Origin of the sequence: Bifidobacterium saimiriisciurei (assembly GCF_010667655.1) — a bacterium.
Classification (GTDB): domain Bacteria; phylum Actinomycetota; class Actinomycetes; order Actinomycetales; family Bifidobacteriaceae; genus Galliscardovia; species Galliscardovia saimiriisciurei.
In genome coordinates this window covers 115,343-163,601 of record NZ_WHZU01000006.1, presented here as the reverse complement: position 1 = coordinate 163,601, position 48,259 = coordinate 115,343, and the positions used below count along the sequence as shown (strand labels likewise).

The window sequence follows — 48,259 nt, the reverse complement described above, 5'->3', positions numbered from 1 at the left end:
CCGTATCGTCCATCATCAGCACCGTAATATTCATGGACTACGGCGCAAAAATACGATTTTGCAGAGCAGTCCATCGCATTATGCATCCATGCAATTGAGAAACGTTGAAATTCCAAGGCTGCTGTTTTCGTCATCGAAGATTCGCGATGGACTGCGACGTATATACGCGATTTTGCAACGCAATCCATCGTCATTGGACGAATATTGATGGATTGCGACGTATTTTTGGGATTTTACATCGTAATCCATATTGGATGGCCGGGCACCGGATGGAAAGTACCGGATGGTGACAGAAAAGGGAGCCGGCCGCCTTGCGGTGGCCGGCTCCCCTCAATCATGCTGCCTCATGATGGCTCCCCTCAATCATGCTGCCTCATGATGGCTCCCCTCAATCATGCTGCCTCATGATGGCTCCCCTCAATCACGAGGGGAGTCATATTCCGCAGCAGTGCTTCATCGAGCGCCGTCGCGAAACGGCGGCTCTGATTCCAGAGGAATCAGAACTCGCGATGACGAACAGTCCAGTGGACTGTTCGTAGCAGCAAATCCGCCAAGGATTTGCGTCGCGGAATGCTGCGTTCTGATTTTTCTTACGAAAAATCAGAACTCCCTATGCTCACGGTAGAACTTGATGAGGCTCTGCGTGGAGGCGTCCTGGGCGGCGAGCGCGTCGTCGTCCTTGGAGATGGCGGGGGTGATCTGCTTGGCAAGCTGCTTGCCGAGCTCGACGCCCCACTGGTCGTAGGAGTCCACGCCCCACACGGTGCCCTCGACGAGGGTGATGTGCTCGTACAGGGCGATGAGCTCGCCGAGCGAGAACGGGGTCAGGGCCACGCCGAGGATGGACGTGGTCGGGCGGTTGCCCTTGAACACGCGGGCGGGGACGATCTCCTCCGGGGTGCCTTCGGCGCGGACCTCGTCGGCGGTCTTGCCGAACGCGAGCGCCTTGGTCTGGGCGAGGTAGTTGCCGAGGAACAGCTCGTGCACGTCCTGGTCGCCGTCCTTCACCGGGTTCGGGGTGTTGGCGAAGGCGATGAAGTCGGCCGGGATGAGCTGGGTGCCCTGGTGGATGAGCTGGTAGAAGGCATGCTGACCGTTGGTGCCGGGCTCGCCCCAGAAGATCTCGCCGGTCTCGGTGGTCACCGGGGTGCCGTCCCAGCGCACGGACTTGCCGTTGGATTCCATGGTGAGCTGCTGCAGGTAGGCCGGGAAGCGGTGCAGGTACTGGTCGTACGGCAGCACGGCGTGCGAGGCGGCCTTGAAGAAGTTGCGGTACCACACGTTGACGAGGCCCATGAGCGCCACGACGTTCTTCTCGAACGGGGTGTTGGCGAAGTATTCGTCGATCTCGTGGAAGCCGTGCAGGAACTCCTCGAACTGCGCCGGTCCGTAGACCACGGCGAGGGAGGTGCCGACCGCGGAGTCGACGGAGTAGCGGCCGCCGACCCAGTTCCAGAAGCCGAAGGCGTTCTCCGGGTCGATGCCGAACTCCTCGACCTTCTCCAGGTTGGTGGAGACGGCCACGAAGTGCTTCTTGATGGCTTCGGCCTTCTGGGCCTCGTCGCCGTCGGAGATGGCGCCGGAGGCGGTGAGCTCCTCGAGCAGCCAGGTGCGGGCCTCGCGGGCGTTGGTGAGGGTCTCGAGCGTGGTGAAGGTCTTGGAGACGATGATGAACAGCGTGGTCTCCGGGTCGAGGCCCTTGGTCTTCTCGGCCAGGTCGTTGGGGTCGATGTTGGAGATGTAGCGGGCGGAGATGCCGGCGTCGGCGTAGGGCTTGAGGGCCTCGTACGCCATGACGGGACCGAGGTCGGAGCCGCCGATGCCGATGTTCACCACGGTGTCGATCTTGCGGCCGGTGATGCCGGTCCACTTGCCGGAGCGCACGTCCTCGGCGAAGGCGTAGATCTTCTTGAGGGTGTCGCGCACGTCCTTGACGACGTCCTGGCCGTCGACGATGTACTTGTCCTCGTCCTCGACCGGGCGGCGCAGCGCGGTGTGCAGCACGGCGCGGTCCTCGGTGTTGTTGATGTGCACGCCGGTGTACTGCTGCTTGATGCGCTCGTCGAGCTTGACTTCCTTGGCGAGGTTGACCAGCAGGCGCAGCGTCTCGTCGGTGATGAGGTTCTTGGAAAGGTCGAAGTGCAGGTCGCCGGCCTCGAAGCTCAGCTTCTTGACGCGCTCGGGATCGTCGGCGAACCACTTCTTGAGGTCGATGCCCTCGGCCTGAAGTTCATCGTAGTGCTTCTGCAGCGCGGCCCATGCGGGAGTCGAGGTCGCGTCGATGGGAGGATTAATGGCCATGTGAGGTCCTTTCATCACTGTGGAATGATTCATGAAAACCATCCTGTTCCTGTTCCAACATACTGTGATTGACGGACAGATAAAAACGCACACAAATGTTGTTATTTGTGCGTTAGAACGTGCAATAAATACGATTTATCGACGCCACGGTTACGCAACACGCCGTTCATGTTCTGTTTTCCGAAAATCGGACGAGGAGACGGACGATCACAGGATGGCGTCGAGCCCCTGGTCGGCGAGCGCGGCGGCCATGCGCTTGACCTCCTGGCTGCGCGCCCTCGGCGCGACGAGCAGCGCGTCCGGTGTGTCGACCACGACCAGGTCGTCGGCGCCGAGCAGCGCGATCGTCCGCCCCTCGCCGCCGGCCGGCGCGACCACGTTGCCGGCGGAGTCGAGACACACCACGCGCCCGCGGTCGCCGATGATCTTGTTGTTGCGGGCGTCCGCGCTGGGAATCAGCGCGGCCACGGAGTTGAAGTCGCCGATATCATCCCACCCGAAGCCGCCGGGGACCATCGCCACGCCGCCCTCGGCGGCCAGCGGCTCGGCCACGGCGTAGTCGAAGGCAATCTTCTCGACCGCCGGCCACAGCCGCTCCATCATTTCGGCGCGGCGGTCGCCGTCGTCGTCCCATACGTCGGCGAGCGCCGTCACCGTCTCATAAATCCGCGGCTTGAGTCTCGCCAGGGTGTCGAGCAGCACGCCGGCGCGCATGACGAACATGCCGGCGTTCCACCGGTATTCGCCGGTCATCAGGTAGCCCTGCGCGGTTTCGGCGTCCGGCTTCTCCACGAACGCGCGTACCGTGCGGGCGTCGGGCGCGGCCGGCGCCCTGTCGGCGAGCGGCGCGCCCTGACGGATGTATCCGAAGGCGGTGGACGGACGCGTGGCCGCGATGCCGATGGTGGTCACGTATCCGGCGCGCGCCGCCGCGACCGCCTGCGCCACGCATTCGCGGAACGCGTCGTCGTCGCGAATCACATGGTCGGCGGCGAACGACCCGACCACCACGTCGCGGCCGTGCCGTTTCGCCAGTATCGCGGTGGCCAACGCGATGGCGGCCGTGGAGTCGCGACCGACGGGTTCGGCGAACAGGTTGCGTTCGTCCAGTTCGGGCAGTTGCGCGCGGACCGCGGCCGCATGCGCCACGCCGGTCATCACCGTCACGTGGTCGTCGCCGGCGACGGCGGCGAGACGGTCGAACGTGGCCTGGATCATCGTGCGGCCCGAACCGAGGAAGTCGTAGAGGAACTTCGGCCGTGCGCTGCGGCTCAGCGGCCATAGCCGCGAGCCGACGCCTCCGGCCGGAATCAGTGCGTACAAGTCCGAGAATCGCCCGTCAGTCTGTTGCATGTTCTTATTGTCACACGTATTGCCATACGTCGGCCGTTGATTTCACCGCGACGCCGCGCGCTGCGCTTCGCATTACGCCACGAACCGCGCCACGCCATGAATACCTCGGGATTTGCATAATCGAAAAACATGCAGTATGCTAATCTACTTGTGTGCGCATTGCTGTTGCGATGCTTCACGAATTGCCACTTTAGCTCAGTCGGTAGAGCGGCTCACTCGTAATGAGCAGGTCGACAGTTCGATTCTGTCAAGTGGCTCCAACGAAGACCCTAGGTTCATCGCCTAGGGTTTTTGCTTCCCCGAGAGCATTCGCAAGAATGTCGGGGACCGCGCGAGTGGCGGAATTGGTAGACGCGCAGGATTTAGGTTCCTGTGTCTTCGACGTGTGGGTTCAAGTCCCATCTCGCGCACGCTTTCCGATTAATCCTCTTGAATCATTGCGGCTTCGATGAATTCAAGGGGATTTTTTCATATCCGACCCCGCGCCGGAGGCAAGAGAGAAGAAGAGCCAAGGATTCACCATGGATTCGCGAGAATCCAGGAGAGGGACGACATGTCGGGACTGATTCATCCGATCACCCTGCTCGCAATCGTTTTCGTCGGTTACGGGTTCAAGCGTGCACGCATCTTCGGCGAGAAGGACTATCGCATCCTGCAGCGCATCGTGTTCAACCTCACGCTGCCCGCCGCGATCATCGTGTCGTTCCTGACGAACCCCCATGACCCCAAGCTGCTGTGGATCTCGCTGTTCGGTCTGGCATGCGGCCTCTTCCCCACCCCGATCCTGTATTTCATCAGCCGCCACAAGCCGGTGAACGAGCGCGCGTTCCTCATGCTCAACGGCGCGGGATTCAACATCGGCAACTTCTGCTTCCCCGTCATGCAGTCGATGCTCGGTTCGGCGTCGCTGGTCACGGGAGCCATGTTCGACATGGGCAACTGCGTGGTGGTGGCCGCCGGCAACAACCTGCTCACTCAGCGTCTGCTGCACATCAACCCCGACAAGCCGCTGAGCGAGCAGAACCACGGCGATATGACCGTCACGCGTCTGCCGCGCATCAAGCCGAAGGACAAGGACGCGCGCCGTCTCGCCCGCCGTGCCACGATGCGCGGCATCGCCAAGAGCTTCCTCACCTCGGTGCCGTTCGACACCTATCTGCTCATGATCGTGCTGATGTTCACCGGTGTGAAGCTGCCCAGCGTCGTGGTGGACATCCTCAGCCCGGTGGGCGATGCGAACGGCTTCTGCTCGATGCTCATGGTCGGCATGCTCATGGACTTCCCGAACAACCGCAAGGAGATCTCACAGGCCTTGCGCGTGGTGGCCTGGCGCATTCCGTTCGCCGCGCTGTTCTGCCTGGTCACCTGGTTCCTGCTGCCGTATGACGCGGCCACGCGCAAGGCCATCGTGATGCTGTGCATGGCGCCGACCGCCGTGTTCGCCACGCTGTTCTCCGACCGCGTGCTCGGCAACGCGAAGATGGCCGGCTTCTGCCTGTCGGTGACCGCGGTGATGGGCATGGTCGCCATGACCGCCGCGAACTACCTGATTCCGGCCTGATCTCTTTTTTCGACCTTCCGCCTTATGGCGAGCGGGCTGACGGGTGCGATACCCGTCAGCCCGCTTTTCGTATCGTTTCCGGCTATACAGCCGTATCGACGGCCATGCCGGTCACGACGTCAGTCGATAAGAGCGCGCTTGATGCTGCGCGTCAGTGCCTGAATGGCCTTGGAACGGTGCGAGATGGCGTTCTTCTCCTCCGGCGTCATCTCGGCGCTGGTGAGTTCCTCGCCGGATTCCTTCGCGCGCTGGGGCTGGTCGTTCGGCACGAAGATGGGATCGTAGCCGAAGCCGTGCTCGCCGCGCGGTTCGCGGATGATTCGCCCGCACATGTCGCCGAGCTCCACGTTCTCGTTGTGGATGCCGTACGGCGCCTCGCCCTGGCCGTCCTCGGGCGTGACGAACGCCGCGGCGCAGCGGAACCGTGCCGTTCGGTTGCGGTCCGGGATGTCGGCTAGCTGCGCGAGCAGCAGCTCGTAGTTGGCCACGTCGTCGCCGTGGCGGCCGCACCAGCGTGCGGAAAGGATGCCGGGGGCCGCGCCCAGCACGTCGACGATCAGTCCGGAGTCGTCGGCGATGGCAGGCAGACCCGTGCGGCGCACGACGTCGCGCGCCTTGAGCAGTGCGTTCTGTTCGAAGCTCGCGCCGTCCTCGACGGGATCGGGCAGGTTCAGTTCGCCTGCGGTCAGCAGTTCGATACGGTCGGCGTCCTCGCCGAGGTCCTCGGTGAGAATGCGACGAATCTCCGCCAGCTTGCCCGCATTATGGGTGGCGACCACCAATTTGACCGTGTTGCTCATGGCATCTACCTCTCTGAACTATGCGCGGCACGTTGCCTCCATGCTGCTGCGCCCTCCCAACAATATGGGAGGCCCCGTACGTTTGGAACGCACGGGGCCTCGAAATCACTGCGAAAGACCGGCGGAAGCCGTCGCCGCCCTGCCAATCCCTGCCGGTTCCCGGCCATCGGAGCCTTGTCTCGGCTGCTGTCAGTAGCTAGCGGCCGCCATCACAGTTCAGTCCTCGTCGAGCGCCTTGCGCTGCAGGGCCTGCAGCTCGCGGTTGCCCTTCTCGGCCAGGTCGAGCAGTTCGCCGAGCTCGGCACGCGTGAACGGACGGTGCTCCGCCGTGCCCTGGATCTCGATGAACGCGCCGGCGCCCGTCATGGCCACGTTCATGTCGGTCATGGCCTGGCTGTCCTCCACGTAGGGCAGGTCGAGCATCGGCTTGCCGTCGATCACGCCGACGGAGACGGCCGACACCTGATCCTTGAGCACCTGTCGGTTGGCTCGCAGCACCTTGTGCTCCTTGGCCCACGCCACGGCGTCGGCGAGCGCCACGTAGGCGCCGGTGATCGACGCGGTCCTGGTGCCGCCGTCGGCCTGCAGCACGTCGCAGTCGAGCTGGATCTGGTTTTCACCGAGCGCCTTCATGTCGACGACGCCGCGCAGGCAGCGGCCGATCAGTCGGCTGATCTCGTGGGTGCGGCCTCCGATCTTGCCGCGCACGGATTCGCGGTCGGTGCGTTCGGATGTGGCGCGCGGCAGCATCGCGTATTCGGCGGTCACCCAGCCGAGTCCGGAGTCCTTGCGCCAACGCGGCACGCCCTGCGTGAACGTGGCTGTGCACATCACGCGCGTGTTGCCGCATTCGATGAGCACCGAGCCTTCGGGGGCGTCGGTCCAATGACGGGTGATCTTCACCGGACGCAGTTCGTCGACGGCGCGGCCGTCGGGGCGAATCGTCTGATTGACGTCGAGCATGTCTTTGATCTGAACCATGGTTAACCTCGGAATATCTACGGAAGCACTGTCCCCGACCGTATCCGGCTTAGCCGACAAAACCATGGTCAGAAACGGTTCGCGTCCATGGTTCGGACCGTCGAACGATTGCCGGACGGCAACGTTCGACGCGGCCAATAGAATGACTGTCATGAGATTCTTGGCCGCGATATTCCGATTCGCCACGTCGGCCTGTTGTTTCGCCGGCACATACGAGATCTGGCATCTGCACGAGTTCGCCTCCCTGACGTATTTCACCTTCCAGACGGCGTTGCTGCTGGGTGTCGTGATGCTGTGGGCGGGGGCGGCCACGCTGCTCAAGGGCATCGAGCCGCCGGTGTGGCTCAAGGGATGCCTGACGCTGTATATCGCGGTGGCCGGTCTGGTGGCGGCGTTCCTGCTGCCGGCGGCCGATCCGGCGACGCCACGCGTGTTCGGCCTGATGACGGTCACGTACGCGCACATCATCGTGCCGATCGCCGCGGTCATCGATTTTCTCGTCTTCGACGAGCATAGGAAATTCCAATGGTCGTACTGTCTCACGTGGCTCATCTATATTCCGGTCTATGTGATGGGCGTGCTGATTCGCGCGGCCATATGGCCGCATTCGGGACCGTTGAAGGACGGCACGCCGTACCCGTACGACTTCCTGAACCTGCCGAAGATCGGATGGGCGCAGCTGGGCATCAACGTGGGCGAGGGATTGGCCGCGTTCCTCGTGCTCGGCCTGGTGCTCGTCGCCCTCGACCGCGTCCTGCCGGCGAAACTCATAAAGTGACCGCGTTTGGGCGTGAACGGCCTACAATCGCATACAACAGAATTCATATTGACATCCCGCGACCCGAAGAAGGACGATATGGCTAACACCGACTACTCATCGGCCATGATGACCGACATGTACGAATACACCATGCTGGACGCCGCCATGCAGGACGGCACCGCAGATCGCCAGTGCGTGTTCGAGGTGTTCACCCGTCATCTGCCCACCGGCCGCCGCTATGGCATCGTGGCCGGACTGGGCCGCATCGTGGAGATGCTCAAGGACTTCCGCCCGACCGAATCCGATCTGAAGTTCCTGCGCGACCGTCATGTGGTGAGCGAGAAGACCGCCAAGTGGCTGGAGAACTTCTCGTTCTCCGGCACCATCCGCGCCTACCGCGAGGGCGAGGCGTTCTTCGCGAACTCCCCGATCCTCGAGGTCGAAGGCACGTTCGCGGAATGCACGCTGCTGGAGACGCTCGTGCTTTCCGTGCTGAACTACGATTCGGCCATCGCGTCGGCGGCCTCCCGCATGACGTCGGCCGCCGGCGACCGTCCGTGCATGGACATGGGCGGCCGCCGCGCGAACGAAAGCGCCGCCGTGGCCGCAGCCCGCGCCTCGATCGTCGGCGGCTTCGCCGGCACCGCGAACCTCGCCGCCGCGAAGAAGTACGACCTGCTGTGCATCGGCACCGCCGCGCACGCGTTCACACTGCTGCACGACGACGAGCGCGACGCCTTCGTCTCGCAGGTCAACGCCCTGGGCCCCGGCACCACGCTGCTCACCGACACCTACAACATCGAGAAGGCCATCACCACGGCCGTGGAGGTGGCCGGCCCCCAGCTCGGCGGCATCCGCATCGACTCCGGCGATCTGGCGTCGCTGGCGCAGAAGGCCCGCAAGCAGCTTGATTCGCTGGGCGCCACGAACACGAAGATCACCGTGACCAACGACCTCGACGAATACGCGCTGGCCGCATTGCAGACCGCGCCCGTGGACTCCTACGGCGTGGGCACCATGCTGGTGACCGGCTCCGGCCACCCCACCTGCGCGATGGTGTACAAGCTGGTCGAGCGCGAGGGCTCCGACGGAGCGATGCATCCGGTGGCCAAGAAGTCGTTCGGCAAGAGCACCGACGGCTGGCGCAAGCGCGCGCTGCGCTGCTACCAGTACGGCCTGGCGCAGGGCGAGCTCGTGCTGTGCGGCCCGGCCGACAAACTCGCCGCATGGGAGGCGCCGGAAGAATACGGCGACACGAAGGACCTGATGATCACCGCCGTCGACCACGGCGACATCGACGAGTCGCTGGCAAGCAAGGAGGCGCTGCTCGCGGCCCGCGACCATCACAAGGAGGCGCTCGACGAGCTGCCGGTGACCGCGCTTTCGCTGAGCAACGGCGAGCAGGCCATCCCCACCGAGGTCCTCACCCTCGAGTGATCGCGCGCTCAAGCCATCAAATAGCCATCAAATAGGGAATCGGCCTTCGAATGAAGGCCGATTCCGTTTTCCATATCGCTAACGTCAGCGCATCTCGTCGTAGATGCGCTTGCAGTCCGGGCACACCGGGTAATCGGACGGATTGTGCTTCGGCACCCACACCTTGCCGCACAGCGCCACGACCGGCCGGCCGGTCAGGCGGGATTCGGCCATGCGCTCCTTGGAGACGTAGTGGGCGAAGCGGTCGGCGTCGCCGTCGTCGGTCTTCTGCCCCTCGGTCCTGGTCTCGGGGCGTTCGAGCACCGCGGTGCCGCTGCCGGAATCCGGCGTGGAAAGCGGGGAGACCGCGTCGTCATCGAAAACGTCATCGAATACATTCCTCATAATCATGCCTCATTCCTCGCTCGCAAAACGATGCTGGACCATATCGATTCAATAATAGAGGCTTATATTCCACGGCTATGTGACGAATCACACAGCGCGACCGAGGCCGCATCGCAAAGCGGCGGCCTCGGTCTCCAAAGGACGCGGTAATCTGGAATCCATGACTATAGCTGTATGCCCCGGTTCATTCGATCCGGTAACCTCCGGGCACATCGATGTGATCGAACGATGTGCGCACCTGTTCGAACAAGTCCACGTAGTGGTGGCGGTCAACGCGGCGAAGCGGCCGATGTTCACCGAAACGCAGCGCGTGGAGATGATCCGCGAGGTGCTGGCCGAGGACGGGTTCCCCGATATCGTCGTCACCAGCACCGAAGGACTGATCACCGACTACTGCGCCAAGGTCGGCGCGCAGGTGATAGTCAAGGGACTCCGCCAGAATGGCGATTACGAGGCGGAGCTGGGCATGGCGCTGGTGAACAAGCAGATCGGCGACGTCGAGACCATGTTCCTGCCGGCGAACCCGCTGAAGGAGCACATCTCCAGTTCCATCGTCAAGGATGTTGCACGTCATGGCGGCGACGTGACCGGCCTGGTGCCGGGCTACGTGGCGCCGCTGCTTATCGAAGCATTGAGGAGTGAAAAGAGATAATCATGGACGACGTCAGGGATGGCTATGTGACCCCGGACAACGACGACACCGGCGAGTCCGAAGTCGCCAACCGCATGGGCATCCACGGGAATCCCGCGAACACGGACCCGTCGGCGCAGGCCCCGGCCGGCGCGGCGACGAACGACGCCGACGCGGCCCCGAGCCCCGTGACCTCCTACGAGGAGTATTCCGAACCGTATTCCTCCGTCGCGATCCCCGCGCCGACCGAACCGGCGGCCGCGCCATACCGACGGCCCTCGTTCTCCATTCCCACCGTGACCAACGGACGGGTCGATCTGGACGACTCCACGAACATCGACCGTCCGAAATCGGCGATCAGGCCCAACGCCCAGACCTTCCAGCGCATGCTCATGGAGGACGATGACGACGAGGATCTGACGACCAAGAACCAGTTCACCACCGTCTACGACCTGCTCGACCAGCTCGAGGAGCTCGTCGACGCGTCGAAGGCGTCGTTCTTCTCGGGCACCCAGGTGCGCGTGGACCGTGAGGAGATCACCACGCTCATCACCGAGCTCAAGGGCAAGCTGCCCGTGCAGCTCGAACGTGCCTCGGCCCTGATGCGCGAATCCGAACGCCGTCTCGAAAACGCGCAGTCGCAGGCCAACGCCATCATCGCCTCGGCGCAGAGCCGTTCGGCCACGATCATCCGAGAGGCCAACGAGCAGGCGCAGTTCCTCGCCGGCCAGGAGAACGTGGTGGCGCTCGCCACGGAACGCGCGCACACCATCCTCGACCAGGCGCAGGCCAAGGCCGACAAGCTCACCCGCGGCGCCGACAACTATTCGACGGCCGTGCTCACCGAGCTGAGCGAGCAGCTGGCCAAGGCGTCGCACGGCGTGCAGAACGGCCTCGCCGTGCTTGCCGAACGTCAGCGCCAGGCCGCGCAGGACATGCCGCATCTGTCGTCGGACGACTATCCGAACTCCTAGACCCGACCGGTGCCGGGGTGCATCCGGGCACGCCAGCCCGCACCTCGGCATCCGCATAATCCCACCTAATCCTCCATCTGCAAAGGACGTATGATGAACGCCAATCATCCCGAATCCTCACCGTGGGCGGTGTCGATCGCCCAGGTCGCCAGCCGTCCCGGCCAGAGCAAGTCGGTCGACGCCGACTTCCCCGCCCCCAGCGGCATCGGCGACGAGGTCATCAGCATCAGGGAAGGCGCGCCGGTGCACGTCTCCGGCTCCTTCGACTCCATCGTCGACGGACTCGTGCTCACCGCAAGCGTGACCGCGCCCGTCACCGCCGAATGCTCCCGCTGCCTCAAGCCGCTGAACGCGAACCATACGATCACGGTCACCGCGTTCTTCCCCTACGCCCCGGACGTCCATGGCCAGCGTCGCAAGGGCGGCCGCGACGAGGAGGAGGTCGACATCATCGCCGGCGAGGAGGAAGGCGACGACACGTACCCGCTGGCCGGCAACAACACCTTCGCCGACATCGAGGCGCTGCTGCGCGACAACCTGGTCGAGTCGCTGCCGCTCAAGCCGCTGTGCCGACCGGACTGCCAGGGCCTGTGCCCGCAGTGCGGCGAGGACCTCAACGAGCATCCGGACCATCATCACGAGGTCTCCGACATCCGCTGGTCGGCGTTGGAATCGCTCAAGGCGCAGCTGGAGGCCGAGGCCGGCGACGGCAAGTGAGCCGACGCCGATTCCGGGGCCGGTCCCGCCGTTGATTCCGTCGAAAACCGACCTCAAACCGACTTCAAGATGACAAACCTTCGAATTTGCGCTAAAATACCGAAGGCTTAAGCTCAATAAGAAATTCGATCGAAATAGAGGGTCCGAAATGGCACTGCCCAAGTACAAGACGTCGCGTGCGAATACCCATTCGCGTCGCGCCAACTGGAAGACTTCCGCCGCCGCTACGGTGGCCTGCCCGAACTGCGGCGAGCGCACGCTCCCGCACATGGCTTGCCCGAACTGCGGCCAGTTCCGCGGTCGCGTCTACCGCTCCGCGGTGAAGTCCACGTTCTCCAAGTGATTGCGTGAACCACTGACATCAAGAACCTCGCCATCGACGGGTGGCGGGGTTCTTTTGTATTCGACCGCATTTATGCATTTAACCGTATTCTGTGGTATTCGACCGCTTTCGGCGGGCCGTTCCGTTCGTCGCGGCCTCGGGCAGAGCGAGAACTAGACTGGGACGCATTATGACGAAGAAGAACAAGAACCGCGCCGCCGACGCCAATACCGCCGACGCCCGCCGCAACGCACCGGCCACCGACGCCGCCTCCGACGCCTCATCACTGACCGACACCGTGGCCCACGACAAGACCAGCGACTACCGCCCCGGCGACGCCACCGCCCGCCTGCTGAACGCCCTCGGCGCCACGATCAGCCCCGACCTGCTCATCCGCGCGCTCACCCACCGCTCGTACTCGCACGAGCATGAGGGCATGCCGCACTACGAGCGCCTTGAATTCCTCGGCGACGCCGTGCTCGAACTGGTCACCACGGAGACGCTGTTCTTCAACCACCCCGACTTCTCCGAAGGCCAGATGGCCAAGATCCGCGCCAAGACCGTCTCCGAGGAGTCGCTCTCCGAAATCGCGCGCACGAAGCTGCATCTCGGCCCGTACATCCTCCTCGGCCACGGCGAGGCCGACGACAACGGCGCCGACAAGGATTCGATTCTGTGCGACATCGTGGAATCGCTGATCGGCGCGGTGTACGTCGAGCACGGCATCGACGTGGCCCGCAACGTGGTGCACGGCCTCATCGACGGCGAGCTGGCGAAGTACACGCAGGCCGGCCCGGCGCTCGACTGGAAGACGTCGCTCACGGTGAAGGCCCACAAGATGGGACTGCCCGAGCCCGTGTACCGCATGGAGGTCGGCGGACCGGAATACCGGCTGGAGTTCACCGCGCACGTGCTGCTCGGCGACGGCGGCAGGGAGCTCGCCTCCGCCACCGGCTCCTCCAAGCGCAAGGCCCAGCTCGCCGCGGCCGAACGCGCCTGGCATGCGCTCGACGAGCAGTAGAAGCGGCGGAAAGCGGCAGGCGCCGGAGACGGCCCGGCCGCGGATAACCGCGCACGACCGCGAAAACCGCGCGATTCGGCTTTTCGCGCTGACGACACCAGCGCATAGACTGTAGCGCATAACGTCATCGCCGCCGACGCCACAAGCGTCCAGCGGCCGGCATCCCCGCCGCGTCCGCACTTCGGAGCACACCGCCATGCGGCACGGTCGACGAGATATCCTGTTTCCGTTTACGTAGTTATGGCACGTCCCGCAATATGCGGCTGCCAAAGGATGAGAGGAAGACATGGCATTGCCCACACCTCTGCAGGCATTCAGTGCAGTACCCAAAGGCCCCGTCGAGAAGCTGACGGCAGACAAGCGCATCGTCAACGGGGAGAAGATGACCGGCGCACAGGCCGTGGTCCGTACGCTGGAGGACCTGGGGGTCGAGGACGTCTTCGGCCTGCCCGGCGGCGCGATCCTTCCCGTGTACGACGCCATCAACGACGACACGAAGTTCCGCTTCGTGCTGGTCCGCCATGAGCAGGCGGCGGGCCACGCGGCCGAAGGCTACGCCGTGGCCACCGGCAAGGTCGGCGTGTGCATCGTCACCTCCGGCCCCGGCGCGACCAACGTGGTCACCGCCATCGCCGACGCGAACATGGACTCCATCCCCATGGTGGTCATCACCGGCCAGGTGGGCGTGAACGCCATCGGCACCGACGCCTTCCAGGAGGCCGATATCGTCGGCATCACCTACCCGGTCGTCAAGCACTCGTACCTCGTCACCAGCGCGCAGGACATCCCACGCGTGCTCTCCGAGGCGTACCACATCGCCCGCACCGGCCGTCCCGGCCCGGTCGTCGTCGACCTGACCAAGACCGCCCAGACCGAGGAACTCTACTACTCGTGGCCGCAGCGCATGATCCTGCCCGGCTACAACCCCACCACGAAGGCCCATGGCCGCGTGCTCTCCAACGCCGCCAAGCTGTTCGGCCAGTCATACCGCCCGGTGCTGTACGTGGGCGGCGGCGCCGTGCGTTCCGACGCCGGCGAGCAGGTCAAGCGTCTTTCCGAAGTGACCGGCGCCCCGATCGTCACCACGCTTCCGGCCCGCGGCATCGTCCCCGAATCCGACCCGGCCGTGCTCGGCATGCTCGGCATGCACGGCACGATCGCCGCCACCGGCGCCGTGCAGCAGTGCGACCTGCTGGTCGCCATCGGCGCCCGCTTCGACGACCGCGTCACCGGCTCGCTGCCCGACTTCGCGCCGGCGGCCCGAGTCATCCACATCGACATCGATCCGGCCGAGATCGGCAAGAACCGTCAGGCCGACGTGCCGATCGTCGGCGACGTGGCCACCGTGCTCGACGACCTCACCCCCGAGATCGAGCGCTATCAGGCCATCAATGGCAAGCCGGACCTCGACGCCTGGTGGGACGTCATCAACGATCTTCGCGAGAAATACCCGATGCAGTACGACGAATCCCCCGACGGCACGCTCGCCCCGCAGTGGGTCGTCCAGGAGCTGAGCCGTCAGGCTGACCCGAGCACCATCTGGGTGTCGGGCGTGGGCCAGCATCAGATGTGGGCCGCGCAGTTCATCGACTTCCACAAGCCGCATTCGTGGATCTCCTCCGGCGGCCTCGGCACCATGGGCTACGGCCTGCCGGCGGCGCTCGGCGCCCAGGTCGGCTCCGACCGTGACTTCGACGGCAAGAAGCCGGTGTGGCTCATCGACGGCGACGGCAGCTTCCAGATGACCAGCGAGGAGCTCGCCTCCGCATTCTTCGACCATCTGCCGGTGAAGATCGCCATCCTCAACAACTCCGTGTACGGCATGGTCCGTCAGTGGCAGACGCTGTTCTACAAGAACCACTACTCGGCCACCAACCTTCTGGACGGCGAGGCCAGGCAGGGCGACGTCATCGGCGAGGGCGAGAACGAAATCATGGACGTCCCCGATTTCGTCAAGCTCGCCGAGGCATATGGCTGCGTCGGCATGCGCGTGTTCACCAAGGAACAGGCCGAGGAGGCCATCAGGAAGGCCAACGAGATCAACGACCGCCCGGTGCTTATCGACTTCCGCGTGTGGAAGGACGCCATGGTGTGGCCGATGGTCGCCGCCGGCGCCTCGAACAGCGACGTGACCTACAAGCCCGGCGTCCAGCCGCTCAAGGGCATTCAGGCCTGACAGGGAAAGGATTTTAGACATGGCAAACTATCCCGCTTCGCAGCCTGGCTCCCAGCGTCACACGCTTTCCGTGCTGGTGGAGAACCGTCCCGGCGTTCTGGCCCGCATCTCCGGCCTGTTCGCCCGTCGCGCGTTCAACATCAACTCGCTGTCCGTCTCCCCCACCGAGCGTCCGGACATCTCCCGCGTGACGGTGACCGCCGACGTCGACCAGATTCCGCTCGAGCAGATCATCAAGCAGCTGAACAAGCTGCTTCACGTGCTCAAGATCGTCGACCTCGACTCCGCGAACACGGTGAACCGCGAGCTCGTGCTCGTCAAGGTTGCCGCCGACGCGAAGACCCGTTCCGACGTGCTGGAGATCGTGCAGACGTTCCGCGTCCGCGTGGTCGACATGCATCCCGAATCGCTGGTCATCGAGGCCACTGGCTCGGGCGAGAAGCTCGACTCGCTGCTCGCGCTGCTCGACGACTACGGCATCATCGAGCTCGTGCGTTCCGGCTCCGTCGCGCTGACCCGTGGCCCGCGCGCCCTGAGCGAAAAGGTCGTCGGCTCCGAAATCAAGGGCCGCTGACTTCCGGCTTCGGTCGGTTGGTCGGTTTCCGACCGACTTCCGACCGACTGAGGCTGGCTTTCGCCGGCCGCTTTTCGACCGGTTTTCGACCGACTTCGGTTGGCTTTTGACACTGCTAGACTCAGCCGACCTCAAAAATCGACGACTGGTCTTTGCACTTAGGCTCCTCTCGACTCCGAGAGGAGCCTTTTTTCGATGGATTGTGGCGTAACTATGCCATACACGATTCAACTCATCACAAACCGACCAGTTCTAATGGACTACGGCATAAAACGCCCGAAGCACAGCCTAATCCATCGAAAACCAACCGATTCCCATGGATTAGGCTGCAAAATGACCGAATCACGGTCCAGTCCATCGGGAATCATCGAAATCCGATGGATTGGACCGTATTTTCGCATAAATGCGCCGCAGTCCATCGCCGGACGGCAATCCGATTCAAAGAAACCGCATGATTCCAACGTTCCAAAAATCAACCCGGCGATTTTCCGATGGACCACACCGCAAAATCATCAAAATGCAGCCCAATCCATCGAAAACCACCCGATTCCCATGGACCACGCCGCAATTACACCGATTTGTGGTGCAATCCATCCACTCCATTCAATCGCGGTGGATTACACCGCAAATCTCTCAAATCGCGATGCAATCCACCCCGTGAGTCATCAGATTTCAATGGATTGCGCCGCAAACGACCGAATCACGGCGCAATCCGCGAATCCACGAACGCGCTACTTTCCTTCGCCCGTAGACACACCGGACGCACCAGCTTCGCCGCCACGGGACGCCTTGAGCATGGAGACGAAGGTGCCGGCGAGCAGCAGCGCGGCCGAAACCAGAGCAACGGCCGCAATCGCAGTGCCGGTGGTCGCGAGCGTCCTGTTCTGCTCGGCGACCGGCGTCTTGCCCTGCGAATTCGCCAGCCACTGCTGGGCGGCGGTACGGTTCGCGGCGGCCGAGCCGTTACCGGACGACGTCAGTCCCGAGCCGGCCCCGGCCCCCGAGACTCCCGTACCGTTCGTAGTATTGCCGGAACCACCACCGACGGAGGGAATCTTCTTCCATCGTGCCGTGTAGGTGGCGTCCGCGCGCACCGGCAGGAACCGGTTGAATCGCGCACCCGACGCAGAATACCAGCCGTCCAGCATCATACCGCTCGGGGCCTGCGGCGAGGGGATGTCACCGCTGAGCAGCCACAGTCCCTTGAGCACCGTCGACTGCTTCTGATGCGTCGCACCGGCCGCATCCTTCCAGATGAAGGTCACTGTCGCATGAATCGCGTCACCAACGGAACCGCCGCCATTGCCGCTGCCACCGTTGCCGCCGTTGTTCTTCAGCGTGGCGACCAGATGCATGTTCCAGCCTTCGGCCACGCCTCCCGAAAGATTGACGTCATACGTCTTGCCGGTGAGCTCGTCGGTCCAGCCGGTGATGCTGTAGCCGGCCGGAACCAGCGCATTGATCACGCCCTGCTTGGCGGCGAGCGCCTCCGAAAGCGACGAGCCGGTCTTCACGCGTTCCAATACGAACAGGTTGCCCACCGAGAACATGATCTGCGTGTTCGTGGCCTGCAGGTCGGAGACGGCGAAGAAGGTCGTGTCCACGTTCGCTGTGCCGGCATCGGAAAGGTCGGCCTTGTAGGTGTGGAGCAGCGCATGCCAGCCGGTGATCCTGAGGTTCGCCGGCATACGGGATTCGATCTGCGATCTCACGGCCGCATAGGCGTCGGCATACGAACTGCCGCGGTCCACCGTGGTGCTGACGACGGCGTTCGCCACGTTCGGAATCACGAACCGCACATGCACCTGCGCACTCGTGGACGGCAGGTCGGGCAGCTGCTGCGCCAGCACGGCGGTGAAGGTCACCGTCTTCTCGCCGCTCACCTTCGCGCCGAGCAGGTCGGCGGAGTACGTCACGCCGGTCGACGACTTCCATCCGACGATCACATAGCCTTCCGGCACGTTCAGTTCGGTGTCGCTGGGCACGGTCACGTCGAGGCTGCCAGTGTAGGTGTGGGTCACGGTGGTGTGATGGCCGTTGACCGTGAACGTGATCTCGGTGCTGTACTCACGGCTCGCATCGCCATTGCCATCAGCATTACCGTTGGTATCGGTGTCAGCATTGCCGTTGGACTCGTCTCCGGCGTTGGAACCACCTGTATTGGAGGTGTTGGAGGAGGCGCCGCCGGACGCAACGCCATTGGACGCCGCATCGTCGGACGAGCCGTTGCCGACCGTCGGGTCGTCGGAGCCGGATGCCGCGTTCGGACCGCCGTTCGTCCTATCACCCGTCGAGAAACCTCCCGAGTTGGCGACAATCGCGCCGGCAGTCGCACCGGCCGCGTTCCCCGCACCGCCGGCCGTGCCAGACGCCGCGAATGCCGTCCCCGGCGCCACGGCCACGAATCCCAACGTCGCCACGGCCACAATGGCCGCAGTCAACCGACCGATTTTCGAATCCCGTCCGAAGGAATCCCTGCCACGAGAATCATCACTGCGGAAATCTCCACTCTGGGAATTCCCACAACGGGAGTCATTACCGCGGAAATTCCTACCCCAGCGTGCGCGCATGCTCATCGCCTCTACTCTTCATACCGTGCTCATACGGCATCCGCCGGCGCGACGTCTTCTGCGCCCCGACCTCATGCCGATGCATAACGGCCTGCCGACGCGGTCGCTTCGCGCCGACGCGGCATCCGTTATGCCCCTTACCTATAGCCTGTATTGTATCTCGCTTATTTCAACACGTTGATGGCATTGTTCACGACATGACATCGCACGACATCGGACCTACTATGGCAACGAGAGAGCAAGAAAAGACAGGGAGCATCATGAACGAGGAAGACGACGAGCCCCGGCCCGACGGACCGATGCACGAGCACGACCGTAATCGCGAACGGCAGACGCCGGCGAACCCGTCGGATGACGCCCCCATTGCTTCCAACGATTCCGCTGCCGACCTCTCCGACGAGACCGACAATGACCTAGCCGACGCCACCAACTTCCCCGAAGCCGCCGGCAATGCCGCCGCCCCGAACGAAACCGATGTCGTCGACCCCACCACCAACGAAGCCGACGACGTCGACGAGGATGAGGACGAAGAGGACGAAGAGACCAGTTCCACGGCCGTCCAGCAGCTGAGCGCCGTGGCGGTGATTCTCGGCATCGTCGCCATCGTATTGTGCTTCATACCGAAGGTTCCGCTCACCATCGCGCTCGCCGTCGCCATCGTCGGCACCGTGCTCGGCCTGGTGAACTGCCTTTCGGCCACCGTGCTGCATCAGCCCCGCATACGGTTCGCCGCGGCGGGAGGAACGGTGATCGGCGCTTTGGCCATCATCACCGTCCTCTTCCTGTGATGGCGATGGAGGCGGCGCGCCTCCGTCGAATCGAATCACACCGTGCCGGAACCGGCGTTGATGCCCATCGTCGGCGAGGCGACCGGCGCGAGGAGGACTCGTCCGGAACCTCGGTAGACGTTGACGAGGCCTTCGCCGCTGGCCGCGGAACCGATGAGGGTCTTGCCGGAGCGCTCGACGGTGAACTGCAGGCCGCTGGTCCACGCGATGGCGAAGTTGCCGTCGATCTTGAGCACGTCGTTTTCGAGGTCGATGGTCACGAGTTCGGATGCGGGGACGGGCGATTCGAGGGCGACCGTGCCGGCGCCCTCCAACGCAAGATTGAACAGGCCTTCACCGCCGGCGACCATGGCGCTGGGGCGGGAGACCATGACGGCGCGCTGGCTGACGGTGGATTCGCAGGCGTAGAACAGTCCGTCGTTGACGGTCATGCTGCCGCCCATCTGACGCATGGGGTCGAGCAGCAGGATGTGCCGGTAGGTGGGTTCAAGCACGAGGACGCCGCTGCCGACGTATTCGGGCTTGATGGCGGATTCCTTGGTGACGGCGCCGCGTGCCATCTTGCCGATGAAGTCGCCGACGCCCTTCACACCGGTCGTGGCCTCGATGTTGCCGGCGACCCACTGCATGGCGCCGGCCTGCACGGTGGCGCCGACACGGCCGTTGAGATTGCAGATGACCTGGCGGCGACGAACGTTCATCTCGGAGGCGAAGTAGGCGCCGATGGCGTCGCCGTATCCGACCGAAAGATCGCGCTTCCATTCGATGACCTGGAAGATGCCCTGCTGGGCCACGATGTCAACGTCGTCGTTGTCCGTGAAATTGTAGATTCTCATGCCGTTCCTTTCCGGTTGAATCCCATCGTTTTCCCAGTGTACGGCATCGGGATGGCCGCGATATGGCATGCATACGTCCGTGATGGCGCGGATGTGAACGCTTCCTTCCCATGTTCCCCCAGCGGCTCAGGGGGTATTTTCCATACAATCCAAAAGGGGGTATAGACTGGTGGATAGTGCCTGATGAAATACAGACGGCAAGGGGAAAGCGAAGGAGCGAAATGACACAACGTGACTTCTCCACATCATTGGACTCATTAAACGCACGGGCCGTGAAGGGCGGCCTCGTGCGCATGGCGATCGCCGGCATGGCCGCCGTCGCCATGGCGGCACCCTTCATCTCCCCCGTTTCCGCAAACGCGGCGACAGACGGCGCGACCACAACGACCGTGGCCGCGAGCACGAAGGCCTCGGCCGGCGCGTTCACCGCCGACGGCAAGGACTTCGATACGTTCGCCGACGCGCTTGCCGCGGCCGCCAAGGCCGACGACAAGACGGTCACCATCAACGAATCCACCGACGCGAGCCTGTCGGTCGCCGACACCTATGAGGGCATCACCGTCACGGCCGCCAAGGGCGTGGTGTTCTCCGGCTCGCTGCGCATCAACGCTTCCAAGGCGACCGTGAAGAACATGACGTTCAAGCTCGATCCCGCCACGAACAAGAACGCGCAGAACCTCATCGTCAGCGGCAAGGCCGCCGACGTGACCATCACCGGCAATACGTTCGAGATCGCGGCCGGCGACCCGGCGAAGGGCGCCTCCCAGAACAAGGACTGGCAGCCCAGCTCGGTGTGGCTGGAGAACGGCGCGAACGGCACCGTAATCAACAAGAACACGTTCAAGCTCGGTCAGGTCGTCAACAATTCCGGCGTCGGCGTGAACATCGTCGGCAACGGCACGCTTCCGATCACCGGCACCAAGATCACGGACAACACGGTGACGTCCGGCCCGATCTCGGGCGAGGGCAAGTCTGGTTCGATGATGTTCGTCGTCGGCAACGGCAACACCGCCGCCGGCTCCTACGGCATCACCGACACGACGATCTCCGGCAACACCGTCAAGAACGGTACCGGTCTCGCGGCCGACACGTCGAGGACCTACGCCTTTGCGGTGACCGCCACCAAGAACACGGTCATCGACGACAACACGGTCGAAGGCTACGCCGCCGTCTCCTACAGCGTCTGGCCGAGCCAGGGACCGAACGACGGTCTGAAGGTCACGAACAACACGCTTGATGCGTTCGCCGGCGTGCTGATGGGCAGCTACGTCACCGAAGGCGGCCTGACCGTCGACGGCAACACCTTCGGCAAGAACACGCAGTACGCCTACAACGGCAACACCACGTACGCCGTCAACCAGGACGGGAAGGCCTACTCCTCCGTCGCCAAGGCCATCGAGACCGGCGCGACCACCGTCAAGCTGCTGCAGAACGTGACCGAGGACGTGACGATTCCGGCCGGCAAGACCGTCACAATCGACCTGGCCGGCTTCACACTGACCAACAAGGCCGGCCACACCATCACCAACAAGGGCACGCTGACCGTCAAGGACTCCTCCGCCAAGAAGACCGGCGTCATCGACAACGTGACACATCAGAAGGCGGCCCTCTACAACGAGGAAGGCGCCACGGCCACGCTCGACGGCGGCAAGTTCAAGCGCTCCAAGGAGACCGGCACCGCGGACAACACCTTCTACACGATTCTCAATCACGGCGACATGACCATCAACGACGGCACCACCGTGGAGCTGCTGCTCTCCGACGGCAAGCCCGCCGGCTACTCCAGCCTCATCGACAACGGCTACTACTCCGGCAAGCCCGCGAACGGCAAGAACGCCACCATGGTCATCAACGGCGGCACGTTCGACGGTGGCCGTTACGTGAAGAACGACTCCTACGGCGACATGACCATCAACGGCGGCACGTTCAAGAACGGCGCCTCCGACGCGGTGCTCAACTGGCATCACCTGACCATCAACGGCGGTTCGTTCGACCCGGCCGACTCCGCAAGCGGCATCCTGCTGAACGGCAAGGTCTACAAGGGCTCCGAGGACGGCGTGGCCACGATCACCGGCGGCGAGTTCACGCTGACCGGCAGCCAGAAGGTCGTCGTGCTGCCGGCGGCCTCCGGCCCGAGCCAGGGCTCCGAGAACGTGACGATCTCCGGCGGCACGTACGCCGGCGTGAAGCCCGAGGCCAAGTACATCATCAAGAGCTCCGGACTGACGACCAACGAGGACGGCACGTTCGGCGTGAAGAAGGCCGTGCTGACGCTCGGCACGACGTCCGTGAAGCACGACGTCGCCAAGGGCGAGCTGACCGCCGACGCCATCACCACGCTGGTCGCCCCGTCCGTCAACGTCGAAGGCTATACGATTTCGGCCGACGAGCAGCAGCTCGCCGCGATCAACGAGGCCATCAAGGCCGGCCGCACCGGTGATTTCGAGCTGAAGTTCAACGCCGTCAAGGAAGGCGCGACCGAGGCCACGATCACCACGCTGACCGAGACCGCCACCGTCACGCTGACGAAGGCCGAGGAGCCGGCGCCGAACCCGGAGCCGAGCGACAAGCCTTCGGACAACGGCGGCGCGGCCAAGCCGAGCGCCAAGCCGACGACTCCGTCGAGCAACCCGACGACCACCACGGGCAATAACGCGAACGGCACGAACGCGAACCGACTGGGCAAGACCGGCACCGCCATCGCCGGCATCTCCGCGGTCGCCATCGCCCTGCTCGCCGCCGGCGGCATCACCATCGCCGTCCGCCGTCGCAAGGCGTGACACCTTTCCCAACGCCGACAGGGGAGACGTTGCGCCTAGCGGTGTGACGAAGGGAGAGTTCACGATATAGCAAAAAGGTCTTGTGGAGTGGTTCCACACATCGGAAACCACTTCACAAGACCTTTTTCATATTCGAGGCCGAATTTCCCCTTCACTCATCATTCACTGCGTGCACGAATCCACCGCCACGCCCGATGATGCCCTGTCGTTCGGTTATTTCAGCGACCAGGTCGAGCCCGAAGCGGTGTCCTCGATCGCCACGCCGGCGGCGGCGAGGGCGTCACGGATGGCGTCGGCCTTGGCGTAGTCCTTGTTCTTGCGGGCAGCGGCGCGCGCATCGAGCTGCTCGGAGATGAGCGCGTCGAGCACATCGTGCTCCTTGTTGCCCTCACCGTCGGAACCGCCGGCCGACCATTCCTCGGCGAGCGGATCGAGGCCGAGGGTGTCGAGCATGGCGCGCACGGAGACGAGTCGGCTGCGGATGTCGGCGCGGGCGGCGTCGGTGTCGGCGGCGTCCTCGAGCTTGGAAAGCAGCGTGTTGCCGGCGCGCACGGCGCTGAACACGGCGGCGACGGCCCCGGCCACGTTGATGTCGTCGTTCATGGCGGCCACGAAGTCCTGCGGCAGGTCGCCGGCGCCGACGCTCTGGATCTCGTCGCGCGAGGGCTGTTCGCCGATCACGCCGCCGGCGCGTTCGATGAAGTTGGCGACGCGGTCGTAGGCGGCCTGTGCCTCGTTGAGCGTCTGATCGCCCCACTCAAGCATGGAGCGGTACTGCACGGAGGCGAGCGCGTAGCGCACGACCCAGGCGCTGTGTTCCGCAAGCACGGTGGGCACGGAGAGGCCGTTGCCGAGCGACTTGCTCATCTTCTCGCCCTTCTGCGTCACCCATGCGGAGTGCATCCAGTGGTGGGCGAATCCCCAGCCGGCGGCGCGGGACTGTGCGGTCTCGTTCTCGTGGTGGGGGAAGCGCAGGTCGAGGCCGCCGCCGTGGATGTCGAAGTCGTCGCCGAGGTAGCGGTGGCTCATGGCGGAGCATTCGAGGTGCCATCCGGGACGGCCCACGCCGAACGGCGTCACCCAGCGGGCGTCGAGCGGATCGGTGTCCTTGGGGGCCTTCCACAGGGCGAAGTCGCGCGGGTCGCGCTTGTCGGGCGAGGCGTCGGCGGCGTCGACCGGATTGTACTTGTCGGGGCCGGTGGCGTCGACGCTGGGGCCCATGCGGTCGGCCACGGCGGCGGCCTCGTCGGCGGCGGGCTTGGTGCCGGTCTCCTGGTGCGTCAGCTCGCCGTAGCGCGGCCAGCTGGCCACGTCGAAGTACACGTTGCCGCTGGGCTTGCCGTCGGGGCCGGGCACGACGTAGGCGTGGCCGTTGTCGATGATGCGCTGGATGAGGTCGATCATATCGAGCATGTGGCCGGTGGCGCGCGGCTCGTAGGTGGGCGGCAGTACGCCGAGCGTCTCGTACGCCTCGGTGAACTCGCGCTCGTAGATGTAGGCGCGCTCCCACCAGCGCTGGCCGGCGGCACGGGCCTTGTCGAGGATCTTGTCGTCGATGTCGGTCACGTTGCGCACGAACGTCACCTTGTAGCCCAGTCGCAGCAGCCAGCGGCGTACGACGTCGAACGCCACGGCGGCGCGGATGTGGCCGACGTGCGGGGAGCTCTGCACGGTGGCGCCGCACACGTAGATGCCCACCTCGCCGGGATGAATCGACTCGAAGGGCGCGATGCTATGGGTCGCGGTGTCGTACAAACGCAGGTTGCTTGCCACGGAATCGTTGAAATCAAGCGGTTTTGGGGTGCTAGTCATAATTCGAGAATATGCGTGATGTCCGACATAGGCAAGCATCGGCACACCACTTTCCGCATCCTCGTCATAACCGTTTTCTTTAGCCTTTCCCAACCGGCCCGCAATGCCCCGTCCGGTCGTTCATCAAGGCGTTACACGGGAAATCGGCCGTACTGCCGCGATAGTCCGCCGTTCGGTGTCACAATAGAAGGTATGGCGAAGGCACAGGTTTTGATTTTTCAGCATGTCGACTGGGAGAAGCCCGGTCGTATCCTCGATAATCTCGATGAGATGGACGTCCCGTCCCAGGTCCTCAACATCGCGAAGAAGAAGAAACCCGATCTGCCTGATTTCAACGAGGTGGCCGGCGTGGTGATCATGGGCGGTCCGATGGGCGCCACGGATTTCGACAAGTATCCCGGCCTCAAGGCCGAGGGCAAGATCGCGAAGGCTGCTATCGCCGTAGGCAAGCCGGTGCTGGGCGTGTGCCTCGGCCATCAGATCATCGCCACGGCGTTGGGCGCCAAACTGAAGTCGGGCAAGGCGCCGGAAATCGGCTTCGGCCCCATCAAGCGCGTCGATCGTCATGATTATTTCTCGATGTGGGCGAAGGAACTCACCGTTCTGCATTGGCATAACGACGTGGTCGGCCTGCCCGAGGGCGGCCAGCTGCTCGCGCATTCCCCGCTGACGAAGAACCAGGCGTTCCGCGTGGGTTCGGCGCTGGGCATGCAGTTCCATCTTGAGGTGACGGCCCCGCTGTTCGAGGAGTGGCTGAGCACGCCGGAGATGGTCGAGGGCATGAAGAAGTCGGAGTTGTCCAAGCTTCGAGACGATTTCGCGGAATATAATCCGCGTCTGCAGCCGTTGGCCGAGTCCGTGTTCTCCGGCTTCGCGGCCCGCTGCGCATCGTACGCGAAGTCGCTGAACGGCTGAACGCCTTCAACGCAGCCAAACACCCCGTCGGGATATACCCCCATAAAGACGTTGATTTTCATCGAAATCGTCGTATATGCACCCCCGTGCATATACGACGTTTTTCTTTTGGCTGCGGTTTCCGCGTCATTGCTTCGAAATACATAGGTTAGCGCTCACATCCCGGCCTTCGTTCATCGTCACCGCCCTCCACGTCGATTACCCCCGACAGCCGACATCTACCCGTAAATCATTAGACCTTACGGGGGTGTATACTGACCACTTGGTTGCACATGTGTAAGGTACTGCCGGCGGAGAGAGACAACGCCGGATCGCAGACTGTGATGAAGGGACAACAATGACCACCACGAACTCCAAGCGCTTCGCGACGCTGATCGCACTGATCGCGGCAGTCGCCGCCTTCGTCGGATTCGCCCCGGCCGCCTCCGCGGCGGGCTACGGCGCCGACATCGTCATCAACGGCAACGCCGCCACCGGCACGGCGACGTTCAGCGCCAACGACATCGCCCGGTACTCCAACGCGGACGGCGTGGCCTACGCCTACGTGCGCGTGGACGGCACGCTGGTCTCCGCCGTGACCCCGCAGGGCTCCACCCGCGCCGCGGCCGACGTCGAGACCAACACCGACACCCCCGAATTCTCGGACGGCGCCTACTACACCGCCGACGAGGCCGCCGAGATTGCAGCAGCCCCCGCCGCCGTGCGCACCGTCGCCGACACCAGCAACGCCGCCTACTTCTACGCCGGCCAAGTCACGAAGGACGCCAACTCCATCACGTTCATCTTCAAGCTCACCCAGAAGGCCCTCTCCCAGGGCGGCGAGCTCAAGTACGATGTGTTCCTCAGCCCCGTGAAGATCGACAACGGCGGCGCCAAGCTGACCGCCGCCCAACTTTCGCAGCTGCGCGCATCGGGCCTGTCGGGCGTGCTGTACTCCGCCTCCGCCAACCTGCCGAAGACCGGCGAGGGCGGCACCGAGGATACGAACGCCGCCGGCACGACCGGCAAGTCCACGCTGAGCAAGACCGGCACCGTCATGCTGCCGTACATCGTGGCCATCGCGGCGATCGCCCTGGTCGCCGCCGGCGTGTTCGCCGCGCGCCGCCGCATCCAGCGCTGATCCGCGCCGCGCAATCGGAGCGGCCGGGCGCAATGCGATAATGTGATTCGACGTAAAATTTAAAACTCAAACAAACCTCGAGTTTGTCCACACGGAGGTGGGAGTGATACACTCTCACCTCCGTTTTTTATTGCACAACGCAAGACATAGTCATACACAAATCTTCCCGAGAGGAATTCCATGCACGTTCTGATGGTCTGTTCCGGCAACGTCTGCCGCTCCCCCATGGCGGAGTACATGCTGCGCGATGCGCTGCGCCGCCGCGGCGTCAGCGACATCGAAGGCGAGGGCATCTCCGTCTCCAGCGCCGGACTGCTGCGTCTGCCGCCCCGTCCGATGGACGAGACCTGCCTGAATCTGCTCGACGAAAGCTTCGACGCCGCCGATGCCGGCCGCAGCGGCATCGATGCGTCGCTGCACGAGTCCACGCCGTTCTACAACACCCCATATGCGCGCTGCGCCGGCACGAACGTGCTGGTGCTGTGCTTCGAGCATGACCACATCGACGAGGTGCTCATCGAGAACCCGTCGCTGGTGCGTTCCACGTTCCTGATCACCGAGTTCGCCGAGCTGTGTCTGGCGGCCGCCAAGCGCGGCGATTTCGACCGGCCCGCCACGTTCGGCGGCGACGGCATCGGAGACGCCGATGCCAAAGACGGCGAGTCCACGGCCATCGTGGCCGACGACGCGGCATCGCGTCTGCTCACGGTGATGCGCAACGCCCCGTTCCTGCGCCCGGGCCTGACTCCCGCCGCAGGCATCCCCGACCCGTATCATCGGTCCCTCAACGACTATCGCAACGCCTACGACGCCATCCGCCAATGCGTGAACGACATCGTCAGCATCCTGCCGTAACGGGAGCGACGGACGGAAAGCCCCTGCTTAATCCGCCCGCACCGCCGACGATGCCCACGTCGTCGGCCGCCGGTCTTCCGGCCGCCGACGATCGGCGTGACTCCCCCGCCCTGCGCGACTGGACGGACGTCATCTTCTTCGCAGGTCTCGCGCTGCTGCCGGTCGACGGCACGCGGTTCGGATTCGCGATGCCGTACTGGACGCCGATATCCCCAATGTTGTTCCTCGTATACACATTGCTCAACGCGTGCCTGCATCCGCGAATCACCAGCCGCACCGTCCGCCGGTTCATCCCGTTCATCGGATTCGCGGGCCTGCTCGTCATGATATCGATCTTCGACTGGCCGACCGTCGGCATCCGTCCGCGACAGGCCGGCGTCACGGCCGTCGCCGTCGCGACCGGCCTGAGCACGCTCCTCGCCCTCGACATCGCACGCAACGGCAAACACCTCAACGTCCGTACGATGGTCACGACGCTCATCGCCGCGTATTCGGCGGCGTTCGTCGTCGGCGTCATCCAGTTCGCCAACCAGCTCGATCATCTCAACATCCAGGCGATTCACCGGTTCTTCTTCAACGTCATCGAACGGCCGTATTTCGCCGTCCGGCCGCAGTTCCTGTTCGCCGAACCCTCGTATATCGGCGTGCATCTGTTCGGCATCCTCATGCCCTCATACTGGCTCACCCGCGATAAACGCCTGCCGTGGCTGATTCTCGGATTCGCCGGCGGCGCCATCGCCATGCAGTCGGGGCGAAGAATCATCATCGACACCGTCGTATGCATGGTCATCTGGTTCGTCGCCACGTTCCGCTTCCAACGCACGAAACGTTCGATCGCCGCGACGATCGGCGCCGGCGCGACGGCCATCACGGCCGCCGTCGCCGCATTCACGTTGCAACCGCAGCTGCGTGCCATCGCCGCGCAGGGTGCAATGAGCGGCGATTTTTCCACATCGTCACGTATGTTCCTCACGCTCGCGCCCATGCTCGCCGGCATGCACGACCCCGTGCACTGGCTGTTCGGCTTCGGCGCCGGCAATCTCGCCGACGCCATCCGCCGCGGATTCCCCTACGCCGCGGAATATTATGAGAGCCGTGGCGTCGCGTTGAACTCCGAAATCCGTCTGCTCGCCAATCCCCCGGCCGACACGTTCACCATGAGTTTCTTCACCACGTTCGTCGCCGAATTCGGCCTCGTGGCGCTCGCGGTGCTGTTTGCGCTGATTGTCGCGTGGGTCACGCGCAATCACGCGTGGAACCGACACACCGTCTGCTGGCTTGTGCTGCTGGCATACCTCTACTGCCAATTCGAGGCCTACGCGTTCGCCGCCTTTTGGCTGTTTATTTGGGCGGTTGGGACTGACAACGAGCGTTCCCTTGGCACGGAGTCGCAAATCCACGGCAGACATGATTCCCTGCCACAAAATCACGGCACGGAATTATTGAAATCGCAATATTGAAATTTCGTGCCACGACCGCCCACCGATATAGGTCGATGCGAGTCGAAAATCGTTGAAATTGCAATACGCTCCGTACTGACTCGACGAAGCGACGCGGCACGGAACGCAAAAGCATCAAGAACTGCGACTCCGTGCCAAAGAATCGCGCCGCGAAAGACGGAATACACGAGATTCGTGATTCCGCACCACGCCGCCATATGCGATTCAACAATCCTAACTGGCGTTCTCGCCCCGAGACATTCTCAAGCATGGCCCGAAACAATTCGGGCCTTAAGCATTTAGCTCACCCCCTTATTCATGACTTTCAGCAAAAGAGAGACCTATGCCCTGAATAGTTTTATTCGCCTATTACAAAACCAAGCCGTAGGAAACGAATCAATTCTGTTAGCAGCAGAGCGCATAATCCAAATCCGACAAAATTAATCGTTACCATCAGCCACGGTGATATGTTCGGCCAGAATGTGAATGAGATGTACAGTAACGGGGAATGAAACAGGTACAGTCCCAAGCTGTCTTTACTGATTGGCTGCGATATTTGGATATAACGATCCGGTACCACCATATACATCGCCAGCACCATCGCAGCACCCACGACAAGAGCACCAATTCCGTTCTTGGTTATGCCTGTCAATTGGATAATCAAACAGGAGCAAAGAAGGGTGAGCACCCCAGCCAAAACAGAACCACGGGAATGCATATGCAAGGCATCCTCATAACGATGAATCACAAACCCTAACGCGAAGAATATGAAATATCTGCATACATTACCCATGTAAGGTATGAATGTGATGGCAGGAACACATAATGCCGTCATATACAACCCAAATGCAACGGCAATCAACATTCCCTCGAACAGTCTTTCATATTTATTCCATAGCGCACTTATCTCTATCAGTCCCCCGACAACAATGAACATGAGAAACAACGAGGGCAGAAACCACAAGTGTCCGTTGTCGAAACCAATCAGAAAATCATAAATCAGCACATATGGCAGGGGCTTATTCTCGTATCCGAGGTATCCAAGCAAAAGTCGAATCGGCACCAGCCAGCCTATACCGACAATAAGGAATGGCACCAGCAGTCGTTTGACCTTATCGAGCACAAACCGTATAAATACAATGCGATGTCCAGACTGCATCGTGAACATCAGGCAAAAACCCGATATCGAAAAGAACAACGGCATCTGCAGCACGTCGATCACGCTTTTCACAGCGTCGAGCACCGGAGCCGACTGTGTGGTCCCATACACATTCCATGACGAGGAGTACAAAATGATACTGTGCCCAAACATGACCAGCAATATGGCCAAAGCACGAATAGCAACGATATCCTGACGCTGTCGCTTCATTGCATGTTCCTTAATGCCCTGCCACGCAGCATCGATAGCATACGCCGTGCCACATGTCTCATATCGACCGCGACCATCATCACCATGAGTGCAAAGCAGACTCCGGACCAGACCATATACAGCGGCACCTCGCCCATCACCACCAGCATCTGAACCATTAGTACGATTATCTCGATTATGAATACCGGCCAGTTCACCTGAATCGGAATGATTGTACGCGAGCTGACCGCACGAGACACAAACATCACTGCATTGCTCAGCATCATGGCGATGGCGGCGCCATACAATCCAAAATATGGAATCAGCAACCAGCTTGCAATCATGATAGTGGCAGCGGCCAACGCAGTCGTCACCAGCAATTGTTTCGTCTTCATGCTGGAAGTGAACACGGAGCCATAGAATCCTGCAAGAATGTTGAAAAAGAACGCTACGACCAAAACGGGAATCAACGTCCATGCATCCAAGAAGTCTTTTTGCAGCAGCAACACCGCGATTGGATAGGCGATCAGCATGATCAGCGACGCGACCAACGCCCCTCCTGCTCGGAATAACGTGAATACGTTGGAGAAAAACCCACTGACATCTTTTTTACGAAATTCCTGAAATGCGGAAAGATTCCAGGCCTGCATGAATACGCTGGACACCATATTCAGCAGGTTCGGTATCTTGCTCGCGGCTGCAAACATGCCTGAAGCGCCGATGCCAATCATGCCGGTGATGAAAAATCGGTTGACGCTGTTACCGATCCACCAGAAAATCGTATTGGGAATCATAGGCAACGAATACGCAAGCATCGTCCTGAGCAGGGAAATATCCTTCGAAGCTCTGGGAAGATGTATGTTTCGATGCATTCGTCCAACGCCTATTAGAAACACCAGACCGACACCGTTACCGATGCACAAGGCATAAAAGAAACCAGTCGCTCCCATTGACCACCGGGCAATGAACAACCAAGTGGCGGCCGCGCTCACCAGTGATGACAGAATGGACGCCCAAGTCATCTGTATGATCAGATTCAGGCCACGGGCAATGTTGCTGAACAACGCGAAGAAACAACTGAATGCGAAATACATCGCATACAGTGGCTTATACTGTCCCAGCCCACCAAAAATCGACAAATCCAATACCGGCAATATCGCGGTCATCACCAAGCAACCAATCAGCGTCATCCAGAAACCGATTGTGATATACCGATCCGCACGGTCCATGTCGTCGATTATGAAACGGACCACGGCATCTGCAATAGATAAAGTGACCACCGGTGTGATCAGTCCAACGACCGTCACCGCCATATCGGTGACACCGAATTCAGAGGTGGACAGATAATAGGTATATACAGGCACCAGCAGGAAGGCGATCAACTTGGTCGCCACCATGTTCAAGCCGAACAGTCCCGTATTAAGTATCAGGTTCTTGTATTTGCTCATGTCGTCAAAGTTTCTTCGTGGACGCTTACTTCAGCTTGAGGAATTGCTGTTTCCAGCGACGGATTTCAGACAGCGGGATGGTGATGCGCGTTTCCCGATCATCATCAATAAACGATTCCAGACGGTCACGCAGCTCGTCGCGCTCAATCGCCGGAAGCCCCGTGTCACGATGAATTTCGCGGGCACGATTGTCCACGATGATGATGAGCGAACGAATACGATGGTTCAAGCAATGCACACCGCAGTGAAGCCTTGTGCCGACGTAATCGATATGCGGATGCTCGTCAAGGAACTCGTTGAGCTCACGAAGATCGTGTCCGATAAACGAAATGCCACTATCCGCCCCCATAAGCTCAGTGATGTATTCACGATCTTCATCGGCCTGAATCCAGGCATGGACATGCCTGTACTTACGCAACAACATCGACAGCATGAAGCGATCGGCTTCGGGATCCTTGCGGTAATCCGTCACCGTAGTGAGCACATTCTCGCTCTTGGACACAGGAATGGTCTTGTTGAATTCCGGCGTAAGATTCCACATGGTCACGCAGGCGGTATTTGCCACGTTACGGATGCCGACCGCCGCCAACTGCTGCTTGGTCTGCTCATCACGCACTGAATGCAGGATCCGCGGGTCCAATACGTAATGCAGCAGTTTGCTTGTGAACGGTGTGATAGTCTGCGAACGTCCAGGCTCGAACCGCATACCCACTCCCAGCAAAGCCACCGAATGACGATAGGCCGGCAGACGCAGGATAGGCAGCGCCAACGGATTGTGAAAGCCTTCAACATCCGGAGAGATAAGGTTGGTACCTCCTACGATCTTCAATGAATTCTTCTTCGCTCGCTCGATGTCCCAGTCCCAGTCATGGGTCTTGAGATGTTCAAACTTCGATTCCGGGAATAATTCCTCCACTACTTTGCCTGCATATGACATGATGATGTGGTCGCCGCTGTTTTCCGACGCCAAGGAGGTATCCAGCAACGTAACCGTGTTGAAGTCGTACGTGGGAACAGAATTATGCCCCGGCATTGCGGTCCAAAAATTAGCGCTCATGTCGAGAGCACGCGGCTTGAGCCATCGCTTAAAGTTCATAATCATATCCGAGGGGTTCATTGTCACTCCGTTTCTGATGTAAATAGTTGTCTTTCAGATACCGACCATCATGATCTGCATGCGTTGTCCAGATAGTATTGCTGCATGCGCGCAGCAACATCGGCCATGTCGAATCCTGCTTGCCTTACTGCCATCGCATAATTCATGGAACGAGAATGACCGTTCATGGACAATTCGATGGCTTTCACCCATGTCTCCGGAGATTGCATTATGGACACGAATGTCATTAAGCCGGAAACATCAGTACTCCGCGGAACAGCTTCAGCGGATACCACGCACGGCAGTCCAGCGCATTGCGCCTCGATGCCCACAATAGGCAGCCCTTCAAAACGGGACGGCATCACGAAGGCATCCATCGCCTGATACAGTTCATTGACATCATCACGATTGCCGCCGAGAAACGAAACGCAGTCTGTCAGACCTTGATATTTCGCATACGAAACCATCTCCTCCTGCATTTGGCCATGGCCTACGACAAGGAGATGCGCCTGTGGATAACGCTTCTTGTATTCCGCGAAAATGCGCATGAGCATCATCGGGTTCTTCTGATCATCCAGGCGTCCACAGAATCCAAGGACCGGCTGATCGGGGTGCAGATGCAACTCGGTACGTACACGATTCCGAATTCCCTCATCAAAAGCGAAACGATTCGTATCAATGCCATTCCTAATCCATGTGAATGGCTTTCCCGGAAACATGAATTCCGCCGCTTTATCGGAGCATGCGAAATACGCACTTGGATAGTGATCGATACCATATCTGACCGGAAACTGCCGCAACAAGGCAACCGTCTTCTGCACGATGCCATGTTCCTCACCGCTTTTGGCAGAATTATGCGAGTGCAGGATACGCATGCCGATGCCTGCCTCCTTGGCATATTTCATCGGCGCCGCATATGGGAAATTCGCATGCATATGCAGGCCGACAATTTCCGGATGAGCCGTGAAGAATTTCCTCAGACAGGTTTTCGCTTTCGTAGGAGATTCACGCTGCGAATAAATCACCCTGTACACGTTCGCGCCGAACGCTTTTACTTCATCCTCGTACGCCAGTTTCGGCGCATCATGTGACGCGAGAAAATCGAATTGCACCTGCTCACGATCCATCATGCGGTACAGCTGGAACATGAAGCTTTCAACGCCACCGCGATTATCGCCCATACCCCACTGAAGGATTCGTATCGGCCGATTAGTCATGTTCTCGTCCTCCTTACCATATTCCACATCGGATAGAATGCTTTCGGAATGAAGCATCCAGCCAGTAACCGAATCCGTAATGTCAGCGGGATATCACGTTGCATTGCCTCGTGCCAATTGGAACGTAACGCCTGACGGTATGCATCACGGTGTCTTGCCGTTCCGGTCCGATACGTCCTCATAAGAAACTCTTCAGCCATAATCGCCAGCGATGCAGCAATGGCTGCGCGACTTTCCAGCGGAACCAGTTTGAGCATCTTCTCATGCGCGGCAAGGCAGGTATAGGCATTATCCATATTCACGTCATGCAATGCCGATGATGCATTTTCTATGTATTCGTAAGCGCACTCGTCCAAGCCGATAATCCGAGTGCAATGGGCCACATATTCAATATTGAATAATAAATCCTCACACATCAGAATCCGCTCATCACAACGTATACCGTATCTTGCAATGATCGCTCTTCGGTACAGCTTGTTCCATAGGTACCCTTTCGATCCGCTATAGGCGGACATCATATCAATCGCCGCTTGGACGGTCAGCTCTCCCGCAGGCATATTCCAAGTCGGTGATAGCTGGCCAATCCGTTCGTTTCGATAGCCGAACATAAACAGGTCGATGTCGGATGATCGCACCGCAGCATCAATCACGCGTTCATACGCCTGCGAATCCACACGATCATCAGCATCCACAAATCCTATCCAAATACCTCGTGCATGTTGTAATCCAGTATTCCGAGCCGCAGAAACGCCTTGGTTACGTTGATGGATCACACGTATTCTCGAGTCACGCTTCGCCAGTTCATCGCATCGGATTGGGGTTCCGTCAGTCGAACCATCATCCACAAGAAGAATCTCAATGCTCGCATCGGTAAGACCAATCAAGCTGTCTACACACCGATCAATACAATGTTCGGCGTTATACGCGGGAATGATGATGCTCACGTCAGGAGTATCGTCATTCCTGATGCCTGGCGTCATGCTGCCGGTGTTCATTAGTCAATCCTTTTCATACGTCGTTGCAGCCGATACGAAATATAGGGAGCATATGCCAGAGCCATCAGCCGCAGTTTACGGCCCATAGAGATACTGCCGTCTCGCATAATCGGAGCAAGCAGTGGGCGCATGCCTCGTCCGACATCCACCAGTAATGCCCTATTCGCCCGCTTGAGGAACAATGAGAACAGAACATCCGCACGACTTTGCACACGGAAATAATTCATTGCCTGAGCATCGCCATATTGAACTTTGTGCAGGTAATTGATGCATAAATCCGCAATTTGAATCTCATCACAGGCATGGGAATCCACCTTGCCAGTGGTGATGGAATCGGCGCGCCTGCGGTAATGATACAGGTGATGTTCATGTGCGTATATCGCTTCTATCTGCGCAAATACCTGCACATGAACGTAATAATCCTCACTGTTCAGGCCCTCGTAGAATCGAATGCCCTCGTTTCCCTTGAAGAGATCGGCAAGAAACATTCTGCCCCATACGGCACCGGTAAATCCTTGATGGTAGAGGAACCGGCGTAACGCCACATCAGCGCCCCACCGACCGGAAGGCGTCGCTGGATGCTCATTCACGCTACGGCCATCATCATATTCGATGCAGGTCCCGCACATGGACACTTCCACCTTATGCTCAATCATCCACTGTTGCAGAGTTGACACATAATCCGGCTCCACCCAGTCATCACTGTCGACAAACGTCACCAAGTCGCCACTCATGACATCCAATCCGGCATTACGAGCAGAGGCAAGACCCCCATTGGGCTTGTGCACTACTGCGATACGCTTATCCCTGGCCGCCCATCCATCGCACATTCGCGGGCATGCATCAGGCGACCCGTCGTCGACAAGAATGATCTCCAGATTGCGGTACGTCTGGTTCACGATGCTTTCCACGCACCGATCAAGATATCGTTCCACGCCGTACACCGGCACGATGATGGAAACCAGCGGCTGCTGTTCGTTCATACGGTCTCCTTACGGTTGGCGAGCGCCGCGTTCACGGCAGCGGACAGGCGGTCGAACCAGCGACCGCGATGTCTATCGATGGTGATGTGGAAGAGCAGTTCACGAATCTGGTCGAGTGCGGTACAGGCGAGGAACACCAAAACCGCAATGCCGATCAGCGACGGAATCAGCAGAAGCGGATATCGTGCTGCGAGCGCGGCGAAGTCAATCAGCGGATTCTGCCACAACCATTGACGTACCGTCGGGTATTCGGAGATGAGGTACACACCGAACGTGGAGGACGCAACCGTATTAACCACCGCACTATGGAACTCGTGTCGCTCGAACAATACGAACAGTGCCAGCCCGATCATCAGCACGGGCAGGCGGAACTCAACCTTGCCGAGATATACCTGCAGCACCTGCAATCGTCCGGTCTTCTCGAAGAGCACGCCGGCCGCGACGGCGCCGACAGCGATCATCAGATATCCGATGCCCAGCGACCACCATACCGTTGCGGTCTTCATGGGACGCATATGCCAGCGGTAGTAGGTAATGAGTACATAGATGTACACGAAACTCAGGTAGTTGCCGCCCGGCAGTCCCACTGCGGAAAGCGGCATCACCATGTCTAGGCCGGTGAACAACACCAGCATCACCACACATAACGCGGCGTGGGCGGAACGGTCCAGCGCTCGCAGTCCCCTGACCAGGAACGGAAAGAACAGCAGGAACACGGCGTATGCGGTCGGATACCACCACAGTCCGGTGACAGTGGGGAACAACGACCCTACGGCCAGCGTCAGTCCCAGCTGCGAACGGTCCACTACGACGGTGATGGCGAGCAGAATTATGCTCCAGAACAGCATCTCCCGTTCGAGAATCCACACGCGCCGCAGTCCGGCCCGTACTCCCCCGGCTTCGGACAAGTACCATGCGGAGATGGCGAAGAACGCGACGACGCCGATCTTGCCGCCCGAGTACAGGAACGTTTCGATGAGCACCTTGTTCACGCCGAACGGCAGAGTCAATGCGTCGAGGTTCGTGAACATCACGCAGTGGCTGGTCACAATCATCAGCATGGCAAGAATGCGCAGCGTCTCCACGCTGGAGTTGCGCTTCGCACGCGGCGACATGACGGAATGGGCATGGGCGGCCATCACATCACCTCCGTGAACAATCGCCGCCACTGCTCGATGATCGCCGGCTTGCCGAAGCGTTCGGCGCCGTCGAGGGCATGGGCGGAGTAGTTCTTCCGTCGTTCGGCATCATCAATCAGCCGGTTGATGGCGGCGGCGGTCGCGTCGATGTCGCCGATGGCGGTCAAATCTCCGTTCACGCTGTCGGCGACGATTTCGGCGGGGCCTGTCTCGCAGTCGAAGCTTACGATGGGCAGTTTGTATGCCTTGGCTTCGAGCAGTACCATGGGCAGGCCCTCGAATCGGGAGGTCATGACGAACATGGCGGCCTTGCGGTAGTAATCCCCCATGTTGTCCACACGGCCGTGGAAAACCAGCTGGCCGGCGTGGTCGGTTCCGGCGGCCTTGCGCTCGAGCATCTCGCGGTCCTCGCCTTCACCGAGTACGAGCCAACGCCAGTCGGGATGCTGCGGCAGCACCTTGGCCGCCACGTCCACAAGCATGTCGAAGCCCTTCTGATAGGTCAGGCGACCGGAGCTGATGATGAGCTTGGATTCGGCGTCATACTGCGGCTCCGGCGTGATGACCTGCATCGGGTTGGGAATGGCCACGACCGGACAACGCGGTTTGAGGTTGGTCTCATACAGCCTTTTGTCCGCTTCGGTGAGCGTGACGATGGCATCGGCCTTACGCGCAGCCCACCGTCGCGTGAGCTTGCGGTAGGGCACGCCGGGGTTTTGGTTGAAGTTGAAGTGCTCCCACGAGATCACCTTCACTCCGGTCCCGCGCTTCAACGGCAGGGAGTACATGTCGAGGATGCCATCGATGTCGACGAGTACGTCGATATCATGTTCCTTGACCAGCTTGCGTAGGCGCTTTACCGTGTCGAAGTAATGCTGGATGCCGTGGGTGACGGTCGGATACACCGTATGGCGTTTGATACGCCCGTCGATGGCGAAGAACGGCTCAGGATTCTCCTCGAACAGGCTGATGAAGGAGATACAATCCGTTGTTTCTTCAACCAGCGCATTGGCAATCATGATGGAGACGTTTTCGGTGCCGCCGGAGCGGGTGATGTCACCTGAGAAGAACGCGATGTGGCGGGTCATCACTCGTCTCCTTTCTGCATGGAATGTACGGCATAATGGTCGTCAGGGATGAGTTCGTCGCCGAGATTGTGGCAGTATCCGTCGGTCGCATCATCCCGGTGGATCACACGGGCGGGATTGCCGACGACGATGCTGTGATCGGGAACGTCGAAGTTCACATAGGCGTTCGGAGCGATGAGCACGTCATTACCGATATGAATGTTGCCGACGATGACCGCATTGGAACCGACCCACACACGATTGCCCAACGTCGGCACGCCTTTCCGCCGGCCACGGTTCTCCTGACCAATGACCACGCCAGGACTGAGATTCACGTTACTGCCAAGCGTAGCTTTGCCATTGACGATGACGGTGCCGCGATGGCCGATAAACAGTCCCAGACCGACGTTGGCACCATATCCAATCTGGAATCCCGTCTTCTTGGAGAGATTCAGCAGTCGCCAACGGTACCAGTAATGCAGCAGACCACGAGGATGCGTCTGTGCCTTACGCAGCATGGTGGTGTAGCGAAACCCCTGCTGTGCGAATCGCAGTTTCATATGGGAGAGCGTGCCGCGGTTGCATCCGTATCGGCGAGCGTCGCTGGCGATGAATCGTTTGGCATCGGTCATTATACGGCTCCTTCCAATACGTCGTCCTTGGGGGCAAAGAATCGCAATCGCTGGTTGTTGCTGAGAATCAGCAGATGCAGCACTGGGAACGTGGCGGATTCGTGTCGCACCCACGAGCCAAAGTCCGGTTCAAAGATGAACGACGCCAACACATAGCCGATGAACACACACAGCGCAAGAAACTGCGATTTATCATGCACCTTGTTGATTCGCCGCAGCAGATGCACCATATAGAACGTGATGAGCAGCTGGAAAACGAAGAACGGCAGATAATACATGCCCCTTAACACCAACTCGACTGGCAGCAACATGCGAATCGCATTGACGAGATAATTCGCCATGAAAATAGGCAGACTACCACCCGGAATCCAATTCCTAATCAGTGTCTGCGAGTCGGCACTGCCATCGAACGCCATCTCATATCCGGCACGCAGGCCAATCATCTGTCGGTATTCGCTGGGCATGACGGCCTGAGCAACCACCATCATCGCGTAGATGCCAAGGAAGCAGATCACGCAGATGGCGGCGACCGTCGGTGCATTGAAATCGCCTCTGCTCAGGCGGAACGCCGACAGCAGCACGAACACGAACAGCACGAGCGCGGCGATAAGCACGTAATACTCGCGGAAGAACGTGCTTTCGTAATACAGCACCGCGCAGCTCAGGCCTATCTTCAGTATGGAGCTGTCGATCGGCAGAATCAGGATGATATAGACCGCGAAGAAGAACGCGAACTGGATGATGTCCTTGCCGATGTTGAACACGTAGATGTTCAGCAGGCCCGTCGCCGCGAGAATGAAAATCGATTGGAGGAAGTCGGGGCTGTCCACGCGGATGACCATGAGGAACACCAGAATGGTGAAGATGATGCCGAGCGTGAACGACCAGTCGAGCATGGTCTGGAAGCCGAACACATTCAGGTTCTTGAACAGGTCGGCGGCGACACGATACGTGCCCTCCCACTCGTCCACGGTTGCCGAATCGATGGACATGCCGAGAATGCGGTTGTTGTCGTAGAAATACTTCGGCGGCAGCACGTACGCGACCATGATCTTCGCCACGATGGCGACAAGCGGCACCAGCGCGAGCACGATGTTCTTGTCTCGTGCCGCACGACGGCGCAGGGCCAGCTGCGTGGCCTTGCGCGTCGGGTGCTGACGTCGGCGACCCATATTCGACCCCCCGGCAGTAAAGGACTGGGGTTGGCTCATGCGCGGCCGCCCGTCTTCCCGGAACGCTTCGCCTGTGCCGCCCGCTCCGCCTTTGCCAGCTCCCCGAGATAGAACTGCTGCAGCCACTGGGCGTTGGCGGTGATGTCGAATCCGGCCTTCGTCACGAGCTCGGGGCCCTGCGCACGGTCGGCGATCTTCGGTGCATCGGCCTGCGCGAGGATGCGCTTCGCCCATTCGGCAGGCTCGGCGCCCAACGGCACGATCTGCACATTGCCGGTCACGTCGCACTGGGCGGGCACACGGTCGGAGATGGTGCACGGCAGGCCGGCTGACTGCGCCTCGATCATCGTGACGGGCAGTCCTTCGAACAGGCTCGGCAGCACGAATGCGTCCATGCCCTGCATCAGACGATTCACGTCCTCACGCACCCCGAGGAAACGCACGGCGTCATGCAGGCCAAGACCATCCACTTTGGCACGGATGCGGTTCTTCAGTTCGTCGTTGAGCTCGCCGCCGCCGACCAGCCACAGCTCGCTGTTCGGACGCTGACGATGCACCTCGGCGAAGATGTCAATGAGGAACTCGTGGTTCTTCTGCGGGAAGAAGCGGCCCACATGGCCGAGGACGAACGCGCCTTCACCCGTACCGACCTCCGCGCGCACTTCGGCGGCGACGGCCGGGTCGTAACGGTAGAGCGCGGTGTCGATGGCGTTGCGCTGCTGGATCACGCGACCACGGTTCTTCTTGCCGAACAGCCAGTCGCCGGCCTCCTCGCCACACGCGAACATATGCGTCACGTACTTCGGCAGACGGAAGCGGAAGTACTCGCGGAAAATCGACTTCACGTCGAATCCGACCGGACGGTTGTGCGCGTGCGCGATGCGCACGGGAACGTCGAGCTTCGCGGCCTCGCGCAGGCCGAAATAGCTGCGCTCCTCAAGGTTGGAGTGCACGATGCGGTATTCGGGATGCTTGCGCAGGAAGTCGCGGATCTGACGCTTGTATTTGCCGAAATACTGCGGATACATCGGGCACATGCGGTAGATATGCCCACCCATGGCCTCGATCTCGTCCTCGTATGCGGCGCGGTAGTCGCGGTTGACGAGGAAGTCGTACGTCACCTTGCTGCGGTCCATATGGCGCATGTAGTTCATCATCATGGTCTCGGCGCCGCCGCGGTCCATGACGGTGTCGAGCACCAGCACGCGGGTGGGGAACGATGACGCTTCAGGGGATTCGATCTCTCCCCCAGCCGACTTCGCCGACCGCCCTCTCATCAGAAGAGCCTTGGCGGAACCGGCAGCCTCGCCATCCCGACGGATTGGTTTCACGTGAAACATTGCATCCATCCGCACGACGGAGTCGGCGGGGATATCGCCGGAAATCACGCAGCCGGCGCCGATGACGGTGTTGTCGCCGATCGTCGAGCCCTTGAGAATCGTCACGTTGCTGCCGATCCAGCAATGACGGCCGATGGTCACCGGCGCCTCGGAATACCCCTGCTCCTTGATGGCGACGGTCGGGTCGGCAAACCGATGGTTGTGGTCGTACACATGCACGTTCTCGCCGAAGATGGTCTCGCTGCCGATCTCGATGCGCTTGCGTGCGTGCAGGCCGCAGCCGTTGTTGAAGAACACGTTGTCGCCGATGACGATCTCGCCGCCGTTCTCCACGGTCGCCTGGAATCCACGGCGCATATGGAACGCCTTGCCCCAGCGCATATGACGGCCGTATACGACGCGATACAGCGCCTTCAGCATCAATCCGGTGAATCGGTACCATGCCTTGATGAGTATCATCGTCGGACCTCCTTGATCGCGCCTTCCGAACGCAGTTCCGCCTCGGACGGCAGCAGCTCGCCCCGATAGTGCCGCGCAATGTCACGGACCATCTGCGAGGCGAGGAACCTCCTAAGAAATGTTTCGCGTACGGCATCGCGGCTCGGCGGATCATCAAGCACATCCATGACCGCCGCCACACCGGCCTCGACGTCGCCGACGGGGAACAGCAAACCGTTCCGCGTCTCCTGCCCGGCCCGCGCCGTACGCCCATCGGCGCCCGGCCGCACGACCTCGTTGCTGCCGACCACATCGGTGGCGACCGCAGGCACGCCGGCACGCAGCGATTCGATAAGCGAGTACGGCATGCCCTCATACAGCGACGTAAGCAGATACACGTCGAACGCGGAGACCATGATGTCGGCATCGGCTCGGTATCCGATGACATGCGTGTGCGAGGCCACGTCCTCGCCGCAGTCCCGCCAGTACTCGCGTACGTCGGATTCCAATGGCCCGTCGCCCATATACACGAAGTGCGCATCGGGCCGCTGACGGATGACCTCGGCGGCGATGCGGGCGAACGTCATCGGATCCTTCTGTTCGACCAATCGTGCGGTCACGCCCACGACCGGAGCTCCCTCGGGGATGCCGAGTTCGTCGGCGAATCCCAGGGCCGCACGGGCCTCCTCACGCGATGGCACGGGAACGTCCGGCACGCCGTTGACGATCACACGGAACTTGTCGGCCCTGTCGAGCCCGGCGGCGAGCGCCGCCCGCTTCTCCCCTGTCGAGACGTTGAACGTCAGTGTGGTGGCGTTACGGCTGAACCAGCGTTCGAGCGCGGTGAACACCACGCGTTTTTTGCCGGAGAATTCGGGCGCCATGAACGAGTATGCGTGCGGGGTGTAGAACACGCGCGGCACATGTTCGAGTCGGGCGGCGAGGCGGCCGATGATGCCGGCCTTGGAGCTGTGGCAGTGCACCACGTCGGGGCGGATCTCGCGAATCGCCGTGCGCACCTGCCGCAGTGCGGCCAGTTCATGTCGGGGGCTGATGTTGCGTACGAGCGCGTCGCATGGAATCAGCCGGGCATGTCGGCGCAGTTCGGGCAGGTCCTCGATGAACGAGGCGTCGAGACGCGACGTGCCGTAGATCAGCGTCACGTCGAATCGTTCCGCGTCGAGTCCGCGAATCAGGTCGACGACGTGCCGGCGCGTCCCGCCCTGGGACTCCAGCACCATCACCACCTTCGTCTTCCGCATGGTATTCATTCCACCTTCTTCACTTGCCGTCCGGGCTCGCTTGCCGTTCGGGGTCATTCGCCGTCCGGGGCCTGCGTCCGCCCGATTCGTCACTCCGCGTTCTTGCCGCGCCTGCGTCCCTTGCCGGCGCCGGTCTTGCCGCCTTCGGCGTCGGCGTAGTAGTAGTACTTGGACTTGCTGCGCTTCTCGGCTTCGGCGTAGTTCACCACCACGCCCATCACCGGCACGTTCACCATCTCGAGTTCGGCGGCCACGCCTCGCAGCGACTTCTTGGTGGCCACGTTCTGGCCGACGACGAGCACGAGCTTGGCGCCTTCCTTCGCGAAGATGGCGGCGTCGTTGGCCACGTCCATCGGCGAGGTGTCGACAATCACGTGGTCGTAGTCGTGAGCGAACTGTTCGAGCAGCGCAAGCATGGTCTTGGATCCGAGCAGCAGGCTCGGGTTCGGCGACTTCTTGCCGGCGGGCAGCACGTGGAAGTTCTCCTTCCAGTACCGCTGGATGGCCAGGTCGGCGCCCACCTGGCCGGTGGCGAGGTTCGTCAGGCCCACGGCGTCGCTGATGCCGAGACACTGGCCGATGGACGGCTTCCTCAGGTCGGCGTCGATGAGCAGCACCTTCTCGCCCTTCTCCGCGTAGGCGGCGGCGAGGTTCACGGCCAGCGTGCTCTTGCCTTCGTTGGGGCCGCCGGAGGAGACGACCACGAGATTGCCCTTGGCCATGTCCTTGGGGATGACGAACGAGAGATTCACGGCCACGCGGCGGATGTCCTCGGCAATCGCGCCGGCGGGCTGGGCCACGATGACGGGCGCGCTGCCGGCGAGCAGCTGGTTCTTCGGCAGGTTGCCGATGACCGGAGCCTTGATGTACATCTGGATGTCGGCGGCCTGGCGGATCTTCTTGTCCATGAAGTTCAGCGCGAGCGCCACGATGACGGCGAGCACGAATCCGGCGAGCGCCCCCTTGAACGCGCCGCTTTTCACGTTCGGCGAGGTGGGCGTGCTCGGCGCGTAGGCCTTCTGCACCACGGAGAACTTGATGGGCGTGGTGAGCTTGCCGCCGTCATCGGTGTAGAGGTTGTTGACGATGAGGTTGTTGAGCGTCGTGGCCACCTCGTTGGCGATCTGCGCGGCCTCCTTGGGGTCGCTGCTGTTCGCGCTGATGGTCATGAGCGTGGTGTCGCCGTTGGCGGCGGCGGCCACGTTGGCGGCGAGCTCCTCGGTGGTCATGTTGAGGCCGAGGTTCTCGATGACGGGTTCGAGCACGGATTCGGTCTTGACGAGGCTGGTGTAGGTGCTCATCTGCCGCTGGAGGGCCTGGGAGTCGTTGTTCACCGAGCCGAGGTCGGTGGACTGGGTCTGCATGCGCACGAACACCTGAGTGCTGGCCGTGTACACCGGCGTCTCGGATTTCACGGCCCAGGTGACGCCGCCTGTCACCACCACGAGGATGGCGAGTTCGAGCAGCAGGTACTTTTTCAGTACGTTGAGCAGGTCGAATATGTTCACTGGTCGTTCTCCTTAATCAGGGGAGTCTGATGAATGGTCATGGTGGTGCCGGCGGCCCGTTCCGAGGTCTGCACGGTCACCGAAAGCGTTGCCGTCTCGCCGGGTTTGAGCGTGATCTTCTTCACGCCGACGGTCAGCCCGTTGTGGGTGGTGATGGTGTCGAAGCCCTTGCCGCCGCTGCCCGAACCTCCCGAGTCCGAACCTCCCGAACCTGAGCCGCCCGTTCCGCCGGAGATCGTCCAGTCGACGAGTCTTCCTCCGGCCGGCGCGTACACGTATACGACGGTCTCTATCTCGCCGGGATTCACGTCGTATCCCTCCGACATGCCCTTGCCGGTCACGTAGTCCGGCAGTCCGGCCACGTCGGCCGCGTTCACGGTGTTGGTGAGCTTCACATCCACCGCGTACTGCTGCGCGCCGGATTCCAAGGTGCGGGTCCTGCGGCTGGTCACCGAACGGTCGAGATACCAGCTCATCTTGCCCTGCGTGCCGTCGGAGAAATACACACCGGTGTTGGGTTCGACCGGCTTGGTCTCGAGCTCGCCGGCGATGGCCGTGTCGTGCAGGCGCTCCTGTTCGGCGGCGCGTACGGACCAGACCTTGAGATGTCCCTGCCTGGTCGACGTCATGACGGCGTTGAGCAATGCCGCGGAATTGCCTCCGTTGGCGGCGTGGAGAATATGGTCGAACGACTGCCTGGCCACGGCGGAGAACACGGCGTCCTGTTCGTCGGGCGTGCGGTTCTCGAGGTAGCTGTCGTGCAGCAGGTACTGCGCGGTGTTGGAGCCGTTCAGCGTCACCGCGCCGGAGCCGTCCGACGCCGCCGCATCGTCGATGGTCACGCCGCCGGTCACGGCAAGCAGACTCTGCAGCAGGCACGGGTCGATCATGATGACGCCGCTGATGGTCTGGTTGCGGCTTTTCTCCCACATGGCCTTGGCGATGGCCGCCGCTCGCGGATAGTCGGGCGTGAAGTTCACGTCGTGCGGCTTGGTGAGCAGGTTCTCGCCAAACAGGGCAATCTCGTCGTCCTGCGCGTCCAATACGGGCGAGTCCAGCTGCGGCAGCGTGCTTTCCGAGACGAAGTCGGAAAGCGTGAATCGGCCGCCGTCCACGGTCAGCGTGCCCCACGAGCCGGGCAGGCCGCCGGTGGGGCGGACCTCCGCGTTGTTCTGCGCGATCACCAGATACGTGCGTGCGCCGGAATCGTCGAGGTCGAGCATGGAGGGCGCCACGTTGGCGATGCGCGCGTAGACGTCCACCTGGTCGGCCAGTTCGGCGAATTTGCCGCGTGCGTTGTCCAAGGCGTCGGCAATCTGCGCGATATGCGGCGTCGGCACGCGGCCGAGATTGATTTCGGCGTCGCCGATCACACCGTTGGCCTGGTCGAGGTCGTCGGCCGATTCGGCGAGGCCGGGCATCGAGACCGTGCCGTCGTTCACGCTCACGGATTTCACCGACAGGTTGCCGGCCGCGCGGCTAAGCTGCGGCAATGCGTTCACGGATACGTCGTGCATGATGCTCACGGTGTCGCGCACGGCGGTCACGTCGTCGCCGATCACCGGCAATGCGCCGAGCATCCGCCAGCCGAGGCCGCTGGTCTGTGCGTAGGCCTTGTCGACGCCGTTCGACAGTCGCGTCATGCCCGACTGCGCCGCGCCCACGTCGCCGCTGCGGATGGCGGCCGGAATGGCGGCGGCTCCCTGCGAGGCCTCGGCCACGGCGCGCTTGACCTGCAGCGCGGAATATCCCATATAGGCGCCGAATGCGCCGATCGCCGCCATAATCAGCAACATCACGAGCAGTACTCGGCGTATGCGCTTGCGACGTCGGATACGCGCCACATGTTCGGCGCTCATACGACGGCGGCGCGGCCGCGCACCCTGCGTGACGTCGGCGAGCGCGTCCTTGGAGAATCCGTCGAGGTTCGGCTGCACGACGTCGTCGGACGTGCCGAGGGCCGTCCGTTCGTCGTCGTGCGCCGTCATATCGTCGGCGACGCCGTTCGATTCGTTCCTCATATCGTCCGGCTTCATCAGTAGGCACCCTTATGCGTGATGACGACGCCCACGGTCTTGAACAGTATGGTGAGGTCGCCGGTGATGGACCAGTCCTGCACGTAGGAGACGTCGAGCTGTTCGGATTCCTCGGCGGTCAGGTTGCTGCGGCCGGACACCTGCCACGGGCCGGTGATGCCGGGCTTAACGTACATGCGCGTGGCGTACAGGCGGTTGTATCGGGCGTGCTCCTCGGGCAGCGGAGGGCGCGGACCGACGACGCTCATGTCGCCGCGCAGCACGTTGAAGAACTGCGGCAGTTCGTCGATGCTCCATTTGCGGATGAACGCGCCGACGCGGGTGATGCGCGGGTCGCGCTTCATCTTGAAGATGAAGCGGTCGGTCTGGCCGGTCTCCTCGGCGAGTTTCGCCTTGAGTTCGTCGGCGTTCGTGACCATCGACCGGAATTTGATCATATGGAACGGCCGTCCTCGCAGGCCGATGCGTTTCTGCCCGTAGAACACGGGTCCGCCGTCGTCGATTTTGATGGCGATGGCCGTGGCGATCATGATGGGCGAGGATGCGATGATGGCCAGCACGGCGAGCATGAGGTCGAGGCCGCGTTTGATCATGCGCGTGCCGAAGCCGTACTGCGGCAGTCGCAGCGTCAGCACCGGCATGCCCTGGATGTTGCGCAGGTAGAGTCGGTGCGCGCCCATGTCGGCGGCGCCGGCGCTGAGCGCGATCTCCAATCCCAATGATTCCACGGCCAGCGAGAGCACGTTGAATTCGACGGAATCGCGGCGGATCACATCGCAGATCAGCAGCGTCTGCACGTTCATGCCGATGGCCGTGGCGCCGAGACGCGCGTCGTACGGCAGTACGGTCAGCTTGTCGTCGATGTCGACGTCGGCCGGAAGCGGCACCGACACGACGGACTTCGTCCGCGGGTCGATGCCGACGGGGCATACGGCGACGGGACGATAGTTCATCTGCGTGCGGCGGCGCAGACGGCCGAGCGTTCGCGCGATGCAGGCGGGGGATCCGATGATGATGGTCGCGTAGGCGAATCGGCCGTCGCCGCGACGACGGGCGATGATGCGCCGTGCGACGAATCGCGCGATGACGGTGAATGCCAGCGTCATCGCGGCGGTGGCGATCATGACGTGCAGCGGCAGTGGCAGTCCGAAGATGTAGTTGACCGCGGCCTGGATGACGAACGTCTTGACGACGCCTTCCACGATCTTGTAGTTGACCTGATAGCCGTCGCCCATGACGTGGCGATGATAGATGCCGGCGGCGTACAGGCAGGCCACGTAGATAAGGGCGAACAGCAGCAGGAGCACGCCGGTGAGCAGTTCGCTGGCCATGCCGTCGTCGTCGGGGATGTAGGAGAACGGTTCGCGCGTGAACATGATGAGATTCGCGAACACGAGCATGGAACCGTCCACGACCATGAGGATCAGGTTGACGAAGAACCGCCAGTACAGCACCTGGGAGAGCTGATGGG

At 61.6% G+C, this 48,259-nt stretch carries 39 protein-coding genes and 2 tRNA genes (1 of these 41 only partly in view); 18 read left to right on the top strand and 23 right to left on the bottom strand.

Translation table 11 applies throughout. The features are described 5' to 3' along the window. Positions 1 to 600: 600 nt before the first annotated feature. Positions 601 to 2,301: a glucose-6-phosphate isomerase gene (gene pgi, locus GFD18_RS05290; RefSeq protein WP_163198391.1), complete on the bottom strand. Its 1,701-nt coding sequence runs from the start codon at positions 2,299 to 2,301 to the stop codon at positions 601 to 603. Between the two features lie 207 nt (positions 2,302 to 2,508). Then, positions 2,509 to 3,654, bottom strand: a complete 1,146-nt coding sequence (locus tag GFD18_RS05285) for a mannose-1-phosphate guanylyltransferase (RefSeq protein ID WP_163198394.1) — start codon at positions 3,652 to 3,654, stop codon at positions 2,509 to 2,511. Between the two features lie 184 nt (positions 3,655 to 3,838). Between GFD18_RS05285 and GFD18_RS05280 the strand changes: the two genes are divergently transcribed. From GFD18_RS05280 to GFD18_RS05270, 3 genes are all read left to right on the top strand, one after another. Further along, a tRNA-Thr gene (locus tag GFD18_RS05280) sits at positions 3,839 to 3,914 on the top strand. Between the two features lie 69 nt (positions 3,915 to 3,983). Next, a tRNA-Leu gene (locus GFD18_RS05275) sits at positions 3,984 to 4,064 on the top strand. A 143-nt stretch (positions 4,065 to 4,207) separates the two neighbouring features. Continuing rightward, positions 4,208 to 5,215 (top strand): AEC family transporter, encoded by a 1,008-nt coding sequence (locus tag GFD18_RS05270; protein WP_163198395.1) that lies wholly within the window; start codon positions 4,208 to 4,210, stop codon positions 5,213 to 5,215. Positions 5,216 to 5,334: 119 nt separating this feature from the next. Here the strand turns inward: GFD18_RS05270 and rdgB are convergent, their stop codons facing one another. After that, the gene (gene rdgB, locus GFD18_RS05265) at positions 5,335 to 6,015 is read right to left on the bottom strand and encodes an RdgB/HAM1 family non-canonical purine NTP pyrophosphatase (RefSeq protein WP_163198397.1); all 681 of its coding nucleotides are present in this window, start codon (positions 6,013 to 6,015) and stop codon (positions 5,335 to 5,337) included. Positions 6,016 to 6,231: 216 nt separating this feature from the next. Then, a complete protein-coding gene (gene rph / locus GFD18_RS05260; protein WP_100510165.1) occupies positions 6,232 to 6,996 on the bottom strand; it encodes a ribonuclease PH in 765 nt (254 codons plus the stop codon). 151 nt (positions 6,997 to 7,147) lie between these two features. Between rph and GFD18_RS05255 the strand changes: the two genes are divergently transcribed. Then, positions 7,148 to 7,774: a Pr6Pr family membrane protein gene (locus GFD18_RS05255; RefSeq protein WP_163198399.1), complete on the top strand. Its 627-nt coding sequence runs from the start codon at positions 7,148 to 7,150 to the stop codon at positions 7,772 to 7,774. A 78-nt stretch (positions 7,775 to 7,852) separates the two neighbouring features. Next, positions 7,853 to 9,193 (top strand): nicotinate phosphoribosyltransferase, encoded by a 1,341-nt coding sequence (locus GFD18_RS05250; RefSeq protein WP_163198401.1) that lies wholly within the window; start codon positions 7,853 to 7,855, stop codon positions 9,191 to 9,193. A gap of 84 nt (positions 9,194 to 9,277) precedes the next feature. Here the strand turns inward: GFD18_RS05250 and GFD18_RS05245 are convergent, their stop codons facing one another. Then, a complete protein-coding gene (locus GFD18_RS05245; RefSeq protein ID WP_163198403.1) occupies positions 9,278 to 9,583 on the bottom strand; it encodes a DUF3039 domain-containing protein in 306 nt (101 codons plus the stop codon). 154 nt (positions 9,584 to 9,737) lie between these two features. Here GFD18_RS05245 and coaD point away from each other — a divergent pair, with 154 nt between their 5' ends. The 7 genes from coaD (at position 9,738) to ilvN (ending at position 15,992) form a co-directional block, all read left to right on the top strand. Then, positions 9,738 to 10,229: a pantetheine-phosphate adenylyltransferase gene (gene coaD, locus GFD18_RS05240; protein ID WP_163198405.1), complete on the top strand. Its 492-nt coding sequence runs from the start codon at positions 9,738 to 9,740 to the stop codon at positions 10,227 to 10,229. A 74-nt stretch (positions 10,230 to 10,303) separates the two neighbouring features. Further along, positions 10,304 to 11,182 (top strand): ATP synthase subunit B family protein, encoded by an 879-nt coding sequence (locus tag GFD18_RS05235; protein ID WP_404801609.1) that lies wholly within the window; start codon positions 10,304 to 10,306, stop codon positions 11,180 to 11,182. Between the two features lie 93 nt (positions 11,183 to 11,275). Continuing rightward, positions 11,276 to 11,899 carry a YceD family protein gene (locus GFD18_RS05230; RefSeq protein ID WP_163198943.1) on the top strand — a complete coding sequence of 208 codons (624 nt, stop codon included), beginning with the start codon at positions 11,276 to 11,278 and terminating at the stop codon, positions 11,897 to 11,899. Positions 11,900 to 12,047: 148 nt separating this feature from the next. After that, on the top strand, positions 12,048 to 12,242 hold the full coding sequence (gene rpmF, locus GFD18_RS05225) for a 50S ribosomal protein L32 (protein WP_100510169.1): 195 nt from the start codon (positions 12,048 to 12,050) through the stop codon (positions 12,240 to 12,242). A 169-nt stretch (positions 12,243 to 12,411) separates the two neighbouring features. Then, positions 12,412 to 13,242 (top strand): ribonuclease III, encoded by an 831-nt coding sequence (gene rnc / locus GFD18_RS05220; protein WP_163198407.1) that lies wholly within the window; start codon positions 12,412 to 12,414, stop codon positions 13,240 to 13,242. A 286-nt stretch (positions 13,243 to 13,528) separates the two neighbouring features. Then, positions 13,529 to 15,418 carry an acetolactate synthase large subunit gene (locus tag GFD18_RS05215; RefSeq protein ID WP_163198409.1) on the top strand — a complete coding sequence of 630 codons (1,890 nt, stop codon included), beginning with the start codon at positions 13,529 to 13,531 and terminating at the stop codon, positions 15,416 to 15,418. 19 nt (positions 15,419 to 15,437) lie between these two features. After that, positions 15,438 to 15,992, top strand: coding sequence for an acetolactate synthase small subunit (gene ilvN / locus GFD18_RS05210; RefSeq protein WP_100510172.1), 555 nt, complete (start codon positions 15,438 to 15,440; stop codon positions 15,990 to 15,992). A 731-nt stretch (positions 15,993 to 16,723) separates the two neighbouring features. On the opposite strand, the gene GFD18_RS05205 is transcribed toward ilvN, so the two are convergent. Next, complete coding sequence (locus tag GFD18_RS05205; RefSeq protein ID WP_163198411.1) at positions 16,724 to 18,433, bottom strand: hypothetical protein; 1,710 nt, start codon at positions 18,431 to 18,433, stop codon at positions 16,724 to 16,726. Between the two features lie 389 nt (positions 18,434 to 18,822). Between GFD18_RS05205 and GFD18_RS05200 the strand changes: the two genes are divergently transcribed. Then, positions 18,823 to 19,350 (top strand): Bax inhibitor-1/YccA family protein, encoded by a 528-nt coding sequence (locus GFD18_RS05200; protein WP_163198413.1) that lies wholly within the window; start codon positions 18,823 to 18,825, stop codon positions 19,348 to 19,350. Positions 19,351 to 19,385: 35 nt separating this feature from the next. Here the strand turns inward: GFD18_RS05200 and GFD18_RS05195 are convergent, their stop codons facing one another. Then, the gene (locus tag GFD18_RS05195; protein WP_163198415.1) at positions 19,386 to 20,186 is read right to left on the bottom strand and encodes an AIM24 family protein; all 801 of its coding nucleotides are present in this window, start codon (positions 20,184 to 20,186) and stop codon (positions 19,386 to 19,388) included. A 221-nt stretch (positions 20,187 to 20,407) separates the two neighbouring features. Here GFD18_RS05195 and GFD18_RS05190 point away from each other — a divergent pair, with 221 nt between their 5' ends. Next, positions 20,408 to 22,966 carry a right-handed parallel beta-helix repeat-containing protein gene (locus GFD18_RS05190; protein WP_163198417.1) on the top strand — a complete coding sequence of 853 codons (2,559 nt, stop codon included), beginning with the start codon at positions 20,408 to 20,410 and terminating at the stop codon, positions 22,964 to 22,966. Positions 22,967 to 23,179: 213 nt separating this feature from the next. Here the strand turns inward: GFD18_RS05190 and cysS are convergent, their stop codons facing one another. After that, positions 23,180 to 24,778: a cysteine--tRNA ligase gene (cysS, locus tag GFD18_RS05185; RefSeq protein ID WP_100510180.1), complete on the bottom strand. Its 1,599-nt coding sequence runs from the start codon at positions 24,776 to 24,778 to the stop codon at positions 23,180 to 23,182. A 192-nt stretch (positions 24,779 to 24,970) separates the two neighbouring features. Here cysS and GFD18_RS05180 point away from each other — a divergent pair, with 192 nt between their 5' ends. The 4 genes from GFD18_RS05180 to GFD18_RS05165 all read left to right on the top strand — a co-directional run bounded on the left by GFD18_RS05180 (position 24,971) and on the right by GFD18_RS05165 (position 29,128). Then, positions 24,971 to 25,693 (top strand): type 1 glutamine amidotransferase, encoded by a 723-nt coding sequence (locus GFD18_RS05180; protein ID WP_100510181.1) that lies wholly within the window; start codon positions 24,971 to 24,973, stop codon positions 25,691 to 25,693. 337 nt (positions 25,694 to 26,030) lie between these two features. After that, entirely contained in the window at positions 26,031 to 26,813 is a 783-nt protein-coding gene (locus tag GFD18_RS05175; protein WP_100510182.1) for a hypothetical protein, read from the top strand. A 180-nt stretch (positions 26,814 to 26,993) separates the two neighbouring features. Then, positions 26,994 to 27,668 carry an arsenate reductase/protein-tyrosine-phosphatase family protein gene (locus tag GFD18_RS05170; RefSeq protein ID WP_100510183.1) on the top strand — a complete coding sequence of 225 codons (675 nt, stop codon included), beginning with the start codon at positions 26,994 to 26,996 and terminating at the stop codon, positions 27,666 to 27,668. A 50-nt stretch (positions 27,669 to 27,718) separates the two neighbouring features. Next, on the top strand, positions 27,719 to 29,128 hold the full coding sequence (locus GFD18_RS05165; RefSeq protein WP_163228260.1) for a hypothetical protein: 1,410 nt from the start codon (positions 27,719 to 27,721) through the stop codon (positions 29,126 to 29,128). Between the two features lie 337 nt (positions 29,129 to 29,465). Here the strand turns inward: GFD18_RS05165 and GFD18_RS05160 are convergent, their stop codons facing one another. From GFD18_RS05160 to GFD18_RS05085, 15 genes are all read right to left on the bottom strand, one after another. Then, positions 29,466 to 30,476, bottom strand: coding sequence for an acyltransferase family protein (locus GFD18_RS05160; RefSeq protein ID WP_163198422.1), 1,011 nt, complete (start codon positions 30,474 to 30,476; stop codon positions 29,466 to 29,468). After that, positions 30,473 to 31,903, bottom strand: a complete 1,431-nt coding sequence (locus GFD18_RS05155; RefSeq protein ID WP_163198424.1) for an oligosaccharide flippase family protein — start codon at positions 31,901 to 31,903, stop codon at positions 30,473 to 30,475. The genes GFD18_RS05160 and GFD18_RS05155 overlap by 4 nt, the downstream gene beginning before the upstream one ends. A gap of 25 nt (positions 31,904 to 31,928) precedes the next feature. After that, a complete protein-coding gene (locus tag GFD18_RS05150; RefSeq protein ID WP_163198426.1) occupies positions 31,929 to 33,005 on the bottom strand; it encodes a polysaccharide pyruvyl transferase family protein in 1,077 nt (358 codons plus the stop codon). 62 nt (positions 33,006 to 33,067) lie between these two features. Further along, complete coding sequence (locus GFD18_RS05145; RefSeq protein WP_163198428.1) at positions 33,068 to 34,216, bottom strand: glycosyltransferase; 1,149 nt, start codon at positions 34,214 to 34,216, stop codon at positions 33,068 to 33,070. Further along, complete coding sequence (locus tag GFD18_RS05140) at positions 34,213 to 35,211, bottom strand: glycosyltransferase family 2 protein (protein WP_163198429.1); 999 nt, start codon at positions 35,209 to 35,211, stop codon at positions 34,213 to 34,215. Before GFD18_RS05140 ends, GFD18_RS05145 begins: the two co-directional genes overlap by 4 nt. Further along, a complete protein-coding gene (locus GFD18_RS05135) occupies positions 35,211 to 36,194 on the bottom strand; it encodes a glycosyltransferase family 2 protein (RefSeq protein ID WP_163198431.1) in 984 nt (327 codons plus the stop codon). Before GFD18_RS05135 ends, GFD18_RS05140 begins: the two co-directional genes overlap by 1 nt. Further along, a complete protein-coding gene (locus GFD18_RS05130) occupies positions 36,191 to 37,333 on the bottom strand; it encodes an acyltransferase family protein (protein ID WP_163198433.1) in 1,143 nt (380 codons plus the stop codon). The genes GFD18_RS05135 and GFD18_RS05130 overlap by 4 nt, the downstream gene beginning before the upstream one ends. Further along, positions 37,333 to 38,421 carry a glycosyltransferase family 4 protein gene (locus GFD18_RS05125; protein WP_163198435.1) on the bottom strand — a complete coding sequence of 363 codons (1,089 nt, stop codon included), beginning with the start codon at positions 38,419 to 38,421 and terminating at the stop codon, positions 37,333 to 37,335. The genes GFD18_RS05130 and GFD18_RS05125 overlap by 1 nt, the downstream gene beginning before the upstream one ends. Continuing rightward, positions 38,421 to 39,032 carry a serine O-acetyltransferase gene (locus GFD18_RS05120; protein WP_225432901.1) on the bottom strand — a complete coding sequence of 204 codons (612 nt, stop codon included), beginning with the start codon at positions 39,030 to 39,032 and terminating at the stop codon, positions 38,421 to 38,423. The genes GFD18_RS05125 and GFD18_RS05120 overlap by 1 nt, the downstream gene beginning before the upstream one ends. After that, the gene (locus GFD18_RS05115; RefSeq protein WP_163198437.1) at positions 39,032 to 40,204 is read right to left on the bottom strand and encodes a hypothetical protein; all 1,173 of its coding nucleotides are present in this window, start codon (positions 40,202 to 40,204) and stop codon (positions 39,032 to 39,034) included. Before GFD18_RS05115 ends, GFD18_RS05120 begins: the two co-directional genes overlap by 1 nt. 35 nt (positions 40,205 to 40,239) lie before the next feature. Further along, positions 40,240 to 42,003 carry a glycosyltransferase gene (locus GFD18_RS05110; RefSeq protein ID WP_225432900.1) on the bottom strand — a complete coding sequence of 588 codons (1,764 nt, stop codon included), beginning with the start codon at positions 42,001 to 42,003 and terminating at the stop codon, positions 40,240 to 40,242. After that, positions 42,000 to 43,244 (bottom strand): glycosyltransferase, encoded by a 1,245-nt coding sequence (locus tag GFD18_RS05100; RefSeq protein WP_191997321.1) that lies wholly within the window; start codon positions 43,242 to 43,244, stop codon positions 42,000 to 42,002. The genes GFD18_RS05110 and GFD18_RS05100 overlap by 4 nt, the downstream gene beginning before the upstream one ends. Before the next feature lie 89 nt (positions 43,245 to 43,333). Then, entirely contained in the window at positions 43,334 to 44,752 is a 1,419-nt protein-coding gene (locus tag GFD18_RS05095; RefSeq protein ID WP_163198439.1) for a polysaccharide biosynthesis tyrosine autokinase, read from the bottom strand. Beyond that, complete coding sequence (locus GFD18_RS05090) at positions 44,749 to 46,773, bottom strand: DUF4012 domain-containing protein (RefSeq protein ID WP_163198441.1); 2,025 nt, start codon at positions 46,771 to 46,773, stop codon at positions 44,749 to 44,751. The genes GFD18_RS05095 and GFD18_RS05090 overlap by 4 nt, the downstream gene beginning before the upstream one ends. Before the next feature lie 14 nt (positions 46,774 to 46,787). Then, positions 46,788 to 48,259 carry the 3' portion of a sugar transferase gene (locus GFD18_RS05085; RefSeq protein WP_163228258.1) on the bottom strand. It continues 13 nt past the right edge of the window, so 1,472 of the gene's 1,485 nt are visible here — the last part of the coding sequence; the start codon falls outside the window, past its right edge — the gene reads right to left on this strand; its stop codon occupies positions 46,788 to 46,790.

Excerpts from the sequence above, each read along its gene's own strand:
- pgi (WP_163198391.1), bottom strand. The coding sequence starts at position 2,301 with ATGGCCATTAATCCTCCCATCGACGCGACCTCGACTCCCGCATGGGCC.
- GFD18_RS05285 (WP_163198394.1), bottom strand. The coding sequence starts at position 3,654 with ATGCAACAGACTGACGGGCGATTCTCGGACTTGTACGCACTGATTCCG.
- GFD18_RS05270 (WP_163198395.1), top strand. The coding sequence starts at position 4,208 with ATGTCGGGACTGATTCATCCGATCACCCTGCTCGCAATCGTTTTCGTC.
- rdgB (WP_163198397.1), bottom strand. The coding sequence starts at position 6,015 with ATGAGCAACACGGTCAAATTGGTGGTCGCCACCCATAATGCGGGCAAG.
- rph (WP_100510165.1), bottom strand. The coding sequence starts at position 6,996 with ATGGTTCAGATCAAAGACATGCTCGACGTCAATCAGACGATTCGCCCC.
- GFD18_RS05255 (WP_163198399.1), top strand. The coding sequence starts at position 7,148 with ATGAGATTCTTGGCCGCGATATTCCGATTCGCCACGTCGGCCTGTTGT.
- GFD18_RS05250 (WP_163198401.1), top strand. The coding sequence starts at position 7,853 with ATGGCTAACACCGACTACTCATCGGCCATGATGACCGACATGTACGAA.
- GFD18_RS05245 (WP_163198403.1), bottom strand. The coding sequence starts at position 9,583 with ATGATTATGAGGAATGTATTCGATGACGTTTTCGATGACGACGCGGTC.
- coaD (WP_163198405.1), top strand. The coding sequence starts at position 9,738 with ATGACTATAGCTGTATGCCCCGGTTCATTCGATCCGGTAACCTCCGGG.
- GFD18_RS05235 (WP_404801609.1), top strand. The coding sequence starts at position 10,304 with ATGGGCATCCACGGGAATCCCGCGAACACGGACCCGTCGGCGCAGGCC.
- GFD18_RS05230 (WP_163198943.1), top strand. The coding sequence starts at position 11,276 with ATGAACGCCAATCATCCCGAATCCTCACCGTGGGCGGTGTCGATCGCC.
- rpmF (WP_100510169.1), top strand. The coding sequence starts at position 12,048 with ATGGCACTGCCCAAGTACAAGACGTCGCGTGCGAATACCCATTCGCGT.
- rnc (WP_163198407.1), top strand. The coding sequence starts at position 12,412 with ATGACGAAGAAGAACAAGAACCGCGCCGCCGACGCCAATACCGCCGAC.
- GFD18_RS05215 (WP_163198409.1), top strand. The coding sequence starts at position 13,529 with ATGGCATTGCCCACACCTCTGCAGGCATTCAGTGCAGTACCCAAAGGC.
- ilvN (WP_100510172.1), top strand. The coding sequence starts at position 15,438 with ATGGCAAACTATCCCGCTTCGCAGCCTGGCTCCCAGCGTCACACGCTT.
- GFD18_RS05200 (WP_163198413.1), top strand. The coding sequence starts at position 18,823 with ATGAACGAGGAAGACGACGAGCCCCGGCCCGACGGACCGATGCACGAG.
- GFD18_RS05195 (WP_163198415.1), bottom strand. The coding sequence starts at position 20,186 with ATGAGAATCTACAATTTCACGGACAACGACGACGTTGACATCGTGGCC.
- GFD18_RS05190 (WP_163198417.1), top strand. The coding sequence starts at position 20,408 with ATGACACAACGTGACTTCTCCACATCATTGGACTCATTAAACGCACGG.
- cysS (WP_100510180.1), bottom strand. The coding sequence starts at position 24,778 with ATGACTAGCACCCCAAAACCGCTTGATTTCAACGATTCCGTGGCAAGC.
- GFD18_RS05180 (WP_100510181.1), top strand. The coding sequence starts at position 24,971 with ATGGCGAAGGCACAGGTTTTGATTTTTCAGCATGTCGACTGGGAGAAG.
- GFD18_RS05175 (WP_100510182.1), top strand. The coding sequence starts at position 26,031 with ATGACCACCACGAACTCCAAGCGCTTCGCGACGCTGATCGCACTGATC.
- GFD18_RS05170 (WP_100510183.1), top strand. The coding sequence starts at position 26,994 with ATGCACGTTCTGATGGTCTGTTCCGGCAACGTCTGCCGCTCCCCCATG.
- GFD18_RS05165 (WP_163228260.1), top strand. The coding sequence starts at position 27,719 with ATGCCCACGTCGTCGGCCGCCGGTCTTCCGGCCGCCGACGATCGGCGT.
- GFD18_RS05160 (WP_163198422.1), bottom strand. The coding sequence starts at position 30,476 with ATGAAGCGACAGCGTCAGGATATCGTTGCTATTCGTGCTTTGGCCATA.
- GFD18_RS05155 (WP_163198424.1), bottom strand. The coding sequence starts at position 31,903 with ATGAGCAAATACAAGAACCTGATACTTAATACGGGACTGTTCGGCTTG.
- GFD18_RS05150 (WP_163198426.1), bottom strand. The coding sequence starts at position 33,005 with ATGATTATGAACTTTAAGCGATGGCTCAAGCCGCGTGCTCTCGACATG.
- GFD18_RS05145 (WP_163198428.1), bottom strand. The coding sequence starts at position 34,216 with ATGACTAATCGGCCGATACGAATCCTTCAGTGGGGTATGGGCGATAAT.
- GFD18_RS05140 (WP_163198429.1), bottom strand. The coding sequence starts at position 35,211 with ATGAACACCGGCAGCATGACGCCAGGCATCAGGAATGACGATACTCCT.
- GFD18_RS05135 (WP_163198431.1), bottom strand. The coding sequence starts at position 36,194 with ATGAACGAACAGCAGCCGCTGGTTTCCATCATCGTGCCGGTGTACGGC.
- GFD18_RS05130 (WP_163198433.1), bottom strand. The coding sequence starts at position 37,333 with ATGGCCGCCCATGCCCATTCCGTCATGTCGCCGCGTGCGAAGCGCAAC.
- GFD18_RS05125 (WP_163198435.1), bottom strand. The coding sequence starts at position 38,421 with ATGACCCGCCACATCGCGTTCTTCTCAGGTGACATCACCCGCTCCGGC.
- GFD18_RS05120 (WP_225432901.1), bottom strand. The coding sequence starts at position 39,032 with ATGACCGATGCCAAACGATTCATCGCCAGCGACGCTCGCCGATACGGA.
- GFD18_RS05115 (WP_163198437.1), bottom strand. The coding sequence starts at position 40,204 with ATGGGTCGCCGACGTCAGCACCCGACGCGCAAGGCCACGCAGCTGGCC.
- GFD18_RS05110 (WP_225432900.1), bottom strand. The coding sequence starts at position 42,003 with ATGATACTCATCAAGGCATGGTACCGATTCACCGGATTGATGCTGAAG.
- GFD18_RS05100 (WP_191997321.1), bottom strand. The coding sequence starts at position 43,244 with ATGCGGAAGACGAAGGTGGTGATGGTGCTGGAGTCCCAGGGCGGGACG.
- GFD18_RS05090 (WP_163198441.1), bottom strand. The coding sequence starts at position 46,773 with ATGAGGAACGAATCGAACGGCGTCGCCGACGATATGACGGCGCACGAC.